The organism is Streptomyces sp. NPDC052042, assembly GCF_044548345.1.
In the GTDB taxonomy this organism is placed as follows: Bacteria; Actinomycetota; Actinomycetes; order Streptomycetales; family Streptomycetaceae; genus Streptomyces.
Genome location: NZ_JBIUBU010000010.1, coordinates 57,672 through 113,871 on the forward strand (window position 1 = coordinate 57,672; position 56,200 = coordinate 113,871).

Consider the following 56,200-nt stretch of genomic DNA (forward strand, 5'->3'; position numbering starts at 1 on the left):
GTCGGAGCCGCACTTCAGATCGCGTGGTGCGGTGCCGGTGTCGGCCCGCTCCCCGCTCGGGTCCAGGATTCTCACCGAGTCGTCGCCGAACGCGACCTTCTCGGAGAAGGTGAGGGTGATCTTCCTGGGGGCGGTGTCGACCACCGCCCCGTCCTGCGGATCGCTCCCGGTCAGCGCGGCGTGCGCCAAGGCGGGGCCCGCGGCGCCGAGCAACAGGCCGAAGACCAGGCCGACGAGAGCGGCGAGGAGTCCTGCTGCGGCGAGGCGCCGACGGGCCGGTGAGGCGGACGGGGGCGGTCCGAAGTGCGGGGCGGTGGCTGTCATGACGTGTCAGTCCCTCACTGCTTCTTCGGGTTGTAGGTGGATTCCTTCACGGGAAGGTCGACCTTGATCGGGTCGGCCTTCTCGAAGTGCAGCTCCACGGACACCTTGTCGCCCTGCCGGGGCCGCTCCTTGAGCTGCATGAACATGATGTGCTTGCCGCCGCGTTCCAGACGCAGCTCGCCGTTCGCAGGTACATCGAAGGACGTCACCATGCGCATCGCCTGGTCCTTCGTCTCGTGGATCGTGACATCGTCCGAGATCGGGCTGGTGACGGAGGTGAGCCGGTCGGCGGTGCCGCCGTTCTCTATGACGAGGAAACCCGCTGCCATGTCGCTGGCGGGCTGCGGCATGAACGCTCCGGTCACCTTCAGATCGGGTTTGTCGTCCGAGGAGGAGCATCCCGCCAGGGTGAGTCCGGTGACAAGGACGGCGACGCCGGCGAGGACGGTGCGACGGTTCACGGGTTCTCCCCCTTGACGATCTCGGGCAGGTCCTTGGTGTAGTCGTCGGGCGAGGTGTCCTCGCTGTAGAGCAGGTATCCCTTGTCGGTCTTCGGGGAGAACGCGATGACCTGGGAGCCGTGCATCGAGACGACCGTGCCGTCCTTCTCCTTCTTGGGCGCGTCGATGCCGATGCCGATCTGGCGGGCGCCCTGCTGGATGGCCGTGAAGTCGCCGGTCAGACCGATGAAGGAGGGGTCCTGGGACTTGAGCCAACTGCCCAGCGAGGAGGGGGTGTCCCGCTCCGGATCGGTGGTCACGAAGACGACCCGGAGGTTGTCCTGGTCGGCCTTGGGGAGGGCCCTCTTGGCGAAGGCGATGTTGCTCATGATGAGCGGGCAGACGTCGGGGCAGTTGGTGTAGCCGAAGTAGATCAGCGTCGGCTTGCCCTTCGTCTGCTCACGGAGGTCGTACTTCTTCCCATGGGTGTCCGTGAGGACGAGGTCGGGCTTGGTGAACGGCTGGTCGAGCACCGTCGCCGCCTTGGTCTTGGCCGGGACGGAGACGTCGGCCACGGGCTTCCCGGCGTCGTCGCCGCTGCCGCAGGCGGACAGGGTGAGTGCGGCCGTGGCGGCGAACGCCGCTGCCAGCACTGCTTTCTTACGCATGGAGCACTGAATCCTGGTGGGTCGATGGAACGGGTGGGTCGAACCGGACGGGTGAGGCCCGGAAGGTCCTGGTACCGGCGGGCCCAGGGCCTCGCGGCCGACGGGGCCGAGGGCATCGGGCCCGACGGGCGCAGGGGCACGCGGGACCCGCGGGCCCCGGGCACCGGTGGTGAGGTGCGGCCGCACGATGCCGCGGAACCGGATGGTCACCGCGACATCGCGCACCGGACGGAGAATCGGGCCGCCCCGCTCAGGCGGTGCGGCGGCGGCCGGTGAGGACACCGAAGGCCACCCCGGCGATGCCGATGACGATCCCGATGATGCCGAGGACGCGGGCCGTGGTGTCGCTGCCCGACGCGTCGGACGTCTCCGACGAGGCCGTCGTGCGCTCGTCCGATCCCTTCGCGGCACCCTTCTCGGTGCCGGCGTCGGCGCCGTGGCCGTCGCCGGCCGGAGCGGTCAGCTTGAGGACCGGTGCCGGGCTCTCCGGTTCGGCGGCACCGTCCTTCTGCTCCTCGATCCAGCGGACGACTTCCTTGTTGTCGTACGTCTGGATGGCCTTGAACACCAGCTGGTCGGCGTCCTCGGGGAGCTGGCCGATGGACAGCGGGAACTGCTGGAAGTAGCCCGGGTGGATACCGGCCTCGCCCTTGTCGCCCTTGGCGGTCCAGGTGACCTTGGAGATGGCCTCGTCGATCTTCCGGCCGTGCATGTCGAGCGGCTTGTCCAGCTTGGTCTTGGTGATCTGGATGTCCCAGCCGGGCACGGCCTGCGGAGAAACCGAGACCAGCGGGTGGTCGGTCGGGAAGTTGACTTCGACCTTGATCGTCGAGGCGTTGTCGCGCTCGTTGGGGACCTTGATGTTGACGGACGCGTACCCGCCCTTGGCGGCCTCGCCCAGCGGCTGCACGGACACGTGCGCGGAGGCGGTGCCCGCGAGGAGCAGGACGGTGGACGCGGCGATGCCGCCGGCCAGGGCGATGCGGGAAAGTCTCATGACGGGAATCACTCCACGGAAGCAGGTAGGAAGGGTGGTCCGGCGCGCGGGCGCGCACCGGCGTCGCGACACCTCTTCCCACCTACGGCGCTCGCGCGTCGGCGGTACGGAACCAGGGGCTCCGTGCGCCGGTCGGGCGCGCGTCGGGTGACCGGGGCGGCCCGGTCGTCCGGGGCCCGGTGACGGCACGGCCGGGCGGCCGTCCGTCGGGTGTCGCGTCAGGCTGCGAGCGCGTACGCGGGGGGCGGCCCGCGAACGATCACCGTGTGCTGCAACGCTTCCGTGACGGGGAGCGGAATGTCGTCCCGGGTACGCGGGGTGCGCGGCCCGGTCATGGGGGAGCCGGGCAGTCCGGCACGCAGGGCGGCCACGAGCGCGAGCGCGGCGCGCAGGGCGCGCAACCGCGCACCGGCCGCGACCTGTCGCGCGCCGTACGCGGAGAGCCGGACCAGCCCGGACAGCGCGATCTCGCCACGCCGCAGCATCCAGCCGGTCGCCACGGCGGCCAGCAGATGGCCGAGGAGCATCGGCAGACCCGGCAGCAGGCCGACGAGCCCGTCCGGGTGCGTGCCGAACACGGCGGTCAGATGCTGCTGCCGCTCGGTCACCGATGCGGGGTCGATGCCCGCGGTGGCGACGATGCGGTGGGCATCGGCGGCGTTCAACCGGGCCGGACCCGCACCGCACACGAGGCTCGCCGCGAAGCGGATCAGCGGGTCCGCTCCGGTCGGGGAGGCCATCGGCGCTGCGGGCGTGCCCATGCTGAAGAGGGCGTGCAGGGCGATCTGCCCACCGGCCAGCGCGGCGGCGATCGACGGCAGCGAGCGCTCGCGCCCGGCGAGCGGCGCGATCAGCGCGAAGATCCCCAGGAATCCGGCGAGCAGCGTCCACCAGGGGATGGCGGCACAGGACGCCAGGGCGTGACCTGCCGCGGACAGCACGACACAGACCGCGGTGAACACCGTGGCCCTCAGGAGCCGTACACCGGCCCCGGCGCGTGCGACAGGTATGGACATGGCGGGGCCCATCATCGCACCGCGGCCCGCTCCCGGGAACGGCAGGTCCGGGCCATCCCACCCGTCCGGCGCACCCGGTCCGGCACGCACCGTCCGGCACGCGTGATCGACCACGCACGATCGGCGCGTCCGGACGACGGGTGCGATCCGACGCCCGCGTCCCCGTACGCACCCCCCGGGGCACGTGGTTCCACGTGTACGAACAGGTCCCGCCGCGCCCGGCCCCGGGTGACTACCGGGGCCGCCGGTTCCCGGGCGCTTCGGCATACACGGGCGCGCCGAGCGCTGGTATCCGCTGAACGAGCGGTCTCGCATCCGGTAGGCGCTTATGAACGGCGGGGCGGGGCAATACGTACCGGTGGTATGTCGAGCCGCAGCCAGGAGGCTGGAGCATGAGCATCTGGTGGTCCCTCCATCTGCGGCGCGAGGCTGCGAGCGTTCCGCTCGCCCGCCGCTTCCTGCTGGGCACGATGGAGACCGCGGGCGTGGATCCGGAGGTCTCCTTCGACCTGTCGGTCGCGCTGACCGAGGCCTGTGCGAATGCCGTCGAGCACGGCGGCGACCGTGCCCCCCGCGAAGACCGGCTCCCGGGTGAGCGGCGCGATCCGCGAGGAGAGCAGTGGGAGCGAAACCTAGGGGACGTCCGGGGCATACAGGGTGAACCCGGCGAAGGCTCCGGGGTGGCCCCCGGCCAGTACCGGGTCACCGCTTATCTGGACGGCGAGAAGTGCCGGATCGAGGTCGCCGACGCGGGGCCCGGCTTCCCCGCGCGGGGCGTGCCGTGCCCGTCGGGGCGGCAGCACGGATCCCAGCCGCACCCCTCGCTCAGCGCCGAGGACGGGCGGGGGCTCTGTCTGATCGAGCAGCTCGCCGATCACGTCCACTTCGGGAACGGCCCCGGCCGCGGCGCCGTGGTGAGCTTCGACAAGGTCCTCAAATGGAGGAAGGACGCCCTGCTCATGGTGTCCTGAGCGGGGGCGCCCTTCCGCGTGCGGCAACGGCCCTTGAGGGGCGTCAGCCCTTGAGCCGGGCCATCCATGCCTCGACCTCGTCGGCCTGCCGGGGCAGGGCGGACGAGAGGTTCCGGTTGCCGTCCTCGGTGACGAGGAGGTCGTCCTCGATGCGGATGCCGATGCCCCGGTACTCCTCGGGCACGGTCAGGTCGTCGGCCTGGAAGTACAGGCCGGGCTCGACCGTGAGGCACATGCCCGGCTCCAGCGTGCCGTTGACATACGTCTCGGTGCGGGCGGCGGCGCAGTCGTGGACGTCGATGCCGAGCATGTGACCGGTGCCGTGCAGCGTCCAGCGGCGCTGGAGGCCGAGTTCGAGGACCTTGTCCACGGACAGGTCGCCCAGCAGGCCCCAGGCGACCAGGTGCTCGGTGAGCACGCGCTGGGCGGCGTCGTGGAAGTCGCGGTACGCGGCTCCCGGCTTGACGGCCGCGATGCCCGCCTCCTGGGCCGCGTGGACCGCGTCGTAGATCTTCCGCTGGAGCGGGGTGAACGTACCGCTGATCGGGAGCGTGCGGGTCACATCGGCGGTGTAGAGGTCGTTGGTCTCCACCCCCGCGTCGAGGAGCAGCAGGTCGCCGGAGCGGACCGGGCCGTCGTTGCGCACCCAGTGCAGGGTGGTGGCGTGCGGACCGGCCGCGCAGATCGAGCCGTAGCCGACGTCGTTGCCCTCGACACGGGCGCGAAGGAAGAACGTTCCCTCGATGTAGCGCTCGCTCGTCGCCTCGGCCTTGTCGAGGACCTTCACGACGTCCTCGAAGCCGCGCGCGGTGGCGTCGCAGGCCTTCTGCAGCTCGGCGATCTCGAAGTCGTCCTTGATCCGGCGCATCTCGGAGAGGAAGACGCGGAGCTCCTCGTCGCGCTCCGCGGTGACCTTGTCGGTCAGGGCGGCTTCGACGCCGGCGTCGAAGCCGCGGACGACACGGACCGGTCCGGTGGCCTCGGCGAGCACGGAGGAAAGTTCGCGGACGTCGTTCGCCGGAATGCCCAGCAGCTGCTCGGCCTCGGTGAGGGAGTGGCGGCGCCCGACCCACAGTTCGCCCTGGCCGTCGAGCCAGAACTCGCCGTTCTCGCGGTCGGAGCGCGGCAGCAGGTGGATGGTCGCCTCGTGCCCGCCCTTGGTCGGTTCCAGGACGAGGACGCCGTCCTGGGTCTGGTCGCCGGTGAGGTAGGCGTACTCGGTGGAGGCGCGGAAGGAGTACTCGGTGTCGTTCGAGCGGGTCTTCAGATTGCCCGCGGGGACGACCAGCCGCTCGCCCGGGAAGCGCGCGGAAAGCGCGGCGCGGCGGGCGGCGGTGTGCGTGGCCTGGGGGATCGGTTCGAGGCCGCGCAGCTCCGTGTCGGCCCAACCGGACTTCATGTTCGCGGCGAGTTCGTCGGAGACGCCCGGGTACAGGCCGTTCTTCCGCTGCTTGATCGTTTCCTGTGCTGCTTCGGTCTCCGGGGTCTCCGGGTTCTCCTGAGCAAGCTCCTCAGCCACGATTCGTCTCTCCTTGATACGTCATTGGACCCCGTCCATCGTACGGGCGTACGGAAGGGGGCACAGGGTCGGAAGACCTGTTACACAGCCTGGGCGCGGTGTAAGCCGCGTACGGACCGTCGTCCGACGCGTCGTGCGACCGTTCACTCCGGCGCACGCGGGCCGCTCAGGTCGCCCGGACCGTTCGGGTCGCTCCGGGTCGTGCGGGTCGCTCCGGGGCGTGCGGGTCGTGCGGCCCGGTCGCGGCGCGCGGCTCGGACGGCTCAGTCGAAGCGCGCGGCGAGGACCACCACGTCCTCCGTGCCGCCGCCCTGGTCGAGGCCGTCCGGCAGCATGGTCCGCAGCACGTGGTCGGCGACGGCCGAGGCATTGTCGCGCAACGCCCTCGGCACGCGGGCCGCCGCGGCGTGGAGCCGTGCGAACGCCCGGTCCGTCGAGTCGCCGGTGCGGCGCAGCAACCCGTCCGTGTAGAGGAGCACGGTCTCGCCCGGCGCCGGGGCGATCTCCACACTGGGCGCCTCCCAGCAGGCGAGCATGCCCAACGGGGCGGAGACGGTGGTCTCGACGAACTCGGTGCGTCCGTCGCCGATCAGGAGCGGCGGGGTGTGGCCCGCCCCGGCCAGCAGGATCTTGCGGCAGGACGGCTCGCAGTAGGCGAAGAGGGCGGTCGCGGAGCGGGCGGGCTCGGTGAGCCGCAGCAGCAGTTCCAGATCGGAGAGGACGGCGACCGGATCCTCGCCCTCCATTACGGCGTACGCCCGCAGACCGGCGCGCAGCCGCCCCATGGCGGCCAGGGCGCTCGGCCCGGAGCCGTCCACCGAACCCACGGCGAGACCGAGGGCGCCCTCGGGCAGCGCCAGCGCGTCGTACCAGTCGCCGCCGCCCTCCGGCGCCGCGCGATGACGCGCCGCCAGCTGGACGCCGGTGACCCTCGGCAGGCGGGTGGGCAGCAGTTCCTCGGCGACGGTGGCGACATCGGCCCTGGCCCGCTCCAGCTCCAGCAGTCTGGCCAGGTGTTCGCCGGCGTAACCGGCGTAGAGGGTGACGAGGTGGCGCTGGCGTTCCAAGGGTTCGGCGGGTTCGTCGTACAGCCAGACGGCGGCGCCGAGTCTGCCGGTCGCCTCCGCGGTGATCGGCACGGCGTGACTGGCGGCGTACCCGAGCCGGGCGGCCACCTCCCGGCGGCGGGGGTCCAGGGTGGTGTCGCCGAGCAGATCGGGGGTGGTCCGTGTCCCCTCGGCGTCCGGGAGCCCGTCCAGGATCCGGCCGTAGGAGGTGGCGCTGCGCGGCACCGTCTCGATGTGCCCGAGTTCGGCGTGGGCGAGTCCCAGGCCCACGGTGCTGACGGGGCCGCGGTGGTCGGACGGCTCGAAGACGACCAGGCCGCGGCGGGCACCGACCAGGGCGGCGCCGGCGTCCAGGAGCTCGTGCAGGGCGCCGTCGAGCGTGCTGGTCCGGGCCAGCCGTTCGGTGAGTTCGTGCAGCGTGGTCAGATCGGAGACCCAGCCGGCCAGCCGGTCCTGGACGAATGCTCCGGGGGTGGCCGGTGCTCCGGAGAGAGAACCGGCATTGTGCGTCGAAACGGGAACCGTAGGATCGATTCCAGCCACTTTCGGCAGGTGCGGGGCGCTCATGGCAGACGGCTTTCCCGCCGGTGCGTTTCTTGGAATAGCATCGCAAACCCCCATGTCATTCTGCGTCGCTATCAGTGCATCTACACGTACACGTAGCATCCACATGTACACGCACAAGTAAGGTGATGTCCAGCATTGTCCCTACGGGATTTATGGTGTCCGAGCAACTGTTAAGTTGGCTGAAAAATGCACATGGTGACAGCTAATTGGGGTCGACTGAGAGTGCTCGACAGGGGGTGCTCTCGGGGCGAAGTCCCAGGAGGAGTCCCGCAGGAAGCGTCATTTCGGGCATGCTGGGTACGTAATCGATGATGGTCAGGGGCAGTTCCCATCGCCCCGGGAACCCGGCAGCAGGCCCGGACGTCCTCTCTTGTGACGGCCACACCCCCACCCCCGAGTGGCGGGGTTTGCACCGTGGGACGACACGCGCGAAGTATGCGCTCTCCTCGGCAGGCTGGTGTCCGGCCCGCCTCACCCCCCCTTGCTCGACCTGGCTCAGCGCACGCTCGGCACGACGAACGACCAGTACCGCAAGTCGAACGAGCATGCACGCACGGCGAAGTGACGCACACGCGATGTGACGCACGCGTGGTGTGATGTGGCCCCTCGGCGTTCAACGGAAAGGAACGAGCGCTCATGCGCGAGATCCTCGGAAGGCGACGCAGGCTCCGGCGCAGGGCAAGGCCCGCCCAGCTCGACGCGGTCCTGGTCTGTGCCACCGCGTGGCAGTGGCCCGTGCTCCCCGGAGTGGGGCTGGAGGCGGTCGACGGTCGCGGTGGCCGGGACGGCCTTGGCCGCGGGTGCGCCTGCCCCGATCCCGAGTGCGCCGTACCCGGCGCGCATCCCTTCGACCCCGGCCTGCTGGCGGCGACCACCGACGAGCGCATGGTGCGCTGGTGGTGGACCAACCGGCCCACCGCCCCGATCCTGCTGGCCACCGGTGGCCGCGCTCCCTGCGCGTTGAGCCTGCCCGCCGTGGCCGCCGCGCGGGCGCTGGCCGAACTGGACCGGATGGGTGCGAGGGTCGGCCCCGTGGTGGCCACGCCGACGCGGTGGTCGCTGCTGGTCGCTCCGTACACCCTCGAACGGCTCGGTGAGCTGCTGTACGCCCAGGACCGGGTGCCCAGTTCGCTGCGTTTCCACGGCGAGGGCGGTTATCTGGTCCTTCCGCCGTCTGCGACGGGGACGGGGCAGGCGCGCTGGGAACGAGGCCCCGCACGGGGTCCCGAGCAGGGCGCGGGGGCCCGTGGCACTGCCCGCGGCGCGGAAGCGGCGGAGCCGTGGCTTCCGGAGGTGGGGACGGTGCTCGACGCGCTGGTCGAGGCGAGCAACGGCGCGCCCGACGGGGGCAGCCGGCTCGCGTACTGAAGGCCCGACGGCATGGGCGCCGCCGTCACGGGGCAGCGCCTCGGGGCGTCGGCCCGTCAGCGCGGCGAACCCAGGGCCCGTGGCGCGGCTGTTCGTGGGCGCGTGCCCCGGGCCCGAGTGCTCCTGGGCGGTTGTGTGTCCGGGGCGGGCCGGTGGAAGGCCGGGGCCCGGGACCGGACGTGCGGGGCAGGGTGGCGGACACCCTGGGGAGGCGCTCGGGGGAATGGGCTTCCGGCGGCATATAGGGGTATTTCGCGGTGCCGTCGCGGAATCACCACCGGACAGACATCGAACTGTTCGAAGTTCGGGCGAAGTTCGGGCGAAGTTCGGGTGAAGTCCGGGCGAAGTTCGCAGATGCTGTCATCCTTCATTGATCGCCGGAGACGTGATCGGAGCCGTGCCGGGTCCTGCCGACAGTGCGCGCTGTGCGATTCCTCGGCCCTGCACTTCGAGCGGGCTTTACGGGAATCTCCGAGTCGCCCTCTCCGGTGATGTCTTGTGTCGGGTCTTGTGTCGGCTCCGCGCCCGCTCAAGCAAAGTCTGCCGCTGCAAAGTGCGGCGAGTTTTGGATTTCTGACGAGCCTTCCGTGGGTATTTCGCAGAAATTCGAAGACTTATTCGATCTCTCTTGTGGGGGGAGCGTAAAGGGGGCCCGGATCTTTCTTCGGCCGAGAACGATCGCCTCGACGGAGCCCGTCGTGGACGGTGCGGGAGGGGGGCGGCCGGCGCGGAACACGGCGTCAAAAGGCGTGCAGCCGCGCGGTGTTGAGCGCGATGTGCGGTGGTGGGAGGCTCGCGCCGACCGCACAGGGGCGGGGTCGTCGCGGTCGGGCGGCGTACGGCTGGGGCGCGTTGCCGAGTTGCCTCGGAGGCGGAGCGTGCGCGGGCTTACGCGCCGGGCGTGCGCTGTGCGCCGTACCGGAAAATGAGGATGCCCGATCGCTGGCGACGGGGGATGCACCAGCGACCGGGCTTCTAGAACGGTAACAAGAGATCTGCCGTTCGCAAATTCGATCTCGCGTATTCGGACAGGGATTTACCTGCCGGTACCGGGGTTGTGACGCGGGTCACCGAGTCGGACCGGCGGTCGTCACTGTCAGCTGAGCGTCACTTGGCGGTTGGTGAGCCCGCCGCGGGCCCGTCGCTCCTCGGCGGTGATCGGCGCGTCCGAGGCGAGCGCCCCGGCCAGCCGCTCCGCGAACTCCGCCGCGGGCTTCTCGCACTCCGCCGCCCCCATCGCGCTCGGCAGGTCCCAGACCGGGACCATCAGTCCGTGCGCCCGGAAGGAGCCGACCAGCCGTGTCCCCTCGCCCAGCGAAGAGACACCGGCGGCGTGCAGCCGGGCGAGCGCGTCGAGAAGCTGCTCCTCGGGGTGTGGCATGACCCACCGCAGGTGGTTCTTCTCCGGGGTCTCGCACCAGTACGCGGCATCCACTCCGGAGAGCCGTGTCGTGGGGATCGCCGCCTCGTTCGCGCGCTCCAGGGAGGCGGAGACCTCGGGCGTCGCGTTCTCCGCGTCCGGAACCCAGAACTCGAAGCCGGAGTGGACGACGGGCTCGAACGGCGCATCGGAGTCGAGCATGTCCTGAAGACGCGGTCCGTCGGCCGGTGCGCGCCGCGCGGTCACGGGCGAACCGGGGGCCGCGGCCAGCGCCTGCTGGAGCGTGTCGGCGAGGTCGCGGCTGAGGTCGCCCGAGGGGGTGTCGTTCTGCAGTCCGAGCAGCACCGAGCCGTCGTCGCGGCGGAGCGCCGGCCAGGCCATCGGCAGGACGGTGGCGAGGGTCACGGAGGGCACGCCGTCGGGGAGCCCGCCCTTCAGCTTCAGTTCGACCGTGCCGGCCGGCACCAGTTCCCGCAGGGCGACCCAGTCGCACTCGCCGGTCAGGCCCTCGAAGGGGCGCTGGACCAGCTCGGTCACGGCCTGGGCGGCGGTGCGGCCGTGGCACGCCTTGTAGCGTCGGCCCGAGCCGCACGGGCAAGGCTCACGAGCCCCGACCACCGGGATCTCGCCATCCTTGAGTTGCTGCTTCCCGGCCTTGGTCTGAGGGCGCTTCTTGGCCATGGTGGGCTTTCTCCCGATTGCGACAGTGCGGTCTGGGCCGCGAGCCTAGCGGCCCGTGTCACCTCCGACACACACGCCCGCTCACCCGTCTCGTGCGACCGCGCCGCGCACCGCATGGTTCACGGGTTCCGCGCACGCGCTCCACGTCGGGGTGACGCCGGTGCGCGAGGTTTCCGCCGGTCCCGTACCGGACGCCGAGCCGCGCCCGTGCCACCGGACGCGTGCGTCCGGCCCGAACCGCGCGATGCCGCCGTGCCGCCGTAAGGTGCGGGGTCGCCATGAGGCGCCGTGTCGCCATGAAGCAGTGACGCGTCTTCGGCCCGTGGCCCGCCGGTCGTCCCGCTCGCGTCGCCGGGCGCGGCCTCAGCCCGCGTTGTCGAGGGGCTTCGTGAAGCCCAGCCGGTCCAGCGCCGCCGGACCCGGCACGCCCGTCGCGCGGCGCATACCCGACAGCCTCGGTGCTCCCGGGGAGCCGTGCCCTCCGGACGAGCGCGCGCGCCCATCGCTCCCGCGGGCTTCGTTCCCGTGCCCGAGCCCGTTGCCGGGTCCGGGCGCGTTGCCGCGCCCGTCGTTCCGGCGTAGCCCGTTCCGGTGTCCCTCGTGGACGAGGACCCAGACGGTGACCTCACCGGGCGAGTCGTCACGTACGCCCCACTCCTGGGCGAGCGCGCTGATGATGTTGAGACCGCGACCGCCGCGGGCCGTCACCGACGGCGTGGCCGGAACCGGCCGCGTCGGGCCGCCGCCGTCCGTCACCTCGACGGTCAGCCCGCCCGCTCCGTCCACGCGCCAGGCGGCGCGGACGTCGCCCTCACCCGCTTCCGCGTGCCGTCCCAGCGGCCTGCCGTGCCGGTAGGCGTTGCTGAGCAGTTCGGAAAGAATCAATACGGCATCGTCGATGACCGCATCCGGCATCCCGTGGTCGCGCAACTGCTCGCGCATCCGGTGCCGTGCCTGCCTCACGCCCGCAGGGCCATGGGGAACGGCCATGCTCGACGACGTGGGCACTTCCTGTGCCACCACCAACGCCACCCCCGAGACCTCCTTTGCCCCACGCCACGAAGTGGATGCCCCCCTGGGCCGGACCGGAAACCGACCGTTCGCCCACCGGTGACGCACTCGTGACGATCGAGTACGGTTCGAATGCGCCGTCGCACTCTCTGTAACGGATGTTAAAGGCGTCCCAGTTGTGACAGAACCTGTTTAGGGCGATTCGTGATGATTGCGTCTACGCCGAGGCTGACGCAGAGTTCGACGTCCTCGGGCTCGTTGACCGTCCAGACGTGGACGCGATGGCCCGCACGGTGCAGGCGTTCGACGTAGCCGGGGTGGCTGCGGATGATCCGTATCCCGGGACCGGCGATCCGCGCCCCGGCGGGCAGTCGGCCGTCGCGCAGGCGCGGCGAGACGAACTGCATCAGGTAGACGGTGGGCAGGGCGGGCGACGCGGCCTGGATGCGGTGCAGGGAGCGCGCGGAGAAACTCATGATCCGTACCGGCGAGGGGCCGTCGGCCGGTGGGGCGTCGAGCGAGAAACGCTTCAGCAGGTGCAGCAGCCGCTCCTCGACCTGGCCCGCCCAGCGGGTGGGGTGCTTGGTCTCGATGGCGAGCTGGACGGGGTGTCCGGCGGCCCGTGTCTCGGTGACGAGTTCGAGCAGCCGTTCCAGGGTGAGCACCGAGGTGAGCTCTCCCGGCACCGGGTTCCAGTCCGGAGCCTCCGGGCCCTCGCGGTCCTTCCAGGAACCGAAGTCGAGGGCGGCGAGCGCGGACAGCTCCAGCGCGGAGACGGCACCACGGCCGTTGGAGGTGCGGTTCACCCGGCGGTCGTGCACACACACGAGGTGCCCGTCGGCGGTGAGCCGTACATCGCACTCCAGGGCGTCGGCGCCGTCCTCGATCGCCTTCCGGTAGGCGGCCAGGGTGTGCTCGGGGGCGTCGTCGGACGCGCCCCGGTGGGCGATGACCTGGATGGGAGGATGCATGGAGGGCTGCCGCGCTTGGGTCACTGCGTCATCGTGTCACCGAGGAGCGGGCGCTGGGTACAGCTCGCGCCGGAGGCGCCCGCGCGAAGGTGCCGCGCACCGGACGACGCGCGGCGGCGTGTGCGACGCGTCCGCGCGGCGCGCGGTGCGTCTTCCGCGCCGCCTCGGTGTGCGTCGGGCGCATGCTGCCGGGTACGTCGGGCGCTTGTTGCCCGGTACGTCGCGCCGACCGCGGGCGGAAGCCCGTTTTGTCGGATGTAAGGGCCGGCTGGCGGATGCACAGGTCCTGCTTACAGTGGCCTGACGAGTCATGGGAAAAGCTGTCCCAGGACACGTACACAGCGGATCTCTTGCCGAAAATCGTGTGGAATCGAGGAGTAAAGAGCTGTGAGCACAGAGAACGAGGGCAGCGAGGGCACTGCGGGCGAGGCCGTTCCGCCGGTTCCGTCCGTACCTCCCGTGCCGCCGGCCGATGCTCCCCAGGGGGCTCCCGCTTCCACGTCCGCCCCTGGACACCCACAGGCACCGCAGACCCCCGCGGGGAGGCCCGCGGGGGAGGAGCGGCCCTCCGAGGACGGAGAGGCCGGGGGGCCTTCGGCTCCGACGGCCGGACAGCCCTCCGCCGCGACCGACGGACCGGCCGCGACCACCCCCATGGGGCCGGTCCAGGCCCCGGCTCCCTCCGGTTTCCAGTCTGCCGCCGAGGCGAACTGGCCCCCGCCCCCTCCTTCCGAACCCATGTACGCGCACCACGGCGCGGACGGCGGGGCACCGGTCTGGGGCGCTCCGGACCAGTTCCCCGCCCCGCAGGGCCCGAAGAAGCGGGGCATGGGTGGCCTGGTGGCGGCCGTGGCGGCGGCGGCGCTGATCGCGGGCGGTATCGGTGGTGCCTTCGGCTACTGGGCGGCCGACCGCAACAACACGTCCAACGGCTCGACCACGGTCTCGGCCTCGTCCGACCCGCAGGGCTTCAAGCGTGACCCCGGCACGGTCGCGGGCGTGGCCGCCAGGGCACTGCCCGGTGTGGTCACCATCGACGCACAGGGCGGTGACGGCGAGGGCGGTACGGGCACCGGCTTCGTGTACGACAGACAGGGCCACATCCTCACCAACAACCACGTGGTGGCCTCCGCGGCGGACAGCGGCCGGCTCACGGCCACGTTCTCCAACGGCAAGAAGTACGACGCCGAGGTGGTCGGCCGGGCGCAGGGCTACGACGTCGCGGTGCTGAAGCTGAGGAACCCTCCGTCGGGGCTCGCCCCGCTGCCCCTCGGCAACTCGGACCATGTCGCGGTCGGCGATTCGACGATCGCGATCGGTGCCCCGTTCGGCCTGTCCAACACGGTGACCACGGGCATCATCAGTGCCAAGAACCGCCCGGTCGCCTCCGGGGACGGGGCCGGCGGCGGCAACTCGTACATGAGCGCCCTGCAGACGGACGCGTCGATCAACCCGGGCAACTCCGGAGGTCCGCTGCTCGACGCGCGCGGCGCGGTCATCGGCATCAACTCGGCCATCCAGTCGACCGGCAGCGGCATGGGCCAGACCCAGGCCGGCTCCATCGGCCTCGGTTTCGCGATCCCGATCAACCAGGCGACGACCGTCGCCCAGCAGCTGATCAAGACTGGTCAGCCGGTCTACCCCGTGATCGGTGCCACGGTCAGGATGGACGAGCGGGCCGGCGGAGCGCTCATCTCCGAACGGGGTGCGGGCGGCGGCACGGACGCCGTGGTGCAGGGCGGTCCGGCGGACAAGGCCGGCCTGCGGGCCGGTGACCTCATCACCAAGTTCGGCGACACCGTGGTCGACAGTGGCCCGACCCTGATCGGCGAGATCTGGACGCACAAGCCGGGCGACCGCGTGCCCCTCACCTACGAGCGTGACGGCAGGACGGCCACGACCGAAGTCACCCTGGGGGAGCGCAAGGGCGACAGCTGACCGGTCAGGGCGTCCCCGTGTCGGTCCCGGTCGGTGAACCGGTGACGCGGGGTGGGTTGCCCGAGCGGCCTCAAGGCAACGGTCTTGAAGAACGCGAGGGCAAACCCGAGGGAAAACCCGAGGGCAAACGCGAGGACGTAAAAGCGTCTCCGTGACTTCGGACCCCACCGCCTCCACAGGTCGGCAGACATTTATGCGGAAGGGGCGTCTCTCATGAGAGACGCCCCTTCCGCATGCCGGCTGTCTCGCGTTGATGCGGACCTGCCACGCCGCGGACCGGTGCGTGCGGACCACGTGTGGACCAGATTCCTGCCGACGCCCGGCAGCTCATCAGACGCACCCTTGACCGGCCGGCTCAGGCGCTCGCGGGCCGGGCAACAGCGGTCTGCGCGGAACCGGAAGTCCGGGGGTCTGCGCGGCCGCCGTCGACCGCCTCACCTTCGACGGCGCCATCGGCCGAGCGACCCTCGGACATGCGTAAACGGAAGGTGAATATTTCCCGCGAGTCAGGTGTACAACTTTTTACCTTCTTCGTGAGTCGAACTGGTGTACACCATTTCGCCCCATCTGGGCGAACGTCTTGCAAGAGGAAGCCTACCCATGATGATCCGTCGGTTGTGTGGAGTCCTGCGCGTGCGCGGGGTGACCGACCTGCTCCTTGTGCTCCTGCTCGGCGTCGGCTTCGTCGCGCTGCCGGTTTTCGCCCTGCTGCCGTCCCTGTGGGGTTTCGTGGCGGCGGCGGCCGTGACGTATGTGGTGGACGAGGTTCTGCATGTGCGAGCCCCGAGTTTCGTGCGCCGGCTGGCGGCGCTGCATCTCGATCGCACCATGCGGTTCGCGGTTCGTACGGTGATGCTGCTCGCACTGGCCAGCCGGATGGACGCGCCCGGCGCGGTGCTGGTCACCGCCCTCGCCGTCTTCAGCGGTCACTTCGCGATGATGATGCTGTACGCGGCGGTGCACCACGCCATCCGCCGGCGCCGGGTGCTGCCGCTGGTGGTGCGCAACCTCGACCTGAGCGAGCTGCCGATACCGCAGCAGCCGCCCGCCGTACTGTACAGACGCCACTTGCGCAAGCTCCTGCACCTGGACCTGCCGGCCCACGCCGGGCTCCTCGCCGCGCTCGCCGCCGGCACCTGGGAGCCGGCCTACGCGGGCTTCGCGGTCACCGTCGGTGTGACCGCGGCGGCTGTCCTCGCACTGCTGGGCCAGTACCGCAGGGTGCGCCGGATGCCCGCACGGGACGAGGTGTTCGCCGAGGTCAACCGCCAGCTGAAGGGGTACCGGCCGGAGGTGGCGCTCTATTTCAGCTTCGCGGCCGTCTCCCGTGACTTCATGTACCAGGTCAACATGTGGATCGAGACGCTTGAGCAGCTCGACCTGCGCCCGGTGATCATCCTTCGGGAGCGTGCCTCGTTCCGTTACCTGAGCCGTACCTGGATCCCGGTGGTCTGCGTGCCGAAGGCCGACGACCTGGCCGAGCTCGAACTGTCCGGCGTCCGGGTCGTGCTGTATCCCGGCAACGCGGGCAAGAACGTTCACATGCTCCGTGTGGCCGAGGCCAAGCACGTCTTCATCGGGCACGGCGACAGCGACAAACTCGCCAGCAGCAACCGGGTCAGCAAGGTGTACGACGAGATCTGGGTGGCCGGCCGCGCGGGCCGGGACCGCTACCAGCGGGTGCGGCACGCGATCAGCGACAGCGCGATCGTGGAGGTGGGTCGCCCGCAGCTGTCCCCGATCCGCCTGCACGCCGAGCACGTTCCCGGCCCTCTGCCCGTCGTCCTCTACGCGCCCACCTGGGAGGGCTGGAGCGACGACGATTGCCACACCTCTCTGATCCCGATGGGCGTACCCCTCATCGAGAAGCTCCTGGCGGAGAACGTACGGATCATCTACAAGCCGCACCCGCTCACCGGCAAGCGCTCGGCCGAGGCGGCGGCCGCCGATCAGGCGATCCGCGAGCTGCTGCGCGTCGACAACGAGCGGCGCGACCCCGCGAAGGCGGAGGCCGCGGTGGCCGCCGTACGGCCCCGGCTGCAGGAGATCCAGGCCCGCCTCGACGAACTGGCCGGCCGGCACGACGGCGACGACGACGCCGAGCAGATGCGCGAAGCCCGGGTTCCCGACCGTGCCGGGGCGGCCGAGTGGCAGGAACTGCGCGCCGAGTGGCACCGGATCTTCTGGGAGAGCCAGGGCGCCGTCCGCCACAACGTGATTGTCGATCAACTGCCGAACCTCTACGAGTGCTTCAACCAGGCGGACATCCTCATCAGCGATGTCTCCTCGGTGGTCGCCGACTTCGTGGCCAGCCTCAAGCCGTACGTCCTCACCAACGCGCACGACCTGCCCGACCACGAGTTCCGGGCCGCCTACACCACTGCGGGCGGCGCCTACCTCCTCGACCGCGCGTGCACCCGCCTCCCGGAGATCCTCGACTCGGTCCGCGCCCCGCACACCGACCCGTTGGTCCTCGACCGCCGTGCCCTGAAGGAGTACGTCCTGGGCCCCGACCACCCCACCTCCATGGAGCGCTTCAACTCCGCCACCAACGTCCTGGCCGCGAAGGGAGAGGCGGAACAGGCCGAAGCCGCGAGGGAGGCGCACCAGGGAATCCCCGCGACGGCGCTGCAGCGGACCGGGCTCGGGTGACACGAGCGCGTTCGCAGGCCAGCGGCGCTCCTCGCTTATTCGATGCTTATTCGATCAAGCCTCGGACACCAATACGCGCGAGAGCACGGGGCTTCGCTTCCATGCGTCGGCGCCGGACCGGGGGCTTGGGCGCTGACCAGGGCACGGGGCAGCGGAAACGGTGCCGGCGGGCCCTGTGTGGACCACGTACCCCGCGAAACGCTCGCGGCCGGTACGCTGTACCCGCTCCGTCCCTGGTGGACGGACCAAAGGTGGGTTGCCCGAGCGGCCTAAGGGAACGGTCTTGAAAACCGTCGTGGCGTGAGTCACCGTGGGTTCAAATCCCACACCCACCGCACAGCTGAACGGCCCCTGACCAGGCGTGACGGTCAGGGGCCGTGATGCTGTCCGGTCTCCGCCAGTCACCGTGTCTCCCCCTGGTTTCCCGCCCGATCGGGCACGGAAGGGGCACGCGAGGGGCACGGCCTGACCGCGGTCTGAGGAGATCCATGGGGCGGCGGACGCCCGTCAGTTACCGGGGTTACCGGTTGATCGGGATCTCGTAGACGATCTCGCAGTGAGCGACGGGCACCACGATGTCCGCCGTCTCCACGGGCCGCCCCTGGTCGCTGTAGTACGTCCGACGGATGTGGGTGACGAAGGCGGCCTTCTGGATGCCCAGAAGCGACGCCTCCTCGGCGGTCGCCTGCCGCGGCTCCGGCTGCTCCACGGCGTGGCTGACGGTGATGCCGATCGCGGCCATGCGGTTCACGACACCCGCCCCGGCGTGCGGCCCTCCCTCGGGGAGGACGACGAGAGTGCCGGCAGTGAGGTCGTACGGCTCCCAACTCGTCGACAGCTGAACCGGCCTGCCGTCGGCCAGGAACTCGTACGTCGTGCGGACGCACAGATCGCCCTCGGCGATACCCAGGCGTGCCGCGATCTCCGCCGTGGCGGGGACCTTGGCGTCGGTCAGACTCTCCCAGTCGCCCTGCTTGCCCATGGCCTTCATGTCCGCACGAAACGGAGAGCTGCCGGGCTGCTCGCGTGCCGTTGAACGGACAACCCGCACTCGCTGTCGGGGCTCCGCAACGTAGGTGCCGGAACCGGCGCGGCCCTCCAACATGCCCTGGGAGATCAGCAGCTCCTGTGCCCGGCGGACCACGTTCTCGCCCACGTCGTACTCCTGGCCGATCTGGGCGCGGGAGGGCAGCCGGTCGCCCGGCTCCCATACGTGCTCCGCGATCCGCCGCCGGAGCTCGTCGGCGATGCGGAGATAGGGCGGCTGCTCAGGCATATGGAAAATCTAGTCCACTAGCTCTAATCTAGTTAACTAGCTTCACTGAAAGTGATCGCCGGTGACGGAGGCTGCCCTGTGCCCGCTTCAGGAGTAAGAGCGGCGGCCATCGCCGCAAGGCTGTCGTCCGTTGGGCTCCCTGCACGCGTGGAGGAGCACGCCGGACATACGGCGGTCGAAACGGAGGTACCGGAATCGCTCCCCGCCGAGTCATGGCGGGTGGTTCTGGAAGCGGTGGCCGAAGCCGATCGGTTCGGGTTCCTGGCTACCAGCCTGAACGGCCGCACCCTTTGGGCGGTCGTACACAAAGCGGTCCCCTCGACGGGCGATGTCGGGGGACCGAGCCATCAGCGATAGGAGCTGAGTAGCGTGTTCAACCGTATCCGCTGTGCCGTCTCACTCACCAGGGCGCGGTACTTCCCCAAGGGCAGGCACCGCCGCCCCTTAACGCCCTCCCGGCCGATGGCTGTCTTCGTGCCCCCTACGCCGATCGACAGGTCGACGGCCGGCCGGGGACGGGTCTCGGACCGCGTAGACCACACGGACTCGCTCGCGGGTGAGGACATCGCGCTCGTCCGTCCGTATGTGCTGGCCTGGGAGAAGCGTGTACGGCAACGTTCGATGGTCCTGGCTCCCCATCTGCCGACTGAGGCCTGGTCGGCTCTCGCGGGGGTCCGTTGATGCCGCCTCGCCAACAGCCCGGATTCACGCCCGCCGCGGCGGCCTCCTACCGATCGATCGCATGCCGGATCGGTACGCACCACGCCTGCACGGAATCCTCCCTGCCCTCGGTGCCGGTCGATGTCTCGGTGGTCTACGAGGCATGCGACTGCCCCTGTCACTCGACGTTCGCCGAGTCCGCGCCCGGGGAGGTGCACCGATGAGGGGACAGTCGCCCGGGGCTGCGCTGCCATCCACCGTCGAGATCACCTCGACCACCGTGCGGCGCGGCGACGTCATCCAAGTCGGCGGCCGGGCATGCCGGGTGAGTGACCTCTGCCAACTGCCGTGCGATGCCGAGCAGTTGCAGTTCGAGCCGGGCGAGCTGTTGACCGCACATGGGCGAACTCGGCTTGCCACCGTACGAATGCTGAGAAGGCGGTGACCGAGTCCATGTCTTCTCGCCGTCACGGCATTGCCAGCGATCTCCGACACCAGATCACGACCGGTCGCATCAAGGCCGGCGAACGCCTGCCGTCGGAGGCTGACTTGGCCCGTCAGTACATGGTCAGCACGCCGACGCTGCGGAGCGCTCTCGCGGTGCTTGAAAGGGAAGGGCTCGTCGAGAAGATCCACGGCAAGGGGAACTTCGTTCGTCGCCCCCTCCGCAAGATCACGTATGTCGGCGGATGGGGAACGCTGGATCCGTCGACTGCTGCGGACGCGGCTCTGCGCGTCACTGTCCGCAGAACCGAGATCCGGGCGCACGGACGCCTGACAACCCTGTTGCGGGTGCTGAGCGGCAGCCCGTTGTTCGAGTACTCCTGCCTCAGCCACGAGGGGGAGTCGCCACACAGCCTGGCCCGCATCTACGTCCCGGGCGACCTGACGCCAGCTGCAACGCTCGGCGACGGATCCTCATGTGAGCGGATGGTTATGGGCTTTGCCGTACTAAACCCTCCGCCGGCCGACGTCCGGGAGACGGTGTGCGCCCGCCTGCCGACACCGGACGAAGTGTCGACCCTTCGGATCAGCTCCACCGTGGCGGTTCTCGCGATCACACGCGTTGCCGTCGACAGCACCGGGCGCGTCATCGAGGTCGCACATCTGGTGTTTCCAGGGGGCCGCGCCGATGCCGTCTTCACCACCCATCACGTGATCAACGAGAGGCGAACGGAAGGATGACGAACCGAAACAAACTGCGGCTTCTCCCGTGGTCGGGGCCGGAAGACAAGCCCTGCTACCTCAGCACCGATGAGAGAGACGGACACATGTCCCGCCTGGCAGACAGCATCGAGGCGGTGCAACTTGGGATGGCAACCGAACTGCTGGAACAGGCCTCGGAAACTCTTGGCGACGAAGAAGCGGGCCGGGAGGATTTGCGGATGCTGGGGAAGGAGCTGGCGGGGGCCTTGCGAGACGTGCATCGTGTAGCGATCAGCCGCGGTCACCTCCTGACGGTGAGTGAACCTCATCGCTCCTGAAGGAGACGAGTGGAAGCCCACCGCGCAGGTGTACGGCCCCTGACCAGAGAAACGGTCAGGGGCCGTTGCGCTGCACGGTGCCGTTGCCAGGCACCATGGACCTGTGCGATAGGGCATGGGCGCCTTCTGATCCGTAGCTCTACAGAGAACGGTCATTGGAGCTCATACAGGTCGCAGGGAGAAGCGCGAGTGCCGGTGTCGAGTACTGGCGGTTCCTGACGTTGCTGTGTTCCGTTGCTGTACCACGACGTGGGATCGAGTTGCGGGGTGGCTGGCTGACTCGAACGCAGACTCTTGCCGCGAAAGCCGAGCATCAGGCGTCGGAGCTCAACTCCTTGACCTTTAGCAGTAGAGCCTCCTGGTTACGACGGCTGCGCACATCGTCCTTGCGCAAACTCCTGCCCTCGTTCAAGACAGACTGAAACTGATCGGTGGCAAGCTTGACTGCAGTAGCGATCGCTACCTCAAATCTCTCCGAATCTGAGATCTTGAAATTCAGCTTTTTAGCCGCTTTCAGTCGCCCCCTCGCGGTCTCTACGTCAGGAATTTCGAAGATAGGGACTAGCTTCGGCATGATCAGAGCGGACACCATCATTGCGATGTGGTACTTCGCGGCTTTGAGAGTAGTCGAGTCGGGCGTGCGGGCGAAGAATCTATCTACCCGATACAAGATCCAGGACGCGTAGTAGTAGGCCTCAACGGAGTATTCATCCCAAACGAATGAGTTCTCGACCTCTAGTTCTTTCGGAGCACCGATCGCCCGGGAAGACTCACCGAACAGTGTTGCAGCGACCGCTCGGTTGAGTTCAGGAGTCGTGACGATGCGAGTCCGCGGGAAATCAAGAGACGCATGCTGGTTCTGCCGCAGATAGCGTAGGCCGCCTACACCTGACTGGTTGAAATACTCTTCTACGTCCTTCGCCATCTGGGAACTCGCCTGGATGTCGGTTGAGCCGATGGGAGTTTGTAGGTTAGTGGCGATCGCCACGCTCGTACGCACCCCAACATCGTCTGAGCTGACAATCTTTACTGGGATCCAGAGGTCAGAGAGGAGGTCCGGTCTCACCTTAACCGCCTCGCTTGCTGCCCACCTAACGAGCTGGTGACTCGTCTGGCCACCATTTACGACCTGATACCCGGAAATGAAGAATCTGTCACCCGACCCCCGGAGGGATGTCGCAATGATCGTGAGTCCATTGTTAAGGAAGGGGAAGTGCTCGCGGTCATCGCTCTGTAGGGTGCCCGCGATCCTGGTATTTACGGGGTTATGGCTACCGAGATCGAGGCGCACGTTGTCGTCGAAGATGCCTGCCCGGACGGATCCAGATTCATCCGTCAGCAACTTCATCACCTCCGTGCCGGACAAGAGTCCGATGTAGGCCTCGTCCACCCGCTCCGTCGCAGGGATGGTCTGCCGCTTCTCAAAGTTAAACCGGATATTCTGTGGTCCGTGACGCTCTTTCAGTTTTGCGGCTAGTGCTTCGTGGCCATGAGTGTTGAGCTGCAAAGATTCTGAATAAATCCCGAGATCTCGAATACGATCAATCGCTGCTGTGACCTGCAGCTCTTGCCGCGCACTCTTCCCGTCATTGCCGCTGGTGGTGACGTAGAAGAGTTCACATGGGATTCGCGTGTCTTGAAACTTGTCACCGTTCTCTGCGATTCGATCAATCAAAGCAGCTAGGTCGACCAGAGACGGAGGAAGCTTGACGCTATTGGCCTTGATCGCGTACTTTGTCACGGCCTCGACGCCATGAAGGAACTTCGCGATGAGCTTAGAATCGTAGGACTCGCTCGTCTTGGCCTGAATGAAGATTACCCTCGCTGCGTTAGTTGCCTGGTCTGAAATAAGGTCGTCGATCTCTGAGGGTTCGAAGACGATCTGTCCGTTGACCACGACGGCAGCGATGTCGACGCCCTCATCAGTCCCACCGCCCAGAACACTGCGCTCAATGTGCTCGACATCGTCCCGTACATAAGGGAAGAGGTAGTTGGCCGCGACATACAGCTCGAACTGTTGCGCCTCGCTCCCCTCGGAGCCGAAATCCCGTGCAAACTTGGCCACTCGCTTTGCCGTGAGCGTGTGCACTTCATCCCCCTACCCAGCGCGAGCGCCGATTGCCATCACCGTGTGTTTAGCAGCGAGCGTAGCGTCCGAGATGCCGCCGCCGCGAGCGAATGGTCAGGAAAGAAGAGTGTGATCATCTTCAGAATCGCTGACTGATCGACTGCGCTAACCCTCCGCTCCCATCCCGTCCGCCGTCGACCCACACACCGTGGAGCGGGCGTGGTTCAGGGGCGTCAAGGTGGAGCGCGCCACTGTACGAACGACCTTGACGCCCCTGGGCCGCGTCTGCTCGGCTCTGCCTGGGTCGACGGTGGACGGGATGGGAGCACCCCACGCACGCCCCAAACGTGCCCGCGGTCGGCAACGGCGCCCCTCCCATCCCGGTGCCGGCCGATCCCCCGCCGGAGGCATCGTCTTTGACCGCGACCCGTTCTATGCGGTGATCGACTCATGGCTTCCGGCCCTATCCACGTGTGGGCGCGCGTCGGCGCAGCGCGGGCGGAGCGGGCCGAAGGCAGGAGCGGCGCCCGGAGCGGAGCCGGGAAGCGCGCCCGGCGAAGCGGAGCGCAGCCGGGTGTCTTGATGAAGTAGAGAAGGTTTTATCCCGCTGGGATGAGGTGCCTGCCGTCGTGGCTCCGTACGTGGGGGCCGTTGCCTCCCAGGGCGTCCAGGAGCCTGATCGCGTAGACCTCGGACATGCGCTCGCTGACCTCGTCGGGTGTGAGCCATGAGACGGCCGTGGACTCGCTGGAGGTGCGTTCGGTGCCACCGGAAGGCTTGCAGCGGAAGACCAGGGCCACGATGCCGCGGGTCAAGTTCTTGTAGATGCCGGTGAGTTCGTCCACCTCGACGTGGATGCCTGTCTCCTCCAGGACCTCGCGGGCCACGCCGGCCTCGGGAGTCTCGTCGAGTTCGAGGATGCCGCCGGGGAGTTCCCAGGTGCCGTTGTCGGCTCGGCGGATCGCCAGGAGGCGCCCGTCCTCGCGCACCACCACTCCGGCCACGGACACGGAGTGCAGGGGAGGCGGCGTCGCTTCCTGTGATTGACTCATGTAGAGGAGCATAGGAGGCAGGGAAGGGCTATGGGAACTGCGGCAGGAGGGGGCGGCACCGGGCCTCGGTATGTGCAGATCGCGGACGAGATCGTGCGGCAGATCCGGGCGGGTGTTCTGAAGCCTGGTGACATGGTGCCGAGCGAGTCCGAGCTGGTGGACCGCTATGGCGTGTCCGGTGGCACCATCCGGAAGGCCATGGTCGAAGTGCGGGCGAGCGGGCTGGTCGAGACCCGGCACGGTAAGGGCTCGATCGTGAAGAACCGGCCGCCGGTGCGGCACCGGTCCTCCGATCGCTTCCGGCGTTCGCTCCGGCAGGGTGGGCAGGCCGCGTACCTCGCGGAGTCCGCGCAGTCCGGTGCCTCAGCCAAGGTCAGCGTCCTCTACATCGGGCCCATGGCGGCGCCCGAGGATGCTGCTCGACGACTGGGCGTCCCTGCCGGCACACAGGTGCTGGCCCGTCGACGCCTCTACTTCCGCAACGGCACCCCGGTCGAGACTGCCACGTCCTACCTTCCCTGGGGTGTCGTAAAGGAGATCCCGGAGTTGTTCGCCCAGAACCCCGGCGGCGGTGGCATCTACGCTCGACTCGAAGACCACGGGCACGAGTTCGCCGAGTTCGTCGAGACGCTGCAAGCGCGTCCGGCCTCGAAGGAGGAAGCGTCGGAACTGGCGCTGAGCCCGGGTGCACCGGTGGTTCATCTGATCCGGGAAGCGCGGACGACCGCGGGTCTCGTGGTCGAGGTATGCGACACGCTCATGGCCGCTGACCAGTTCGTTTTCGAGTACCGGATCCCTGCCGCGGACTGACGCTCGCTCAACTCCACGCAGCCCGTCACGAGTTCTTCATCGTGGCGGGTTGACTCATGTACAGGAGTGGTGCACTCTTCTTCATGTAACTCATGTACATGAGTGACGGAGTTCGGCATCTATAGAGGAGAGAGCTGCTGTGCGCCAGATTCCCGTTGACACCTCCGCCGCGACCGTGATGGTTGCCAAGACCCCGCAGCCCAAGATCAAGGACCGTCGCACCGGCGAGATCGCCACGGACGTCGAGACCGGCGCGACGCTGATGACGGTCGACGTGATGTTCGCGGCGAACGAGGAAGTGGAGATCCTTTCGATCACCGTCCCGGCGCCCGGGGTCACCGGTGAGCTGACCATGGGCACGCCGGTGGCGCTCACCGGCCTGATCGCCCGGCCCTGGGAGAACGACTTCAACGGCCAGAAGCGGCACGGCATCGCGTTCCGCGCGGTCGCGGTCACCTCGCTCGCCGACGCCGCGGCAAGGCCGAAGGCAGCCTGATCATGACCGGCTTCATGGTCGCTCTCGTGCTGGTCGCCGCCGTCGCGGGTCTCCTGCGGTGGCGGCGCCCCGCCTGGTACTGGCTGACCTTCGGGGTCACGCTGGCCGTGGTGCGAGTCCTGGTCCGGTACAGCTCCGTCATGGACGCGTGCGGACTGACCGTTCCGCCCGCGCGCTGGCGTCTCGCCCTGGCCCGAGCCGCCAACCGGCCGATACCGGAGTCGCGTCCACCGCGGATCCTGCGGCTGCGGCCGACTCGTACCGGTCTGGTCCTGCGGCTCAAGCTCCGCCCCGGACAGGACGCCTTCGACATCGCCGCCGCTTCTGACCGGCTCCGGCACTCGTTCTCGATGCATGGTGTGACCTCGCGTGAGCTGTCTTCCGGTGTCGTAGAGGTGCGGATGACCGGCTATGACGTGCTCAAGCGGGTGCAGATGCCGGTCGAGACCGATACTCGGCCGATGCGGGTACCGGTGGCCCTGCGGCAGGACGGCTCGGTGCACTACCGCGACTACCGGGCGATACCTCATGCCCTCACCCTCGGCGCCACGGAGTCCGGCAAGTCCGTCTACCAACGCAACCTGGTCGCCGGACTCGCCCCGGCGAACGTCGCCCTGGTCGGCATCGACTGCAAGAAAGGGGTCGAACTGTTCCCGCTGGCCCGCCGTTTCTCCGCGCTGGCCGACACCCCGGACACCGCCGCCGAACTACTTGACGCGCTCGTGGCCCGGATGGAAGGCGTGTACCAACTCATCCGTGCTGAGCAGCGAATCACCGCCGATGTGCCGGACGCGGAGATCGCTGCCGACATCTGGGACCTGCCCGAACACCTGCGCCCGATCCCGGTCGTCGTCCTGGTCGATGAAGTCGCCGAACTCGCCCTGTATGCCAACAAGGAGGAGGAGAAACGGCGGGACCGTGTCATCACTGCCTTGGTCCGCCTCGCCCAACTCGGCCGCGCGGCCGGCATCTACCTCGAAATCTGCGGGCAGCGCTTCGGCTCCGAACTCGGCAAGGGCATCACCATGCTCCGCGCCCAGCTCACCGGCCGCACTGCCCATCGCGTCAACGACGAGACGTCCGCCAACATGGCCTTCGGCGACATCTCACCGGACGCCGTCCTGGCCGCTATCCAGATCCCGGCCGAGATGCGAGGGGTCGCCATCGCGGGCGACTCATCCGGAGGATGGCACCGCATCCGCGCCCCGCACACCTCGCTGCGCCAGGCCGTGAATCTCTGCAACCGGTACGCCGAGCGGACGCCGGACCTGCCCGAGCTGGCCCCGTTCCGGCCTGTCCTGCCCGGCACTGCTGCCACTCCCATGCCGTCGACCAAGCCTTCTCCGGCTGCCGCCTGATCTCCATCTGAATCTCATCGGTCGGCGTGACCGTCTTCGCGCCAAGTCCCTACCCCCGCCATGCCTGATGAAGGGAGAACCCGCCATGTGCCCGAACTGCGAAGACATCGCCCGTACCGTGCTCCTGCTCGGCCAACTCGCCTTGTACGCCGAGATGGACGGTGCCGACCTCGACTTCGTGGAAGCCGTCAGCCCGTCCCTGGCCGTCTCGCTGCCTGAGCCGCCGCCCGGCATGTTCCCGTCCGGTGACGACACAGACGGCGGTCCCATCCACCCTGGCGAGTACTCCTGATGGGCGTCGGTCGCGGGCTCCGCGTCGATGCCGTCCTGGTTCAGGCCGTCATCGCCGGTGCCTTGTCCTTCGCCCACCTCCACGACCTCGCCGCCGCTGCTGGACAGGATGGCTGGAAGGCGTGGGCCTACCCGGTCAGTGTCGACCTGCTCCTGGTCGCCGCCTGGCGGCGCCTGCGGAGTGAGGGCCCGTCCCGGCTGGCCTGGTGCTGGTTCCTCGTCGCCCTGTTCGCCTCGCTCGGTGCCAACGTCGCCACCGCCGGGTTCCTCGACCTGGCGGACCCGCCCGCCCTGCTCCGCCTCGGCATCGCCGGATGGCCGGCCCTCGCCTTTCTCGGCGGCACGCTCCTCGCTCACTCGTCGACTGCGGAGCCGAAGCCGATTCCGTCGGCGCCCGTCGACGCCATGGAAGAAGTCGGGCCCACGGCCGAGCCGATACCGGCCGTCGAGCGCGAGTTGGCCGCAGAAGCCGATTTCGAGCCCGACGCCTCACCCGCTCCGACCGAGGAGACTCCTGCTCCCCCGGCTCCCACTCCGGTTCCGGCAGTCCCCGCCGTACTGGTCGACCACGCCCGCAAGATCGCCGACGAATACCACGCCCGTACCGGATCCCCGATCGACACCGACACCCTGCGCTCCCGCCTCGGCGTCCCGTCCCACCTCGCCGACGCCGTCGCCGCCCACCTCACCTGACCAGGAAGGAGACACCCGCGATGTCCGCCCGCGACAGCTTCCACTCCCTGATGCGGATCGGCCCTGTACAGATCGGCAGCCACCGCGACCGCAACGGCCGGATCAAGCTCACCGCTGTCTGCACCGCCGACCGCTGCGGCTGGTCCGCCGACTACTCCAGCCAGACCGCGGCTCAGCTCGCCGCCCGCACCCACCGCTGCGCCGTCCGCTAGGAGATACAGCCCATGGACGTCCCTCTCTGGTTCGCCCTGCTGGCCGTCGGCTACCTCGGCATCAAGCTCATCCGCCCGCCCTGGTGGCTCGTCGCCCTGCTCCTCCTCGGCGGATACCTCCTCGCAGACAGCGTTCTGGCTCCCGTCATCGACACCGCCGTCAAGTAACCCGCGAAAGGAGAACCGCTCATGTTCCGGCCCAAGCTCCCGGTCATGCCGCAGCCCACCGGCCTGACCACCCCGCCCGCCGTCGTCGAGCCGACCGCCATCACCCCCGGCTGCCCGGTACCGCCGCCGGTACCCGTCGCCTTGGCGTCGTCGCGCCCGGTCGTCCAGCTCACCCCGGGCACCGCGCTCGCCCTCGTCGGTGGCGGCACAGCCGTCGTCCTGGTTCTCGGCGCCGTCCTGGTCTCCCTGCTCCTGGCGGTCGCCATCACCGGCGCCTCAGTCGCCGTCTGCGCGGTTGTCCTGCGCTCCCTGCTCGCCTCCGACGCCAAGCGTCGCTGACCGGCCCCCGGGCGGCCTCGATACCGCCAAGCATCCGCCGCCCGGGTGCCGTCCCTGTCCGATCTAGCAACCGGAAGGAACACCCAGCATGGCCCACCGTGCCTCACCCGCGACACCGAAGGCATCCATTCCAGACACGCTGCTCGACCCGATCACCCTCGGGGATGTGCTCCGGGTGGCCTCGGCCTCCGACTACTCCCGCTGGGAAGACCAGATCCGCCGCACCGGCGGCTGCTCCGACCCCATCCACCTGTCCGGCTGGGTCCTCCACAAGGACAAGACCACCGGCGAGACCCTGCACCACTACTCCACCGAGAACGAGCCTGGCAGGCGCCTCCGTCTCGCCTGCGGCAACCGCCGCGTCTCCCGCTGCCCGTCCTGCGCATGGACCTACGCGGGCGACACCTACCACCTGATCCGCGTCGGCCTGGCCGGGGACGACCGCCGCGACGTCCCCGCCACCGTCCGCGATCACCCGCGCGTCTTCGCCACCCTCACGGCTCCCTCGTTCGGTCCGGTCCACAACCGGCCCGACCATGGCGCCTGCCGGTGTGGCACTCGGCATGCTCCCGATGCTCCGGAACTGGGCACCGCTCTCGACCCGGACACCTACGACTACGCGGGCGCCGTACTGTTCAACAACCACGCCGGTCAGCTCTGGCAGCGCTTCACCACCCGGCTCCGCCGCGAACTTGCCGCCCGTGCCGGCCTGACCCGCCGGGAACTCGCCGACCACCTTCGCCTCTCGTACGGCAAGGTCGCCGAGTTCCAGAAGCGTGGGGCTCTGCACTTCCACGCCGTCATACGCCTCGACGGCCCGGATGGACCCGGCACCCCGCCGCCCGCCTGGGCCACGGTTGGCCTCCTCACCGACGCGATACGCGCGGCTGCGGCGCACTCGTACGCCTCGGTCTCGGTCCCGGCTGCTGGTGACCAGCCGACCAGGACGTTCCGCTGGGGCCGACAGCTCGACGTCCAGCCGGTGAAGGCCTTCGGCGACGGCTCCGACATCACCGAACAGGCCGTCGCCTCATACGTGGCCAAGTACGCCACCAAAGCAGCCGAGAACACGGGCACCTTGGACCGCCGCATCGGCGAACTCGCAGAACTCGACCGCTACCACGTCCCCGACCACACCCGCCGACTCATCACCGCATGCCGTGACCTGGACGTCCTGTACCCGGACCGGCGCCTGTGGGCCTGGGCGCACATGCTCGGCTTCCGCGGGCACTTCTCGTCCAAGTCGCGCAGCTACTCCACGACGCTCGGCGCCCTCCGCCAGGAACGCGCCGACTACCGCGCCGCGCAAGAGGCATCTGCCCTCGGGCTGGACGACCGCGAGCCGGACACCGTCCTCGTTCTGACCGACTGGCAGTACGCGGGCCACGGCCACACCCCGGGCGAAGCCGCCCTTGCCTCGACCATCGCCCGGCAACTCCAGACCAACCGCGAGACCGCGCGCGACGCCTTGAACGGGCTCGGCACCATCGAAAGGGAGTGGTGATCGTGGACCGACTCCTCACTGTGGATCAGGTCGCTGCCCGTCTCGGCACCGGGCTCCGCTTCCCGCGTCGACTCATCGAGGAACGCCGCATCACCTTCGTCAAGGTCGGCCGACACGTCCGCATCCCGGAGAGCGCGGTCGACGAGTACGTCAGCGCTCACACGGTGGAGCCGATCATCCTGCGGCCCTCTTCGGCGTACAGGAGGGCTGCCTGATGGCTGGCAAGCGCAAGTCTCGCCGCAGCTTCGGCCGCATCCGCAAGCTGCCGTCCGGCCGGTTCCAGGCGCGGTATCCGGGGCCTGATGGTGTACTCCGCCCCGCCGATCAGACATTCGCCACCACGACGGACGCTGACCGCTGGCTGGCGCGTAAGCGCATCGAGATCGAAGAGGGACGCTGGCTCGATCCGACAGACGGACAGACCACCCTCCGGGACTGGTCGGCTCGCTGGTTCACTGCCGTCTCCCCGCAGCTCAAGCACAAGACTCAGGCGTCGTATCGGTCCCTGATCAACTCGCTGATCGCCCCGGCATTGGGCGACCGAGAGCTGTCCAGTCTCCGACCCATCACCATCGCCGAGTGGGTGGGCGCGATGAAGACACGGGGGCTCAGCGCGTCGCGGATCCGGCAGGCGTACCGGGTGCTGTCACAGATCATGCGCTCTGCCGTCGACAACGACATGATCTCGCAGTCCCCGTGTAGGGGCGTGAAACTGCCCCGGATGCCGCAGACCGAGCCGCACATCCTCACGCCGCTGGAGGCATCGCGGATCGTCAAGGGCGCGACAAAGCCGCATGACCTGCTGATCGCCCTCCTTGCGTACGCAGGCCTTCGGGTCGGTGAGGCTTTCGCCCTGCGGCGCGTGGACATCGACGTGTCCGGAGGCTTCGTCCTGGTCGACGAGAACCTGGCCGAGGCGAACGGCACGCTGGTCTTCGACACTCCCAAGTCGCATCAGAAGCGACTGCTCCGCGTGGGCCCGTCCCTCGCCAAGCGGCTCGGCCGGCATCTGGAGACTCTGCCTGGCGGGGATGACGCGCTCCTCTTCACGACTCCGGGCGGCAAGCCCCTGCGCTACAACCAGTGGCGCAAGGCGTACTTCGACCCCGCCGTGTCAGCAGCTGGTCTGAACGACGTCACTCCGCATGATCTGCGCGCCTCGCACGGCACTTGGGTCGCTGACCGGTACGGGGTGATGACCGCTGCCCACCGACTCGGCCACTCGAACGCCAGCGTTACCACCCGCCACTACGCCCGGCCGGTCGCCGGTCGCGATGATCAGGTGGCGGAAGCGGCGGACACCTGGCTCCACGGGTCGGACACCGGCGACGGCTCCGCGGGCGCCGTTTCGGATTGATCGTCGCGCGACTCAGTTGGCTGGCCCCTGACCATGCACCTGGTCGGGGGCCGCCTTCTTGCCTGAATGTCCTTGGACGTTCCGGCCCGACCCACGGTAGAACCCAGTGTGTGACCGTCTTCTACTGCGCCAAGTGCGGGACAGCCCTCACCGGGGACCTGGTGGCGCTCCCGGCCGTTCCGCAGGTGGATGACCCAGACGATGGCAGGGACGCGAAGACCGGTCGGGCTCGATCCACCGTCCCCAACGGGCATTACGCCATCGACCCCGAGCCGTGGGGTGCCCCGTTCGTCGTCGCCGATGAGCCCCGTCGCCTCGTCCACAGCGGTGGGCGCGAGCTGCTGCGGGTTGCCAGCACCGGCGTCACGCTGTCCGCCGGGTGGCGTGACAGCTTCGTCGTACACCCGGAGGATGTCCTGCCGCGCCTCGAACCCTTCGAGCTTGGGAACAACTGGCTCGGGTGCTGCGGGCCCACTGGTGCGCATGGGCCCAACCTGGCGTGCTGCTGCGGCTCCCGCCTGGCCACCTGGGCGGCCGACTGCATGGGCCCGAACGAACTCCACCTCGACCCGGTCCGTGTCTACGCCTGGAATGAGAATGGACCGGCAGACAGTCAGTGACCGACTGGCACATGAGGCACGGCCTCGTCCGAGGGGCACGCAGCGGGCACAACGATGAGGACGACGGACCGGTGGAGCGCCAGTAACCGTCTGACCTGCGGGGAAGGTCCAAGTGCCCCAGGGTGCCGAAAGGTCTTGAAAACCGTCGTGGCGCGAGTCACCGTGGGTTCAAATCCCACACCCACCGCACAGCTGAACGGCCCCTGACCAGGCAAGACGGTCGGGGGCCGTTGTGCTGCCTGCTGCCCGCCAGTCACCGTGTCTCCCCCCCCGGTTTCTCGTCCGATCGGGCACGGAAGGGGCCCGCGCCCGCATGGGCGAACAGTCAGCGGATGGACTCGTCCATGAGCAGGTAGAGCAGGCCGACGAGGGAGCCGCTGCTGACGATCTCGCGGCGGTCGATCATGCCGCGGATGTCGGCGAGCGGGATCCACTCGATCCGGTCGGACTCGTTCTTCTCGGTCGGCGGGCCCACGTAGGTCGCCCCGTCGGCCCGGAAGAGGTGGTGCTGGGAGTTGGTGATGCCGTTGGCCGGTTCGGCGTAGATCAACGGCTTCACGGGGCCCGGGCGATAGCCGGTCTCCTCCAGGACCTCACGGGCCGCCGCGTCGGCCGGGGTCTCGTCCTCCTCGACCAGGCCCATGGGCAGTTCCCACGCCCAGGTGTCCGTGATGAAGCGGTGCCGCCACATCATCAGGACCTCGCGCCGTTCATTGAGCACCGCGGCCATGGCCAGGTGGCGGAGCCTGACGACGTGGTGTTCCCAGCGGTTCCCGTCCGGCGTCTCGATGTCGGTGAGCCACGGGTCCACCCACTCGTTCTCGTAGATCGGCCGTTCCCCGTGGATCTTCCACTGCATCGCTGCGGCCCCTCTCGATCGGCTTCCAGGATCGCAGAGCGTTCCCGGAGAGGTGCCGGGTTCAGGGTTTTCACCGCGCCCGAGAGGCGCTTCTGGCTCAGGCCACCCGAACTCGCCCCTCAGCGGGGCCATTGGGGTCGGGCGGCCTCGATGTGCAGCCAGTCCTGGTGCGCGTGCCGGCGGGGTGGTGGGGCGGTTGCGGCGGTCGTTTGCCTTGACAGCCGTCATCGATCTGACGGACAGTCAGAAACGGAAAACCGAACTCGTGAACCCGTAGCCCGGACCCGATCCCGATCCCGATCCGTACGCCCGTGCCCGGGAGGCAGCCGTCATGCACCTTGCCCAGACGGAGCGGCAGCGCCTGTTGCGCGCCGAACTCCGCTCCTATTTCGCCAGGTTGATGCCGAGCAAGGCCGCCACGGCGGGGTCCCTCGTCGACGACCCGGGCGAACAGCGGCGGTTGCTGCGGAGGATCGGTGCGGATGGAATGCTCGGGCTGGGCTGGCCCGTCGAGTACGGCGGCCAGGGGCGCGGACCCGACGAGCAGTTCGTCTTCTTCGACGAGGCATACCGGGCGGGGGCGCCCGTCTCGATGGTCACCCTCAACACCGTCGGCCCGACGCTGATGAAGTACGGCACCGAGGAGCAGAAGGCGTACTTCCTGCCCCGGATCCTCAGCGGCGAACTCGTCTTCGCCATCGGCTACAGCGAGCCGGAGGCCGGTACGGACCTCGCGGCCCTGCGTACCAGGGCCGTACGGGACGGCGGCTCCTGGGTGATCGACGGGCAGAAGATCTTCACCAGCAACGCGCAGAACGCGGACTGGATCTGGCTGGCCTGCCGCACCGAGCCGGGGGCGCCGAAGCACCGGGGCATCTCGATCATTCTGGTGCCGACGGATGCCCCTGGCTTCTCCTGGACGCCGATCGAGACCGTGGGCGGGCTGACCACGACGGCTACCTACTACGACGGGATACGGGTGCCCGCCGGGCATCTGGTCGGTGAGGTGAACGGCGGCTGGGGGTTGATCACCAACCAGCTGAACCACGAACGGGTGGCCCTCGCCGCGATCGGGATGCAGGCCGAGGACTTCTACGACGCGGCCCTCGCCTTCGCCGGCACCCCCGATCCGTTGACGGGCCGGCGCCCGGCCGACGAGCCGTGGGTGCGGGCCCGGTTGGCCGAGGCGTACGCGCGGCTGACGGCGACCCGGCTGCTCAACTGGCGGCTGGTGGGCGACGTCGGCGCGGGTTCGCTGGCGCCCGGTGAGGCGAGCGGCGTGAAGTTCGCGGGGACCGAGAGTGCCGTCGAGGTGTACCGGATCTGCCAGGAGGTCGTTGGGGAGGCCGGAACCGTGCGGGGCGGGTCGGCCGGCTGCTTCGGGGACGGGGAACTGGAGCGGATGAACAGGGCCGCTCAGATCAACACCTTCGGGGGCGGGGTGAGCGAGGTGCAGCGGGAGATCGTCGCGACCATGCGGCTCGGCATGAAGAGGGGCAAGCGGTGACCCGTACGCGGCAGGAGAGGGAAGAGCCGGAGGCAGAGGACACGCTGTGCACGCGCCTCAAGGGATACGAGGGGCGGCCCGCCGCGACCGCGGGCGTCGGCAAGGACCCGGTCAACGAGCCGATGATCAGGCACTGGTGCGAGGCCGTGGGCGACACCAACCCGGCCTACACGGGACCGGAGGCGATCGCCCCGCCGACCATGCTCCAGGCGTGGACGATGGGCGGTCTGTCGGGGCACACCAGCCGTTCCGGGGCGTACGAGGAACTGCTCGGCCTGCTCGACGGCGCGGGGTACACCTCCGTGGTCGCGACCGACTGCGAACAGGAGTATCTGCGGCCGCTGAGGCCCGGCGACCGGATCACCTTCGATGCCCTGATCGAGTCGGTCTCGGAGCGGAAGACGACCCGCCTGGGAACGGGCCACTTCGTGACGACCCGGATGGACGTACGCGTGCGGGGCGAACTCGCCGGGAGGCACCGGTTCCGGATCCTGAAGTACGCGCCGGCGGCGGTGGGGCGGCGGGCGACGGAACGTTTGCCCGCAGAGCGTCGGCGGGTGGAAGGGCAACCCCCGGAACGAGGGCAGGGACAACGAGGGCAGGGACAGGGACAGGAGCCGGGACAGGTGCAGGAGGGGAATCGGGGGGCGGCGGGCCGGGCCGCGGCGGAGCAGGCGGGTCGGCGCCCGCGCCCCAGGCCGGTCGTCAACCGCGACAACGCCGGATTCTGGCAGGGCGTCGCCGAACACAAGCTGCTCATCCAGCGGTGCGCCGGGTGCCGGAAATCGCGTTTTCCCTGGTTGCCCGGCTGCAACGCCTGCGGTTCCCAGGAATGGGACACGGTCGAGGCGAGCGGCGAGGGCACTGTCTTCAGCTACGTGGTGATGCACCACCCGCCTTTCCCCGCCTTCAGCGCGTCCGACGAGGGCGGGCCGTACGCGGTCGCGCTGATCGAGCTGGCGGAGGGGGTGCGGATGGTGAGCAATGTGATCGGCGTGCCGTACGACAAGGTGCGGATGGGGATGCCGGTGCGGCTCGAATTCCTCAGAACCGACCCGGAGTTGGCACTTCCGGTCTTTCGTGGGGGTGAGGGCTGAGATGGACTTCACCCCCACCGAGGAGCAGGCGGCGGCGCAGGGGCTGGCCGCGCGGATCTTCCGGGACCTGTCCACGCACGAACGTCTGGCCGCGGCCGGCACGGGCACCGACACCGGACTGTGGAAGGAACTCTGCGCGGCCGGCCTGACCGCGGCGGTGGAGGAGATCGGGCTGCTCGGCCTCGTGCTCCTACTGGAGGAGCAGGGCCGGGTGACGGCTCAGGTGCCGTTCGCGGCGAGCAGTGTGTACGGGCTCCTCGCCATCGCCGAGCACGGCACGGACGAGCAGCGGGAGCGGTTGCTTCCGCCGTTGCGGGACGGTATGGAGGCCGCCGCCGGGGCGTTCCCGTCGCGGGGCGGGATCCGGGCGGACGGCGAGGGGCGGTTGAGCGGCGGCACGGCCTGTGTGCCGTGGCTGCGGGATGCGTCCATGGTCCTGGTCGCGGACGCGGACCGGCGGCTGTGGATCGTACGGACCGACGGGCCGGGCGTGGTGATGGAGCCGGTGGAGACCACGGCGCCGTGGTCGGCCGCGCGGCTCGTCCTGGACGGGGCGCCCGGGGAGCGGCTGGGCGGCGCGGGAGCGCGTGAGCAGGTACGTCCGTACGACGATGCGCGGGCGTACGAAAAGGTCCTGGCCGCGAGCCGGATCGCGTTCGCCGGGTTACAGGCCGGAGTGTGCGCCGGTTCGCTGGCGCTGGCCGTGGCCCACACGAACTCCCGTGAACAGTTCGGGCGCCCGCTCTCCACCAACCAGGCGGTGCTGATGCGTGCCGCCGACGCCCATATGGACACCGAGGCGATACGGGTCACCGCGTACGAGGCCGCGTGGCGCCGTGATTCGGGCCTGCCGTACGCGGCCCAGGCGCTCACCGCCGCGTGGTGGGCGTCGGAGGCGGGGAAGCGGGTGGTGCACGCGGGGCAGCACCTGCACGGCGGGGCGGGTGCCGATGTCGAACATCCCGTGCACCGGCACTTCCTCTGGGGGCGGCAGCTCGACGCCCATCTGGGCTGCGGCAGCGAGGTGCTCCAGGAACTCGGCGCGCTGCTGGCGTCGGCGGAGGAGCCGGTTCGCGAACCAGGAGCCGAGGAACGGACGAGGGAGCCGGAGTGAAGGTCGGCGAAGAGCTGGAGCCACTGAGGATCGAGGTGACCCGCACTCTGATCGTGGCGGGCGCCATCGCCTCCCGGGACTACCAGGACGTGCACCACGACGCGGAAGCCGCCCGGGAAAAGGGGTCGCCGGACATCTTCATGAACATCCTGACGACCAACGGCCTGGTCGGCAGGTACGTCACGGACCGCCTCGGCCCGTCCACCGTGCTCCGCAGGGTCGCCATCAGGTTGGGCGCGCCCAACCACCCCGGGGACACCATGGTGCTCAGCGGCACCGTCACCGCGCTCGGTGACGACGGGACGGCCGAAGTGGCGGTCGTCGGGCTCAACGGCCTCGGCAGGCATGTCACCGGAACCGTGACCGTGACCGACGGCCACACGGGCGCCACGGTCGCAGGGAGCGGCCCGCCCCCGGCACCGGAGGGGGTGGCATGAGTCTGCGGAGGTCCGACTCGCTCGGCGGCAGGGCGGCGATCGCGGGCATCGGAGCGACCGAGTTCTCCAAGGACTCCGGGCGCAGCGAACTCAAACTGGCCGTCGAGGCGGTGCGGGCCGCGCTCGACGACGCCGGGCTGACCCCGGCCGACGTGGACGGTCTGGTCACGTTCACCATGGACACCAGCCCGGAGATCACCGTCGCCCAGGCGGCCGGGATCGGCGAGCTGTCCTTCTTCTCGCGCGTGCACTACGGGGGCGGGGCCGCCTGCGCCACCGTCCAGCAGGCGGCGATGGCCGTGGCGAGCGGGGTGGCCGAGGTCGTGGTCTGCTACCGGGCGTTCAACGAGCGCTCCGGGCGCAGGTTCGGCTCCGGGGTGCAGCACCGCGAGCCCACCGCCGAGGGCGCCGCGCTCGGCTGGAACCTGCCCTTCGGGCTGCTCACCCCTGCCTCCTGGGTCGCCATGGCCGCCCAGCGCTACCTGCACGTCTACGGGCTGACGCCCGACGTCTTCGGCCATGTCGCCGTCACTGACCGCCGCCACGCCGCCCGCAACCCGGCCGCGTACTTCTACGGGAAACCGATCACCCTGGCCGACCACGCCGCGTCGCGGTGGATCGTCGAACCCCTGCGGCTGCTCGACTGCTGCCAGGAGACCGACGGCGGTCAGGCGGTCGTGGTCACCAGCGCGGAGCGTGCCCGGGATCTGCCCCGGCCCCCCGCCCTGATCGCCGCCGCCGCGCAGGGGGCGGGCCGGGCACAGGAGCAGATGACCAGTTTCTACCGCGACGACCTGACCGGTCTGCCGGAGACGGCGGTGGTCGCCCGGCAGCTCTGGCGGAACTCCGGGCTCTCCCCGGCCGACATGGACGTGGGCATCCTCTACGACCACTTCACGCCGTTCGTGCTGATGCAACTGGAGGAGTTCGGGTTCTGCGGACCGGGTGAGGCCGCCGACTTCGTCGCCGCCGACGCGCTGCCCCTGAACACACACGGCGGCCAGCTCGGGGAGGCGTACCTGCACGGGATGAACGGGATCGCCGAGGCGGTCCGGCAGATCCGCGGCTCGTCTGTGAACCAGGTCCCCGGCGCGGCCACCGCTCTGGTCACGGCGGGCACCGGCGTGCCCACCTCGGGACTGATCCTGAGCGCCGACGCGTGATCCCGGAGCCGATCGTAGAGCCCTGACGAGCCGCGAAGGAGGCGACGAGCCGGGAGGGGACGGGGGCGTGCGGGCGAGCGGGGAGGAGGCCAGAGGGGTGCGGGCGAGCCGGGGAGAGACGGGGGACGTGCGGACGAGCCGGGAGGAGATCAGAGTCGTCCGGACCAGCCGGGGTGGGGCCAACACCGCGCGGACGAGCTCGGATGGGCCCGTAGCCGTGCGGACAGCCGCGGACCGGGCCGATCGGGCCTGGTCGGTCCCGGGCCGTTCCGGCCGGGCGTTGTCGCGGTGGCCTTGCGATCGGTCGTCGTGGCTCGTTCCCTGGTCGTGGTCGTGCTTGTGGCTGTGGTCGTGGTTCGTCGGCTGGTCGTGGCCGAGGTGCCTCGCCCGGTCGTCACCGTGGTCCGTCCGTAAGCGCGGTCGATCCCCATCACAGGTGACCCTGAGCCCGCGTGGCGACGGCTCCACCTACAGGAGGTGGAGCAGACCCCACCCCTACACCCTGAGAGGGACGCCCTTTCGGGACCTGGGGCCGATCCCCGCGACGGCGCCCGCTTCTAGCGTGGAGCCATGACCACGTCAGTCCGCACGGGCACCTCCGGGGGAACCGCCGGTACGGGACACGTCCCGCACGGCTCATGCGCCGCGCACACGTCGCGCACCGCGCACGCACCACACGCCTCGCGGGCCCAGTACGCGCCGTATCCGTCGTTCTCCTCGTTCGTGCGGGCACGCGGGCCCGTACTGCTGCGCGCCGCCCGTTCGCTCACCGCCAACCCGAGCGACGCCGAGGACCTGTTGCAGACCGCGCTCACCAAGACCTACGTCGCGTGGGAGCGGATAGAGGACCACCGGGCGCTCGACGGCTACGTCCGCCGGGCCCTTCTCAACACCCGTACGTCGCAGTGGCGCAAGCGCAAGGTCGAGGAGTTCACCTGCGACGAGCTGCCCGAGCAGGAGGCCCCGGGCACCCTCGATCCGGCTGAGTACCAGTCGCTGCACGACGCGATGTGGCGTGCCGTGCTGAAGCTCCCGGACCGTCAGCGGGCCATGGTCGTCCTGCGCTACTACGAGGACCTGAGCGAGGCCCAGACGGCCGAGGTGCTCGGGGTGTCCATCGGCACGGTGAAGAGCGCGGTCTCGCGGGCGCTCGGCAAGCTCAGGGAGGACCCGGAGCTGACCCTGGTCCGCTGACGCCGGTCCGCCGACCAGGGTTCGGTGCCCCGGCCCATGGAGCGGGTTTGGCAAGGCTTCGGCGAAGCCGGGGGTCGGCGGTCGCGCGGCGCGAACCCTTCGCCACGCCCACCGCCGTGACGCACAGCAACGCCCGGTCCCGGGTCACGTCCCGAACGCAGCACACGTCGGGCACGAAACACACGGCGCTAAACACGGGACGGAACATGCGCTCCCGAACGCCACGCGCACGAAACCACGCGGCCACGCAAACTCGTGACCTCGGAACTAGTGACATACCGCGTGGTATGTGAGCAGAATCAGCGGAACCCTACTGCCGCGTAGCGCCCACCGGGAGGACGCCGTGCTGAGCACCATGCAGGACGTACCGCTGACCGTCACCCGCATCCTCGAACACGGGATGACCATTCACGGGAAGTCCCAGGTCACCACCTGGACCGGCGAGCCCGAGCCGCAGCGGCGCAGCTTCGCGGAGATCGGCCGGCGGGCGGCGCAGCTCGCACACGCCCTGCGCGACGAACTCGGCGTCGACGGTGACCAGCGTGTGGCGAGCCTCATGTGGAACTGCGCCGAACACGTGGAGGCGTATCTCGCAGTCCCGTCGATGGGCGCGGTCCTCCACACGCTCAACCTGCGCCTCCCCGCCGAGCAGCTGATCTGGATCGCCGAGCACGCCGACGACAAGGTCGTCATCGTCAACGGTTCGCTGCTGCCGCTGCTCGCGCCGGTGCTTCCGCGCCTGACGTCGGTCGAGCACGTGGTCGTCACCGGGCCGGGCGACCGTTCCCTCCTCGACGGTGCGCGGCCCCGAGTGCACGAGTACGAGGAGCTGATCGCCGGCCGCCCGACCACCTACGACTGGCCCGAGATCGACGAACGCCAGGCCGCCGCCATGTGCTACACCTCCGGCACCACCGGCGACCCCAAGGGCGTCGTCTACTCCCACCGCTCCGTCTACCTGCACTCCATGCAGGTCAACATGGCCGAGTCGATGGGCCTGACGGACCGGGACACCACACTGGTGGTCGTTCCGCAGTTCCACGTACTGGCCTGGGGGCTGCCGCACGCGGCGTTCATGTCCGGCGTCAACATGCTGATGCCGGACCGGTTCCTGCAGCCCGCGCCGCTCGCCGACATGATCGAGCGTGAGCGGCCGACGCACGCCGCCGCCGTGCCCACCATCTGGCAGGGTCTGCTCGCCGAGGTCACCGCCAAGCCCCGCGATCTCACCTCGCTGGCCAGGGTCACCATCGGTGGCGCCGCCTGTCCGCCCTCGCTCATGGGGGCGTACGACAAGCTCGGCGTCCGCGTCTGCCACGCCTGGGGCATGACGGAGACCTCGCCGCTCGGCACCATAGCCATCCCGCCGGCCGGCGTGAGCGAGGACGAGGAGTGGGCCTACCGCATCACCCAGGGGCGTTTCCCGGCCGGTGTCGAGGCACGCCTGGTCGGACCGAACGGCGAACACCTGCCGTGGGACAACGCGTCGGCCGGTGAGCTGGAGGTGCGCGGCCCCTGGATCGCAGGGGCGTACTACGGGGGCGCGGACGGCGAGGACCTGCGCCCCGAGGACAAGTTCAGCGCGGACGGCTGGCTGAAGACCGGGGACGTCGGCGTGATCAGTCCGGACGGCTTCCTCACCCTCACCGACCGGGCCAAGGATGTCATCAAGTCCGGGGGCGAATGGATTTCGAGCGTTTCGCTGGAGAACGTCCTCATGGCGCACCCGGACGTGGCCGAGGCGGCGGTCGTCGCCGTCCCGGACGACAGGTGGGGTGAGCGCCCGCTCGCGACGGTCGTGCTCAAGGACGGTGCGGACGCCGACTACGAGGCCCTGCGGGCCTTCCTCATCGAGTCCGGGATCGCCAAGTGGCAGCTGCCGGAGCGCTGGACGGTCATCCCGGCGGTGCCGAAGACGAGTGTCGGGAAGTTCGACAAGAAGGTCATCCGCAAGCAGTACGCGGAGGGCGAGCTGGACGTCACCCACCTCTGAGGATCGCTCCTTGAGGCGACCGCCTCCGAACCCCGCCTTTCGAGGCACGGCCTCTGAGGCCCGGCTTTCGAGGTGACCGTCTCCGGCCCCGATCCCCAAGGCAACCGCGGTGAGGGCGGTACGGGAGAACCCCGTACCGCCCTCACCGCACTTCCGCTCGGGTACGAGCGCCGGTCGACCGGCGCGGATCAGCCGGTGCGGATCAGCGGGCGCCGGTCAGTCGGGTCTCGTCCGGCCGACGCCGATCGGTCGGACCCTTCCCGTGGGCAGTGGCCGGTCGGAGCAGGCCGACCGGCCGCGGCAGTCGAAGTCGGCCAGCCGGCACCCCCTCGGATGGCACCGGTCAGTCGGCACCCGTCGGTTGGTGCCGGTCAGTTGGTACCTGTCAGTTGGTACCGATCTTCGCCAGCAGGTCGACGATCCGCGACTGCACCTCGTCGCTAGTGGAGCGCTCCGCCAGGAAGAGGACGGTCTCGCCCGTGCTGAGCTTCGGCAGGTCCGCCCCCGACATGTCGGCGGAGGTGTAGACGACCAACGGGGTCCGGTTCAACTGGCCGTTGGCCCGCAGCCAGTCGATGATCCCGGCCCGGCGGCGGCGCACCTGCATCAGGTCCATCACCACCAGGTTGGGCCGCATCCGGCCGGCGAGCGCCACCGCCTCGTTGTCCGTGGCTGCCCGCCCCACCTGCATACCGCGTCGCTCCAGTGTCTCCGTCAACGCCAGCGCGATCTCCTCGTGCTCCTCGATCAGCAGCACCCGCGGCGGGTGCTGCTCGCTGTCGCGCGGGGCGAGCGCCTTGAGGAGCACGGCCGGGTCGGCGCCGTACGCCGCCTCCCGCGATGCCTGGCCCAGGCCCGCCGTCACCAGTACCGGGACCTCGGCCGCCACCGCCGCCTGGCGCAGCGACTGGAGCGCCTTGCGGGTGATCGGACCGGTGAGCGGGTCGACGAACAGCGCGGCGGGGAACGCCGCGATCTGGGCGTCGACCTCCTCGCGCGAGTGCACGATCACCGGCCGGTAACCGCGGTCGCTCAGCGCCTGCTGGGTGGCGACATCGGGCGCCGGCCAGACGAGCAGCCGACGCGGGTTGTCCAGCGGCTCCGGGGGCAGTTCGTCGTCGACCGGCTGGGGCGACGGGCGGTTGGCGATCTCCACCGCGCCCCCCGGACCGTCGAGTGGCTCCGGGCCCTCGGCGCCCTCGTCGGGCGCCCCTATGGCGTACGCGCGCCCCTCGGCCTCCGGGGCCGTGAGGAGATGGCCATGCCCTTGCCCTCCGGGAGCCCCGGGAGATCCATGCGCCCCGGGAACCCCGGGGGCTCCGTGGCCCTGCGGCGGTGCGGCGAACGGGGCCTGCGCGGCGTCGGGTCCGGACGCGCTGGGCTGAGCGGTCGGGGCGAGCGGGGGCACGGGGGTGGTTCCGGGCGTGGGCCGGGCCGACGGGGGCAGCGGCGCCGAGAGCTGCGGAGCGCGCTCGTCCTCCGGCGGGGTGGCCAGCTTGCGGCGCCGTCCGGCGGCCCCGGGCGCGGGCGTCTGCTGCGGCTGCTGAGCGATGTGCTGGGCGAACGGCACGCCCTGGCCGAGCGTCCGCACGCTGAACGCGCGTCCCTGCGTCGAGTCCGACGAGTCGCCGGGCATGGGGGCCTCCGCCGGCAACGGCTGCCTCCGCGCGTCCGCCGCGGGCACGAGGTCGTGCGGGTGGCCCACTGCCTCCGCCGTGGCGTCGGCGGAGTCGGTCACGGCCGTGGAGCCGGTGGCGTGAGCGGCGGCACCGTCCGCGGGCAGGTCCGGGGCGTCGCCGGGACGGGCGCCGGGCCGACCGGCAGGCGGCTCGCCGGGGGCCGCCGGCCCGGCCGGGCCTTGCCCCGGGATGGAGATCTCCGGCAGGCTTCCGGGCTGTGCCGGTTGCCGGTCCGGCATGTGACCGATGTCCGGGACGCCCTGGCCAGGCACACCCTGGCCGAGTCCCTGGCCGGGCACGCTCTGGCCGGGCACGCTCTGGCCGGGCAGCTGGTGGGGATCGGCGTGCCGGGCCCGGCGTCGGCCGGTCGGCAGGGGGTGTGCCTGGGGCGGCGTGTGGCCGTCGTCCGGCGCGAGGCGTGCCGCGTCGTGGCGTCCGGGCAGCGAGGCGTCCGCCTCGGCGGCCGGGGGCGTGCCCCGGTCCGCGTCCGCGGGCGGCAGGGCGAACGCGGTACGGGGACCGGCCGGCTCGGCCTGGGCGGGGCGCTCCTGCGTGGACGCCAGAGCACGTCGGGCCCGCCGCCCGGTCGGCTTGGGGACCGGCACCGCACCCTCGCCGACGGCCGGAGCGTCCTCGCCGACGGCCGGAGCGTCCTCGTCGACGCCGGGCGAGCCCTCACCGAGGGCGGGGGCAGGGGCAGGGACGGGCACGGGGACGGCATGAGCGGCGGCAGCAGCAGGGGCGTCGGACGGGGACGGGGCCAGGGCCGGCTGGTTCTTCTCGTCGACCTGGGGCTCCCGGTGTGCACCCGTCGCGGGCACCGGCACGGGAACCTCGGGCGGAACGCCCTGGGGCGGCACGGTCCGGCCCAGCGGACGGTCACCGCCGCCCTGTGCTCCCACGGCCCGCGTCGGCGAGCCCTCGGCCGGAGCCGATGCCGCCGCGGGCAGGGCCAATGCCTGCCCCGGTTCCCGCTGCCCGTCGGAGGGCCCCTGAAGCTCCTGCTCGGTCCCCTGCCCCGGCTCCCGGTCGCCCGGGGACTGCTGGGGGAGCGGGGGCATGTGCGCGGGAAGCGGGTACTGGCCGGACTCGGCCGGGCTCGGCCGCCCGCGCCTGCGCCCCGACCCCTCGCCCTGCTGAGCGGGGATCCTGTCCTGCGGGAGCTGACCGCCGAGCGTCTCCTGTGTGCCCTCGGCCACCGGTTCGCGGCGCGCCCGGCGCCGCCCGGTCGGTTCGGGCACCGGGACGTTGCCCGACGTCTCACCGGAACCGGGCACGGCACCGGGAACGGAGCCCGTGTCGGCGTCCGTCCCGGAACCGGCCACGGGGCTCTCCAGGAACGCGTCCGTGGACGACCGGCGGGCCCGGCGCCGCCCGCTGCCCGGCGCGCTCTGAGTGGCCTCGACCCCCGGGTCCGCACTCGGCCCCGGCTGCGTGCCGGACTCCGCCTCCTGCTCGGCACCCGGCGCGGGAGCGGACGCGGGCGCGGATGCCGGGCCGGCCGCGGGCTCCGCCTCGGACGCCTGCTGCGTCACCGTTCCCGAGCCCGTGCCCAGCGGCACTTCGAGCACGTACGCGCTGCCGCTCATCCCGGGCACCTCGTGGGTCTGCAGCACACCGCCGTGCGCCTCCACGATCCCGCGCACGATCGGCTCGTGCACCGGGTCGCCTCCGGCGTACGGCCCACGCACCTCCACCCGCACGACCTCGCCACGCTGCGCCGCGGCGACGACGACCGTCGAGTCGACATAGCCGCCGCCCGCCGCCACGCGGGCCTTTCCGGTCGAGTCGACCCCGGCGACGTCCGCGACCAGGTGGGCGAGCGCGGTCACCAGCCGGGCCGCGTCCACCTCCGCCTCGATCGGCGGCGCGTGCACCGCGAACTGGGCGCGCCCGGGGCCGATCAGCTCGACGGCCGCGTCGACGCCGGCCGCCACGACCGAGTCGAGCAGCACGTTCGCCTTGGACAGCTCCTCGTCGCCGACGTCCAGGCGCTGGTAGCCGAGCACGTTGTCGATGAGCGTGGTCATACGTGCGTAGCCCGCGGCCAGGTGGTGCAGGATCTGGTTGGCCTCCGGCCACAGCTGTCCGGCCGGGTCGGCGGCGAGCGTGGAGAGTTCGCCGCGCAGCTCCTCCAGCGGACCGCGCAGCGCCCCGCCCAGCACCGCGGTGAGCTGGGAGTGCCGGGCGGTCAACGCCGTGAGGCGCTCGGCCTGCTGTTCCAGTTCGATCGTGTACCGCTCGGCCCGGTCGGCCAGTTCCGTCTCGTGCCGTTCCGTCAGTTCGGTGACCTCGGCGGTGTGGCTCGCGGTCAGTTCGGTGACCTCGGTGGTGTGGCGCGAGGTCAGTTCCGCGACCTCGGCCTTGTGCTGCTCGGTGAGCTCCTCGTAGGGCCTGCGGTCGGTGAACGTCATGACCGCGCCGACCAGCTGGTCCCCGTCCCGGACCGGTGCGGTGGTCAGGTCGACCGGAACCGGCGCCCCGCTCTTCGACCACAGGACCTGCCCGCGCACCCGGTGCTTGCGCCCGGACCGGAGGGTGTCGGCGAGCGGCGACTCGGCGTACGGGAACGGATCCCCGTCCGGCCGTGAGTGCAGGACCAGCGTGTGCAGTTCCCGGCCACCCAGGTCGCTGGCGCGGAATCCGAGGATCTGCGCGGCGGCGGGGTTGACCAGGACGACCCGGCCGTCCGTGTCCGTGCCGACGACGCCCTCGGCCGCGGCCCGCAGGATCATTTCCGTCTGTCGCTGAGAACGGGCCAGTTCGGCCTCGGTGTCGACGGTGCCCGACAGGTCCCGTACGACGATCATCAGCAGTTCGTCGCCGGTGTAGCCGCCGCCGTAGCCGTTCGTGGAGTCGTTGTACGCGGCGTGCCCGTTCTCCAGGCCGGCGCTGGTGACCTCGACCGGGTACTCGGCGCCGTCCGTGCGGCGTGCCGTCATCCGCGTCGGCTTCGTACGGCCGAGGCTGTCGGCGACGGACTCGGGCCGACGCATCGAACCGGGGATGAGGCGGGAGTCGAACTCCGGCAGCAGATCGAGGAGTCCGCGCCCGACGAGCGCGGTGCCCGGCGTCTCGAACATCTCCAGGGCGATCGTGTTCGCGTTGACGACCGTGCCGTTGCAGTTGACGAGCAGCAGCCCGTCGGGGAGGGCATCGAGTATGGCTGCGAGGCGAGCAGTGCCTCGGGACGGCCTGCTGCTCACGAGACGCTTCCTCCCTGGTTACCGCACCTTGCCGACAGCGGGCCCCATCTTGCCCCTCGGGCCGCGTGCTGTCACGGAAGGAGTCTAAGGGCAGGGAAGGGGCGCGGGGCGGCGGATGAGGGGGAGCTCTCACCAAGGTTCGGTGGATATGGCGTGCCGCGCGTCTCCACCGGTGTTGTACGAACCCCCGGGCGGGGACGTGCCGACACCGCTCACACCGGGCCCGGACCGCCCCTTCACCGGAGGATGCCGCGCGGGGCCCGTCGCCCTTCGGGACGAGCCGCCCTCGCGCCGGACCGCTCCGTCACCCGTGCCGGGCCCGCCACCCCGTACCGTGCCGAGCCCTCCCCCCACAGGCTCGGCGGCGCCGCCGAGCCTGGCCGGGTCCGCTCACCGGACGCCGGGGAGCACCGGCCGCAGATTGTTCCAGCGCGAGATCTCGCAGCCGTCGGCCCGGCTGAAGACCGCGTCGAGGTGCCGTCCCTGCCAGGTCCCGGTGACCCGGGCGGTGGCCGGCCCCCCGAACTGCAGGGTGCACATCGTGCCCCGGGGCACCGGCGCGAACGGGTCCGCGCCCGCATCCGCCAGCTCCGCCAGCCGATCACAGGCCCGCCCTGCCGCCGGATGGCTGCCGCCCACGGGGTCGCACTCCAGCGTGAAGGTTCCCTCGGCCGAGGGGGCTCCCGTGTCCGAGACCGTCACCGTCAGCCGGGTGCGTGTGTCGTCGTCGCCCTGAGGCAGGGGCAGGAGCAGGGGCAGGGGGAGAGGAAGCGGCGTCGGGGGTGTGAGAGGACCGGAAGCCGCCGCGGCGCCCGGCGCGGCGGCGGAAAGTACGGCGAGGGACACGACGGCGGTGAGGGCGAGGCGGCGCAGCATGGCGGACTCCTGGGCTCGGACCCTCCGAAGACGGACGCGCACTTTCTCGCGAATCTTCGAAGAGGGCTTGACGAACGGAAGAACGGGGAACGGGAGGCCGGTGCCTCCCTATCCCCCTAACGCCCCTCGCGCCGCGACGTTGCGCACCTCGGGTGCTTTGCCCTCGCGGCCCACTGCCTAGTACCGTAGGCGGCGATTGGTGACAGGGCGCTTGGCTGTGTCATCATCTGCACACACCACTCGCGATCGCGCGGGGTGTATCTGGAGGCGTCGCCTAGTCCGGTCTATGGCGCCGCACTGCTAATGCGGTTTGGGGCTTAAACCCCATCGAGGGTTCAAATCCCTCCGCCTCCGCTTCATCGCGAAGCCCCGTGCCAATCGGCACGGGGCTTCGCTCGTATCCGGGGCCTCGGCGGTCTCCGACCCTTCGACGGCCCGGCACGCCTCCGAAGACCCGCCCGACGGGTGACTCGCGCAAGCGCTCCCGATGGACACCTTCGATGAAAACCTCGATGAACGCCCGCGGGCTTCTCCGCACGCCTGTGAGCGCCCGCGGACGCCTCCGGATGCCCGCGGTTCCTCCGATGGAGGGCTCCGGAAAGGTTCCGCACGGTCTCGAACGACTCGGAGCGGCCGGCGGGCGGTTCACGGGGGGTGGGCCCATGATCGCGCAGGAGCCGTACGCTGCCCCCAGCGGAACGTCGAACTGGGTGTTTCCGCAGGTCAGGTGCGGTTTGGCTAATGGATTTCGCGCTACGGCACAGGTCATGTAATGTTGTTCCCGCAACGCCGACCGGGAAAGAAAAACCCGGAAAGCACAAGCACTCGTAGCTTAACGGATAGAGCATCTGACTACGGATCAGAAGGTTGCAGGTTCGAATCCTGCCGAGTGCACAGCAGACCAGAGGCCCTGTGGAGTGATCCACAGGGCCTCTGGCTTATGCCTTGACGGCAGCGTTTGATGGCAACCGCCTCAGAGGGTGGACGCGAGGTCTACGAGGGCGAGTGCGAGACATACCGGAACCCCGTGACGGGGAAATCGCCTTGCCTACCTCGATGGCCGCCGGTGACGACAGCCGCCGACCGGCGCCGACCGGGACGGGTGCCGCGAGCCGGACCTGCCCGTCTCCGAAACGGGCCCGCTCATGACCGGTGAGTTGCGCGAGGCCGCCGGTGCGGACGTGGTGGATGGGATGGGCCAACCGGACGGGTTCGGACGGGTCGGCCGGGACGGAGTGATGTGTTCCGGGCGGCTCCTGCCATCCGGCGTCCGTCATCCGCGAGGTGCCGTTCGGCGTCCGGTCTCCGGCGTCCGTCCCCCGGCTCTCATCCGGCTCCCGTCATCCGTTGCCCGGTAGCATCGCGGGATCTTTCCTCGTCCGCGAGCGTCCGGAGTTCACCCATGGGCTGGCAGTGCACGGGGCTGCGATGGCCGACGGAGGTCGGTGGGCCCTCGCTCGGCTGGTTGCGGGCCGGGGTGGTGCGGGCGAGTGCGCTCGCGTACGGGACGGAGCTCGGGTTCCGGGCCGTGGGGCCGCGGCGGTGCGTCGGGGCGCGCGGGAACGCGTGTGCGGTGGGGGCCGCGGTGCCGGGGCGGAGCACGGGGGCGCGGTGCCCGGAGTGCGCGCGGTTGGAGCGGGCGCACTCGGTGGCCGCCGACACGATCGCCGACGACCCACGGATGTACCGGGTGTACCTCGCCTGGTTCGGGCCGGGGATGGTGAAGGTCGGGATCACGGCCGAGGAGCGCGGGGCGGCGCGGCTGCGGGAGCAGGGGGCTGTGGTCTTCGGCTGGCTGGGGCGCGGGCCGCTGATGGCGGCGCGGCGGACCGAGGAACTGCTGCGGTCGGCGCTCGGGGTGCCGGACCGGATTCCGTACGCCGCGAAGCGGGCCGTACGCGCGGTGCTGCCGGGGGAGGAGGAGCGGCGGGCCGAGGTGGCGGAGCTGTACGGGCGGGCCGTGGCGCTGGAGGGGGCCGGGTGGCCGGAGACGCTGGAGCGGCTGCCGTTCGAGGCGGTCGACCACGCCGGGCTGTTCGGGCTGGGTGTCGCGGTCGAGGTGACGTGCGCGGTCACCGAGCTGGTGGACGGGGGCGTGGTCGCGGGGCGGCTGGTGGCGGCGGCCGGTCCGGACCTGCATCTGGAGACGGTGGGGCACGGGGTCGTGGTGCTGGACACCCGGCTGATGGCCGGGTGGGAGCTGACGGGTGCCGACGCGCGGGCGGGGGTGGGCGTGCCGGTGGCCGACATCGGGGGCGGTGGCGTGCAAGGCGGGCTGTTCTGAGATCGTCGGATGTGAAGGGCAGGGAACGGGCCGCCGGATGCGACGGGCGGGGAACAGGCCACCCGATGCGAAGGACGGGGAACGGGTTGTCGGGTCCGAAGGACGGAGAGCGGTCGTCGGGTCCGAACCAGGGGAGCGGACTGTCGGATCCGAAGGACGGGGCGACGGTGTGGTGGCAGGAGCGGAGCGATACATGATGACGGGCGAGGCCGAGGGTACGGCGGGTGGCGCCGAGGGCGGCGCGGATGACGTCGTTCGGTTCTGGGAACGGCTGGAACTGCCCGGAATCATTGACGTCCACACGCATTTCATGCCGGAGCGGGTGCTGCGCAAGGTCTGGGCGTACTTCGACTCGGCCGGGCCGCTGACCGGCAGGGAGTGGCCGATCGCCTACCGGCACGACGAGGACGAACGGCTCGTGCTGCTGCGTTCGTTCGGCGTGCGGCGGTTCACGTCGATGCTCTACCCGCACAAACCGGGGATGGCGGCCTGGCTGAACGAATGGGCGGCCGGTTTCGCGCACCGGACACCGGACTGCCTGCACACCGCGACCTTCTTCCCGGAGGAGGGCGTGGAGCGGTATGTGCGCGAGGCGGTGGAGTCGGGGGCCAGGGTCTTCAAGGCGCATGTCCAGGTCGGTGGGTACGACCCCGGCGACCCGTTGCTGGACCCGGCGTGGGGGCTGCTCGCCGAGGCCGGGATCCCGGTGGTGACGCACTGCGGTTCCGGCCCGGCGCCCGGTCGGCACACCGGGCCCGGCCCCATCGCCCGGTTGCTCGCCCGGCACCCGCGGCTGCGGCTGGTCGTGGCGCACATGGGGATGCCGGAGTACGCCGAGTTCCTGGCGCTGGCCGAGGCATACCCGGAGGTGCGGCTGGACACGACGATGGCGTTCACGGACTTCACGCGGGACTTGAGCCCGTTCCCGGCGGCCGAACGAGGGCGGCTCGCCGCGCTGGGGGACCGGATCCTGCTCGGAACGGACTACCCGAACATCCCGTATCCGTACGCGCATCAACTGCACGCGCTGGAACGGCTGGAGCTGGGTGACGACTGGCTGCGGGCGGTCTGCCACGGGAACGCGGGGGAGCTGTTCGGGGTGGTGTGAGGCGCGCGGAGGCGACCGTGGCGCGGAGCGCGCCGGGAGTGCGAGGGCGCGTGGGGGTGTGCGGGGGCGGCTGTGCGGAGGGTGGCGCAGAGGCACGTGGTCGGGGCGCGAGGCATGCGGTCGGTGGCGCGTGGCGCGTGACGGGGGCGTTTCTCAGAGAAATCACAGATTGGGGAAAGAAGCCTCTCAGGGGAGCCTCACAGGGTTGAGGCATGACGACGATCTCGCCCCAGAGGCGCACCGGACTGCCGCAGGGACGTACCGAAGCACGGGCGGCCGACCGCACCCCCGTCCGCGTGCTGGTGGTGGACGACGAGGCCGCGCTCACCGAACTGCTCTCCATGGCCTTGCGCTACGAGGGCTGGGAGGTGCGCAGTGCCGGGGACGCCGCCGGGGCCGTGCGGATGGCGCGGGACTTCCGGCCGGACGTCGTGGTCCTCGATGTGACGCTGCCGGGTGCGGACGGTTCCGCGGTGCTCGGCGGGCTGCGGCGGGAGCTGTCCGGGGTGCCCGTGCTGTTCCTGACCGTGCGTGACGCCGTGGAGGAGCGGATCGCCGGGCTCACCGCCGGGGGCGACGACTTCGTCATCAAGCCGTTCGGCCTGGAGGAGGTCGTGGCCCGGCTGCGCGGGCTGATCCGGCGGTCCGGTGCGGCGGCGGCCGTACGCGCCGAGTCGACGCTCGTCGTCGGCGATCTGGTCCTCGACGAGGACAGCCGCGAGGTGAGCCGGGGAGGTAGCTCCCTCCACCTCACGGCCACGGAGTTCGAGCTGTTGCGCTTCCTGATGCGCAATCCGCGACGGGTGCTGAGCAAGGCGCAGATCCTCGACCGGGTGTGGAACTACGACTTCGGCGGGCAGGCGAACGTCGTGGAGCTGTACATCTCGTACCTGCGCAAGAAGATCGACGCCGGCCGGTCGCCGATGATCCACACCCGGCGCGGGGCCGGCTATCTGATCAAGCCCGGCGAGTAGGGGGCGATGGGCGGTCGTCCGACCGGGCGGGGCGGGACGCGGTTGCGGCCCGGGTCACCTCCCGGGTGAGGCCGGGGCGGGTGAGTACGTCGGTGCTGTCGACGAACTGGTCGACAGCACCGATCGGCGGCAGCCCGCGCACGGCCGGATCGGTGATGCGGTCGGTCAGCGCGGCGGCGAAGCGCTCGGCGTGCAGCACCCGGAACGGCCTGCTGTGGTACGGGCGCGTGGCGGGGTCGACCGGGCCGGTGAGCCCGAGCCGGTTGTGGGCGTTCGCGATGATCTCGTAGGCGTGGGCCAGGCGGTGCTCGCGGGTGTCCGGGTCGGTCGCGGCGAGGGCCGCGGTGAGGACGGGGGTGAGCGAAACAACTTGTACGCCGTACGAGAGAAGTCATACGGTGTATGGCCAGGCTCGTACACCGTATAAGGCATCTGGAGTTCGCATGACGGCGATCGTCGCCGAGCAGAAAAACCTCGCGCCGCCCAGCCATCCGCAACGCTGGCTGATCCTCGGCGTCATCTGTCTCGCCCAGCTCACGGTGCTGCTCGACAACACCGTCCTCAACGTCGCGATCCCCTCCCTCACCCGGGAACTGGACGCGTCCACCGCCGAAGTGCAGTGGATGATCACTGCCTACTCGCTCGTCCAGTCGGGCCTGCTGCTCACGGCCGGCAGCTCCGCCGACCGTTATGGCCGCAAGAAGATGCTGATCGCCGGGCTCGCCGTGTTCGGCATCGGCTCGCTGGCGGCCGGACTGGCACAGTCGTCCGCGCAGCTGATCGCCGCGCGGGCGGGCATGGGCATCGGCGGTGCGCTGCTGCTGACCACGACCCTCGCCGTCGTCGTCCAGATCTTCGACGAGACCGAGCGGGTCAGGGCGATCGGCATCTGGGCGACCGTCGGCTCGCTCGGCGTCGCCGTCGGTCCGCTGATCGGCGGGGTGATGCTCGACCACTTCTGGTGGGGCGCGATCTTCCTGATCAACATCCCCGTCGCCGTTCTCGGTCTGATTGCCGTGGCCTGGCTCGTCCCGGAGTCCGGGAACCTCGGCGACGGCCGTCCCGACCTGCTCGGCGCGCTGCTCTCCACGATCGGTATGGCGTCCGTCGTGTACGCGATCATCTCCGGCGCGGAGCGCGGCTGGACATCGGGTCCGGTCCTGCTGACGGCCATCGTCGGGGTCGTCGTCCTCGCCGGGTTCGTGCTGTGGGAGCTGCACATCCCGTACCCCATGCTGGACATGCACTTCTTCCGGAACCAGAAGTTCGTCGGGGCGGTCGGCGGCTCGATCCTGGTCGCCTTCGGGATGGGAGGCTCGCTCTTCCTGCTCACCCAACAGCTCCAGTTCGTGCTCGGCTACGGGCCGCTGGAGGCCGGTCTGCGCACCGCACCGCTGGCGCTGAGCGTCGTCGTGCTCAACCTCTCCGGGCTGGGCGCCAGGATGGTGCCGAAGCTGGGCACGCCCCTCACCATCGCGGCCGGGATGACCCTGCTGGCCGCGGGGCTCGCCGCGGTCGCCCTGCTCGGCGGCGACGGTTACGGCGGCATGCTGCTCGGCCTGGTGGTGATGGGCGCGGGCATCGCGCTCGCCACGCCCGCCATGGCCAACGCGATCATGAGCGCCATTCCGCCGGAGAAGGCGGGCGTGGGTGCCGGGGTCAACGGCACGCTCGCCGAATTCGGCAACGGCCTGGGTGTCGCCGTCCTCGGGGCGGTGCTCAACGCGCGCTTCGCATCGCTGGTGCCCGCGGCGGTGGGCGCCGCCTCACTGCCCGTCGCGCTCGCCGCGGCCGGCGACGACGGTGAACGGGCGCGGATCGGCGACGCCTTCGCCTCGGGCCTGGAGACCAGCCAGCTGGCCGGGGCCGCGGCGGTGCTGGCCGGAGGCCTCCTGGCCGCGGCGCTCCTGCGCCGGGCGGAGCGGGCCGAGTCCGCCGGGACCGAGACCGCGGCGGCGGCATAGCATCGGTGGCGGGGCACATCGGACCGTACGCGTCCGCTTCATGCGTACGCACCCGCCGTACAGGCCGCGTGCGCGCACACGGCCTGTACGCATCGGCTTGCTGCGTACGCATACGGACGGTTCGCCCCGCCGGTAAGACGAGGAGAGAGCGCCATGGTGTCCGCGGCCGACCGCGTGCAGAACCCCGGCATGACCAGTGTGTGGCTGGACCAGCGCCCACCGTCGCGCGCCCGTAGGACGGACCAGCCCGCCGGTCTCGACCGGGAGAAGATCGTCGCCGCCTCGGTGCGGCTGCTGGACGCCGAGGGGCTCGACAAGTTCTCCATGCGCCGCCTCGCCGCCGAGCTGGGGGTCACGGCCATGTCGCTCTACTGGTACGTGGACACCAAGAACGATCTGCTGGAGCTGGCCCTCGACTCCGTCCACAGCGAGATCCGCATCCCGCACGAGGACGCGCACTGGCACGACCGGATACGCCAACTCACGGCTCAGTGCCGGGAGTTGATCGTCCGTCATGTCTGGGTCGCGCATCTCGCCGGTCACTTCCTCAACATCGGTCCGCATGCCAGGGCGCTGTCGAACGCCGTCCTGGACGTGATCCGGGCGACCGGCCTGCCGCTGGAGCGCCAGGCCGGGGCGCTTGCCGCGGTCTTCCAGTTCGTCTACGGATTCGGCACCATCGAGGGCCACTTCGCGCAGCGCAGCGCGAACGCGGGGCTGACCCAGGAGGAGTACTACCAGCAGTCCATGAGCGCGGTCCGCGGCCAGCCGGGGTTCGACCAGATGATCGAGTCCTCGGAACGGCTCATGGACGCCCGGGGCGGTGACACGGTCGAGGAGATGCGTAACCGGGACTTCACCTACGCCCTCGACCTGCTGATCGCCGGTATCGAAGCGATCCGGGAACAGGACCGCAAGGGGCCGGGAGGCCGGGAGAGCAGCCGAGGGGCCGAGTAGCCGAGGGACGGGGACGTACCGGGCGAGCGCTGTGCCGCCCGCCCCGTACGCCCCCGCCCCGCACTCCTCCGTTCCGGCTCCCGCCCGTTCGCTCCGCCCGTGGGCCACGTGTCACCAACGCGGCGGCCGAGTACAGCTACGACGGCAGCGACTCGCCCTGCACGGCCTGGATGTCGAGCTCCACCCGCAGTGTCGTACCGATCGCCGAGATGCCCGCCTGCAGCACCTGGTTGTAGTTCATGGCGAAGTCCTCGCGCCGCAACTCCGCCGTGGCGCTGAACGCCGCGCGCACCCCGCCCCACGGGTCCGGACCCGTGCCCAGGTAGCTCAGATCCAGATCGATCGGCCGCTCGACGCCGCGCATGGACAGCACACCGTGAACGGTCCAGCGGTCGGGGCCGGTGGGGGTCAGCCCGTCGGAGCGGTAGGTGATCTCCGGGAAGCGGTCCGTGTCCAGGAAGTCGGGCGAGCGCAGATGCTTGTCCCGCATGCCGTTGCCGGTGTCGATGCTGGCCGCGGTGATGACGGCGTCCACCCGGGAACGGTGCACCTCGTCCGCGATCTCGATCCGGCCGGTGAACTCGGTGAACCGGCCCCGCACGCTGGAGATCCCCAGGTGCTGCGCGACCGCGGCGACCGAGCAGTGCGCCGGATCCAGCGACCAGGCGCCCGGTGGCGGCAGCTCCACCCCGCCCTGCCGGGCCAGCACCACCGTGCCGGCCTCGATGCACCCGCTCGCCGTGACGAGCGCGGTGGAGGCGGCCGGGGCGTACCCGACCGCGGTGACGATCACCGTGTACGCGCCGGCCGGCAGGGGCGCGTCCGTCCGTACCGCCCCGTCCTCGTCGGCGGTGGCCCGCAGCACCTGCGCGCCGGTCATGTCGGTGACCGTCACGACCGCGTGCTGGACCGCCCAGCCGTCCCGCGTCCGTACCTGTGCGCGAAGTCCCATCCCGTTCTCTCTCCTTGCTCAGGGCTCAGTGACCCAGTGGTCCCGTGGTCCGCGATCGATGGTCCGGTGGCCCGGTGATCGTCGGTCCGATGATCCGGGGCTCCATGATCGATGTCCGATGGTCCGGGGTCCGTTGATCGACGTCCGGTGGCCCGGTGCCTCAATGAGTCGGGCCCCGGGGGCGGGACCGGCCGGCCGTCCCCTGCCTGCCGTCCCCGCCACCGGGGCCCATTTCCACCGGCCGGTACAGCGTCTCCGCTTGGGACGCCGACCCGCCAGGGGTCTGTGGTGAAAGGCCCGGCGGCGGGCTCCGCGGTGTCGCGGGGCTGCCGCCGGGCTCTGCTCACTCGCCGGGGTGGGCGAGCTCGATGTCGTGGCCGTCGACGCCGGACCCCGTCAGGGTCAGCGCGCCGGCCACCGGCGGGTAGCCGGTCGCGATGACCGTGTACTCGCCCGCGTCCAGATCGGTGAAGCCGTACGCCCCGTCCTCCCCGGTCGTCGACGTGGCGATCACGTTGCCCGCCGCGTCGACCAGGGTGACTCGGGCGTCGGCCAGCGGGCGCCCCCCGGCACCGGCCCGCACGACGCCCCGCACCAGGGCGCCGGACCGCAGCGCGACATCGAGGCGGGTGACGCCCTGGCCGCCGATCTCCACCGGCAGCGCCAGCGGACGGAACCCGGCGGCGTTCACCGCGACGGTCACCGGACCGGGCACCAGCTCGCCGAAGGAGAACTCGCCGTTCTCCCCGGAGCCGCCGCTCGCCAGCACGTCGCCGCGCACATCGGTGACGACGACCATGGCGCCCTCGACCGGTGCCGAGGTCTCGGCGGCCCGCACGGTCCCGGCGAGGCCGCTCGTACCGGAGAGCAGGATGTC

General features: G+C 70.4%; 51 protein-coding genes and 3 tRNA genes (2 of these 54 only partly in view). 34 read left to right on the top strand and 20 right to left on the bottom strand.

What is annotated here, in order from left to right; all coding sequences use genetic code 11:
- The 5 genes from ACIHCL_RS18295 to ACIHCL_RS18315 form a co-directional block, all read right to left on the bottom strand.
- Positions 1-324, bottom strand: partial view of a copper resistance CopC/CopD family protein gene (locus ACIHCL_RS18295; RefSeq protein WP_399862886.1) — the 5' end (the start) only. Its footprint begins 1,737 nt before the window's first position; only the first 324 of its 2,061 coding nucleotides appear in the window; it begins with the start codon at positions 322-324; its stop codon lies beyond the left edge, outside the window.
- Between the two features lie 14 nt (positions 325-338).
- Positions 339-785: a copper chaperone PCu(A)C gene (locus tag ACIHCL_RS18300; RefSeq protein WP_399862887.1), complete on the bottom strand. Its 447-nt coding sequence runs from the start codon at positions 783-785 to the stop codon at positions 339-341.
- Positions 782-1,432, bottom strand: coding sequence for an SCO family protein (locus ACIHCL_RS18305; protein ID WP_399862889.1), 651 nt, complete (start codon positions 1,430-1,432; stop codon positions 782-784). Before ACIHCL_RS18305 ends, ACIHCL_RS18300 begins: the two co-directional genes overlap by 4 nt.
- Before the next feature lie 250 nt (positions 1,433-1,682).
- Positions 1,683-2,429 (bottom strand): YcnI family protein, encoded by a 747-nt coding sequence (locus ACIHCL_RS18310; protein ID WP_399862891.1) that lies wholly within the window; start codon positions 2,427-2,429, stop codon positions 1,683-1,685.
- A 218-nt stretch (positions 2,430-2,647) separates the two neighbouring features.
- The gene (locus ACIHCL_RS18315) at positions 2,648-3,445 is read right to left on the bottom strand and encodes a hypothetical protein (RefSeq protein ID WP_399862893.1); all 798 of its coding nucleotides are present in this window, start codon (positions 3,443-3,445) and stop codon (positions 2,648-2,650) included.
- A gap of 392 nt (positions 3,446-3,837) precedes the next feature.
- On the opposite strand from ACIHCL_RS18315, the gene ACIHCL_RS18320 reads away from it, so the two are divergent.
- Positions 3,838-4,416 carry an ATP-binding protein gene (locus ACIHCL_RS18320; protein ID WP_399862895.1) on the top strand — a complete coding sequence of 193 codons (579 nt, stop codon included), beginning with the start codon at positions 3,838-3,840 and terminating at the stop codon, positions 4,414-4,416.
- A gap of 43 nt (positions 4,417-4,459) precedes the next feature.
- Here ACIHCL_RS18320 and ACIHCL_RS18325 read toward each other — a convergent pair whose 3' ends face one another.
- Together ACIHCL_RS18325 and ACIHCL_RS18330 are read right to left on the bottom strand one after the other, a co-directional pair.
- Positions 4,460-5,935 carry an aminopeptidase P family protein gene (locus tag ACIHCL_RS18325; RefSeq protein ID WP_399862897.1) on the bottom strand — a complete coding sequence of 492 codons (1,476 nt, stop codon included), beginning with the start codon at positions 5,933-5,935 and terminating at the stop codon, positions 4,460-4,462.
- A gap of 263 nt (positions 5,936-6,198) precedes the next feature.
- The gene (locus tag ACIHCL_RS18330; RefSeq protein WP_399862899.1) at positions 6,199-7,569 is read right to left on the bottom strand and encodes a PP2C family protein-serine/threonine phosphatase; all 1,371 of its coding nucleotides are present in this window, start codon (positions 7,567-7,569) and stop codon (positions 6,199-6,201) included.
- Positions 7,570-8,205: 636 nt separating this feature from the next.
- On the opposite strand from ACIHCL_RS18330, the gene ACIHCL_RS18335 reads away from it, so the two are divergent.
- Positions 8,206-8,937, top strand: a complete 732-nt coding sequence (locus ACIHCL_RS18335; protein WP_399862901.1) for a bifunctional DNA primase/polymerase — start codon at positions 8,206-8,208, stop codon at positions 8,935-8,937.
- Positions 8,938-10,033: 1,096 nt separating this feature from the next.
- Here ACIHCL_RS18335 and ACIHCL_RS18340 read toward each other — a convergent pair.
- The 3 genes from ACIHCL_RS18340 to ACIHCL_RS18350 all read right to left on the bottom strand — a co-directional run bounded on the left by ACIHCL_RS18340 (position 10,034) and on the right by ACIHCL_RS18350 (position 12,981).
- A complete protein-coding gene (locus ACIHCL_RS18340; protein ID WP_399862903.1) occupies positions 10,034-10,999 on the bottom strand; it encodes a DUF5926 family protein in 966 nt (321 codons plus the stop codon).
- Between the two features lie 363 nt (positions 11,000-11,362).
- Positions 11,363-12,118 carry an ATP-binding protein gene (locus ACIHCL_RS18345; protein ID WP_399862904.1) on the bottom strand — a complete coding sequence of 252 codons (756 nt, stop codon included), beginning with the start codon at positions 12,116-12,118 and terminating at the stop codon, positions 11,363-11,365.
- A 53-nt stretch (positions 12,119-12,171) separates the two neighbouring features.
- Positions 12,172-12,981, bottom strand: coding sequence for a glycerophosphodiester phosphodiesterase (locus tag ACIHCL_RS18350; protein ID WP_399863192.1), 810 nt, complete (start codon positions 12,979-12,981; stop codon positions 12,172-12,174).
- Positions 12,982-13,368: 387 nt separating this feature from the next.
- On the opposite strand from ACIHCL_RS18350, the gene ACIHCL_RS18355 reads away from it, so the two are divergent.
- The 3 genes from ACIHCL_RS18355 (at position 13,369) to ACIHCL_RS18365 (ending at position 17,906) form a co-directional block, all read left to right on the top strand.
- Entirely contained in the window at positions 13,369-14,919 is a 1,551-nt protein-coding gene (locus ACIHCL_RS18355; RefSeq protein ID WP_399862906.1) for a trypsin-like peptidase domain-containing protein, read from the top strand.
- Positions 14,920-15,519: 600 nt separating this feature from the next.
- Positions 15,520-17,571: a hypothetical protein gene (locus tag ACIHCL_RS18360; RefSeq protein WP_399862908.1), complete on the top strand. Its 2,052-nt coding sequence runs from the start codon at positions 15,520-15,522 to the stop codon at positions 17,569-17,571.
- Between the two features lie 250 nt (positions 17,572-17,821).
- Positions 17,822-17,906, top strand: a tRNA-Ser gene (locus tag ACIHCL_RS18365).
- Between the two features lie 185 nt (positions 17,907-18,091).
- Here ACIHCL_RS18365 and ACIHCL_RS18370 read toward each other — a convergent pair.
- Positions 18,092-18,847 (bottom strand): GntR family transcriptional regulator, encoded by a 756-nt coding sequence (locus tag ACIHCL_RS18370; protein ID WP_399862910.1) that lies wholly within the window; start codon positions 18,845-18,847, stop codon positions 18,092-18,094.
- Between the two features lie 78 nt (positions 18,848-18,925).
- Between ACIHCL_RS18370 and ACIHCL_RS18375 the strand changes: the two genes are divergently transcribed.
- Positions 18,926-19,204, top strand: a complete 279-nt coding sequence (locus ACIHCL_RS18375; RefSeq protein WP_399863194.1) for a hypothetical protein — start codon at positions 18,926-18,928, stop codon at positions 19,202-19,204.
- Positions 19,205-19,685: 481 nt separating this feature from the next.
- Here ACIHCL_RS18375 and ACIHCL_RS18380 read toward each other — a convergent pair whose 3' ends face one another.
- Positions 19,686-19,907, bottom strand: a complete 222-nt coding sequence (locus ACIHCL_RS18380) for a hypothetical protein (RefSeq protein WP_399862911.1) — start codon at positions 19,905-19,907, stop codon at positions 19,686-19,688.
- A 53-nt stretch (positions 19,908-19,960) separates the two neighbouring features.
- Between ACIHCL_RS18380 and ACIHCL_RS18385 the strand changes: the two genes are divergently transcribed.
- Positions 19,961-20,692 (top strand): GntR family transcriptional regulator, encoded by a 732-nt coding sequence (locus tag ACIHCL_RS18385; protein WP_399863196.1) that lies wholly within the window; start codon positions 19,961-19,963, stop codon positions 20,690-20,692.
- Complete coding sequence (locus tag ACIHCL_RS18390) at positions 20,689-20,991, top strand: hypothetical protein (protein ID WP_399862913.1); 303 nt, start codon at positions 20,689-20,691, stop codon at positions 20,989-20,991. Before ACIHCL_RS18385 ends, ACIHCL_RS18390 begins: the two co-directional genes overlap by 4 nt.
- A gap of 313 nt (positions 20,992-21,304) precedes the next feature.
- Here the strand turns inward: ACIHCL_RS18390 and ACIHCL_RS18395 are convergent, their stop codons facing one another.
- Both ACIHCL_RS18395 and ACIHCL_RS18400 read right to left on the bottom strand, forming a co-directional pair.
- On the bottom strand, positions 21,305-23,080 hold the full coding sequence (locus ACIHCL_RS18395; protein ID WP_399862914.1) for an AIPR family protein: 1,776 nt from the start codon (positions 23,078-23,080) through the stop codon (positions 21,305-21,307).
- Positions 23,081-23,658: 578 nt separating this feature from the next.
- A complete protein-coding gene (locus tag ACIHCL_RS18400; RefSeq protein ID WP_399862916.1) occupies positions 23,659-24,123 on the bottom strand; it encodes an NUDIX hydrolase in 465 nt (154 codons plus the stop codon).
- 18 nt (positions 24,124-24,141) lie between these two features.
- Here ACIHCL_RS18400 and ACIHCL_RS18405 point away from each other — a divergent pair, with 18 nt between their 5' ends.
- The 12 genes from ACIHCL_RS18405 (at position 24,142) to ACIHCL_RS18460 (ending at position 31,959) form a co-directional block, all read left to right on the top strand.
- Positions 24,142-24,921 (top strand): GntR family transcriptional regulator, encoded by a 780-nt coding sequence (locus ACIHCL_RS18405; RefSeq protein WP_399862917.1) that lies wholly within the window; start codon positions 24,142-24,144, stop codon positions 24,919-24,921.
- A gap of 139 nt (positions 24,922-25,060) precedes the next feature.
- Entirely contained in the window at positions 25,061-25,417 is a 357-nt protein-coding gene (locus ACIHCL_RS18410; protein ID WP_399862919.1) for a hypothetical protein, read from the top strand.
- A 2-nt stretch (positions 25,418-25,419) separates the two neighbouring features.
- Positions 25,420-26,775, top strand: a complete 1,356-nt coding sequence (locus ACIHCL_RS18415) for an FtsK/SpoIIIE domain-containing protein (protein WP_399862920.1) — start codon at positions 25,420-25,422, stop codon at positions 26,773-26,775.
- Between the two features lie 85 nt (positions 26,776-26,860).
- A complete protein-coding gene (locus ACIHCL_RS18420; RefSeq protein ID WP_399862923.1) occupies positions 26,861-27,067 on the top strand; it encodes a hypothetical protein in 207 nt (68 codons plus the stop codon).
- Positions 27,067-27,759 (top strand): DUF2637 domain-containing protein, encoded by a 693-nt coding sequence (locus tag ACIHCL_RS18425; protein WP_399862925.1) that lies wholly within the window; start codon positions 27,067-27,069, stop codon positions 27,757-27,759. Before ACIHCL_RS18420 ends, ACIHCL_RS18425 begins: the two co-directional genes overlap by 1 nt.
- 20 nt (positions 27,760-27,779) lie before the next feature.
- Positions 27,780-27,971: a mobile element transfer protein gene (locus ACIHCL_RS18430; protein ID WP_399862927.1), complete on the top strand. Its 192-nt coding sequence runs from the start codon at positions 27,780-27,782 to the stop codon at positions 27,969-27,971.
- 12 nt (positions 27,972-27,983) lie between these two features.
- Positions 27,984-28,139, top strand: a complete 156-nt coding sequence (locus tag ACIHCL_RS18435; RefSeq protein WP_107430590.1) for a hypothetical protein — start codon at positions 27,984-27,986, stop codon at positions 28,137-28,139.
- Positions 28,140-28,160: 21 nt separating this feature from the next.
- Positions 28,161-28,478 carry a SpdD-like protein gene (locus ACIHCL_RS18440; protein WP_399862929.1) on the top strand — a complete coding sequence of 106 codons (318 nt, stop codon included), beginning with the start codon at positions 28,161-28,163 and terminating at the stop codon, positions 28,476-28,478.
- A 127-nt stretch (positions 28,479-28,605) separates the two neighbouring features.
- The gene (gene repSA, locus ACIHCL_RS18445; protein WP_399863198.1) at positions 28,606-29,982 is read left to right on the top strand and encodes a replication initiator protein RepSA; all 1,377 of its coding nucleotides are present in this window, start codon (positions 28,606-28,608) and stop codon (positions 29,980-29,982) included.
- Positions 29,982-30,197, top strand: coding sequence for a helix-turn-helix domain-containing protein (locus ACIHCL_RS18450; RefSeq protein ID WP_399863200.1), 216 nt, complete (start codon positions 29,982-29,984; stop codon positions 30,195-30,197). Before repSA ends, ACIHCL_RS18450 begins: the two co-directional genes overlap by 1 nt.
- Positions 30,197-31,339 carry a tyrosine-type recombinase/integrase gene (locus tag ACIHCL_RS18455; RefSeq protein WP_399862931.1) on the top strand — a complete coding sequence of 381 codons (1,143 nt, stop codon included), beginning with the start codon at positions 30,197-30,199 and terminating at the stop codon, positions 31,337-31,339. The genes ACIHCL_RS18450 and ACIHCL_RS18455 overlap by 1 nt, the downstream gene beginning before the upstream one ends.
- Positions 31,340-31,449: 110 nt before the next feature.
- Complete coding sequence (locus tag ACIHCL_RS18460) at positions 31,450-31,959, top strand: hypothetical protein (protein WP_399862932.1); 510 nt, start codon at positions 31,450-31,452, stop codon at positions 31,957-31,959.
- 325 nt (positions 31,960-32,284) lie between these two features.
- Here the strand turns inward: ACIHCL_RS18460 and ACIHCL_RS18465 are convergent, their stop codons facing one another.
- Positions 32,285-32,818 carry an NUDIX hydrolase gene (locus ACIHCL_RS18465; protein WP_399862934.1) on the bottom strand — a complete coding sequence of 178 codons (534 nt, stop codon included), beginning with the start codon at positions 32,816-32,818 and terminating at the stop codon, positions 32,285-32,287.
- Between the two features lie 331 nt (positions 32,819-33,149).
- Here ACIHCL_RS18465 and ACIHCL_RS18470 point away from each other — a divergent pair, with 331 nt between their 5' ends.
- From ACIHCL_RS18470 to ACIHCL_RS18500, 7 genes are all read left to right on the top strand, one after another.
- Positions 33,150-34,325 (top strand): acyl-CoA dehydrogenase family protein, encoded by a 1,176-nt coding sequence (locus tag ACIHCL_RS18470; protein ID WP_399862936.1) that lies wholly within the window; start codon positions 33,150-33,152, stop codon positions 34,323-34,325.
- Positions 34,322-35,422: a bifunctional MaoC family dehydratase N-terminal/OB-fold nucleic acid binding domain-containing protein gene (locus ACIHCL_RS18475; protein ID WP_399862938.1), complete on the top strand. Its 1,101-nt coding sequence runs from the start codon at positions 34,322-34,324 to the stop codon at positions 35,420-35,422. The genes ACIHCL_RS18470 and ACIHCL_RS18475 overlap by 4 nt, the downstream gene beginning before the upstream one ends.
- Before the next feature lies 1 nt (position 35,423).
- A complete protein-coding gene (locus ACIHCL_RS18480) occupies positions 35,424-36,536 on the top strand; it encodes an acyl-CoA dehydrogenase family protein (RefSeq protein ID WP_399862940.1) in 1,113 nt (370 codons plus the stop codon).
- Complete coding sequence (locus ACIHCL_RS18485; protein ID WP_399862942.1) at positions 36,533-36,973, top strand: MaoC family dehydratase; 441 nt, start codon at positions 36,533-36,535, stop codon at positions 36,971-36,973. Before ACIHCL_RS18480 ends, ACIHCL_RS18485 begins: the two co-directional genes overlap by 4 nt.
- Positions 36,970-38,136 carry a lipid-transfer protein gene (locus tag ACIHCL_RS18490; RefSeq protein ID WP_399862944.1) on the top strand — a complete coding sequence of 389 codons (1,167 nt, stop codon included), beginning with the start codon at positions 36,970-36,972 and terminating at the stop codon, positions 38,134-38,136. The genes ACIHCL_RS18485 and ACIHCL_RS18490 overlap by 4 nt, the downstream gene beginning before the upstream one ends.
- A 570-nt stretch (positions 38,137-38,706) precedes the next feature.
- Positions 38,707-39,330, top strand: a complete 624-nt coding sequence (locus tag ACIHCL_RS18495) for a SigE family RNA polymerase sigma factor (protein WP_399862946.1) — start codon at positions 38,707-38,709, stop codon at positions 39,328-39,330.
- Positions 39,331-39,673: 343 nt separating this feature from the next.
- The gene (locus ACIHCL_RS18500; RefSeq protein WP_399862948.1) at positions 39,674-41,323 is read left to right on the top strand and encodes a long-chain fatty acid--CoA ligase; all 1,650 of its coding nucleotides are present in this window, start codon (positions 39,674-39,676) and stop codon (positions 41,321-41,323) included.
- A 385-nt stretch (positions 41,324-41,708) separates the two neighbouring features.
- On the opposite strand, the gene ACIHCL_RS18505 is transcribed toward ACIHCL_RS18500, so the two are convergent.
- Both ACIHCL_RS18505 and ACIHCL_RS18510 read right to left on the bottom strand, forming a co-directional pair.
- Positions 41,709-46,208: a PAS domain-containing protein gene (locus ACIHCL_RS18505; RefSeq protein ID WP_399862949.1), complete on the bottom strand. Its 4,500-nt coding sequence runs from the start codon at positions 46,206-46,208 to the stop codon at positions 41,709-41,711.
- Positions 46,209-46,598: 390 nt separating this feature from the next.
- The gene (locus tag ACIHCL_RS18510; protein WP_399862951.1) at positions 46,599-47,084 is read right to left on the bottom strand and encodes an SSI family serine proteinase inhibitor; all 486 of its coding nucleotides are present in this window, start codon (positions 47,082-47,084) and stop codon (positions 46,599-46,601) included.
- Between the two features lie 263 nt (positions 47,085-47,347).
- On the opposite strand from ACIHCL_RS18510, the gene ACIHCL_RS18515 reads away from it, so the two are divergent.
- The 5 genes from ACIHCL_RS18515 (at position 47,348) to ACIHCL_RS18535 (ending at position 51,450) form a co-directional block, all read left to right on the top strand.
- Positions 47,348-47,438: transfer RNA gene (locus ACIHCL_RS18515), tRNA-Ser, on the top strand.
- A 467-nt stretch (positions 47,439-47,905) separates the two neighbouring features.
- Positions 47,906-47,978 (top strand) — tRNA-Arg (locus ACIHCL_RS18520).
- Positions 47,979-48,486: 508 nt separating this feature from the next.
- A complete protein-coding gene (locus tag ACIHCL_RS18525) occupies positions 48,487-49,368 on the top strand; it encodes a DUF2797 domain-containing protein (RefSeq protein WP_399862953.1) in 882 nt (293 codons plus the stop codon).
- 196 nt (positions 49,369-49,564) lie between these two features.
- The gene (locus ACIHCL_RS18530) at positions 49,565-50,476 is read left to right on the top strand and encodes an amidohydrolase family protein (protein ID WP_399863203.1); all 912 of its coding nucleotides are present in this window, start codon (positions 49,565-49,567) and stop codon (positions 50,474-50,476) included.
- A 212-nt stretch (positions 50,477-50,688) separates the two neighbouring features.
- Positions 50,689-51,450, top strand: a complete 762-nt coding sequence (locus tag ACIHCL_RS18535) for a response regulator transcription factor (protein ID WP_399862954.1) — start codon at positions 50,689-50,691, stop codon at positions 51,448-51,450.
- Here ACIHCL_RS18535 and ACIHCL_RS18540 read toward each other — a convergent pair.
- A complete protein-coding gene (locus tag ACIHCL_RS18540; protein ID WP_399862955.1) occupies positions 51,434-51,649 on the bottom strand; it encodes a hypothetical protein in 216 nt (71 codons plus the stop codon). The two genes, ACIHCL_RS18535 and ACIHCL_RS18540, sit on opposite strands and share 17 nt — an antisense overlap.
- 244 nt (positions 51,650-51,893) lie before the next feature.
- Between ACIHCL_RS18540 and ACIHCL_RS18545 the strand changes: the two genes are divergently transcribed.
- Complete coding sequence (locus tag ACIHCL_RS18545) at positions 51,894-53,414, top strand: MFS transporter (protein ID WP_399862957.1); 1,521 nt, start codon at positions 51,894-51,896, stop codon at positions 53,412-53,414.
- A 153-nt stretch (positions 53,415-53,567) separates the two neighbouring features.
- Complete coding sequence (locus ACIHCL_RS18550; protein ID WP_399862959.1) at positions 53,568-54,371, top strand: TetR/AcrR family transcriptional regulator; 804 nt, start codon at positions 53,568-53,570, stop codon at positions 54,369-54,371.
- A 136-nt stretch (positions 54,372-54,507) separates the two neighbouring features.
- On the opposite strand, the gene ACIHCL_RS18555 is transcribed toward ACIHCL_RS18550, so the two are convergent.
- Together ACIHCL_RS18555 and ACIHCL_RS18560 are read right to left on the bottom strand one after the other, a co-directional pair.
- On the bottom strand, positions 54,508-55,323 hold the full coding sequence (locus ACIHCL_RS18555) for a YceI family protein (RefSeq protein ID WP_399862960.1): 816 nt from the start codon (positions 55,321-55,323) through the stop codon (positions 54,508-54,510).
- Between the two features lie 343 nt (positions 55,324-55,666).
- Positions 55,667-56,200 carry the 3' portion of an MFS transporter gene (locus ACIHCL_RS18560; RefSeq protein ID WP_399862962.1) on the bottom strand. Its footprint extends 2,004 nt past the window's final position, so the window shows 534 of its 2,538 coding nt (coding positions 2,005-2,538); its start codon lies beyond the right edge, outside the window; its stop codon occupies positions 55,667-55,669.

Excerpts from the sequence above, each read along its gene's own strand:
- ACIHCL_RS18305 (WP_399862889.1), bottom strand. The coding sequence starts at position 1,432 with ATGCGTAAGAAAGCAGTGCTGGCAGCGGCGTTCGCCGCCACGGCCGCA.
- ACIHCL_RS18310 (WP_399862891.1), bottom strand. The coding sequence starts at position 2,429 with ATGAGACTTTCCCGCATCGCCCTGGCCGGCGGCATCGCCGCGTCCACC.
- ACIHCL_RS18315 (WP_399862893.1), bottom strand. The coding sequence starts at position 3,445 with ATGTCCATACCTGTCGCACGCGCCGGGGCCGGTGTACGGCTCCTGAGG.
- ACIHCL_RS18320 (WP_399862895.1), top strand. The coding sequence starts at position 3,838 with ATGAGCATCTGGTGGTCCCTCCATCTGCGGCGCGAGGCTGCGAGCGTT.
- ACIHCL_RS18330 (WP_399862899.1), bottom strand. The coding sequence starts at position 7,569 with ATGAGCGCCCCGCACCTGCCGAAAGTGGCTGGAATCGATCCTACGGTT.
- ACIHCL_RS18335 (WP_399862901.1), top strand. The coding sequence starts at position 8,206 with ATGCGCGAGATCCTCGGAAGGCGACGCAGGCTCCGGCGCAGGGCAAGG.
- ACIHCL_RS18340 (WP_399862903.1), bottom strand. The coding sequence starts at position 10,999 with ATGGCCAAGAAGCGCCCTCAGACCAAGGCCGGGAAGCAGCAACTCAAG.
- ACIHCL_RS18350 (WP_399863192.1), bottom strand. The coding sequence starts at position 12,981 with ATGCATCCTCCCATCCAGGTCATCGCCCACCGGGGCGCGTCCGACGAC.
- ACIHCL_RS18360 (WP_399862908.1), top strand. The coding sequence starts at position 15,520 with ATGATGATCCGTCGGTTGTGTGGAGTCCTGCGCGTGCGCGGGGTGACC.
- ACIHCL_RS18370 (WP_399862910.1), bottom strand. The coding sequence starts at position 18,847 with ATGCCTGAGCAGCCGCCCTATCTCCGCATCGCCGACGAGCTCCGGCGG.
- ACIHCL_RS18380 (WP_399862911.1), bottom strand. The coding sequence starts at position 19,907 with ATGTGCGGTCAACAGCTCGCCCGGCTCGAACTGCAACTGCTCGGCATC.
- ACIHCL_RS18385 (WP_399863196.1), top strand. The coding sequence starts at position 19,961 with ATGTCTTCTCGCCGTCACGGCATTGCCAGCGATCTCCGACACCAGATC.
- ACIHCL_RS18390 (WP_399862913.1), top strand. The coding sequence starts at position 20,689 with ATGACGAACCGAAACAAACTGCGGCTTCTCCCGTGGTCGGGGCCGGAA.
- ACIHCL_RS18400 (WP_399862916.1), bottom strand. The coding sequence starts at position 24,123 with ATGCTCCTCTACATGAGTCAATCACAGGAAGCGACGCCGCCTCCCCTG.
- ACIHCL_RS18405 (WP_399862917.1), top strand. The coding sequence starts at position 24,142 with ATGGGAACTGCGGCAGGAGGGGGCGGCACCGGGCCTCGGTATGTGCAG.
- ACIHCL_RS18415 (WP_399862920.1), top strand. The coding sequence starts at position 25,420 with ATGACCGGCTTCATGGTCGCTCTCGTGCTGGTCGCCGCCGTCGCGGGT.
- ACIHCL_RS18420 (WP_399862923.1), top strand. The coding sequence starts at position 26,861 with ATGTGCCCGAACTGCGAAGACATCGCCCGTACCGTGCTCCTGCTCGGC.
- ACIHCL_RS18425 (WP_399862925.1), top strand. The coding sequence starts at position 27,067 with ATGGGCGTCGGTCGCGGGCTCCGCGTCGATGCCGTCCTGGTTCAGGCC.
- ACIHCL_RS18430 (WP_399862927.1), top strand. The coding sequence starts at position 27,780 with ATGTCCGCCCGCGACAGCTTCCACTCCCTGATGCGGATCGGCCCTGTA.
- ACIHCL_RS18435 (WP_107430590.1), top strand. The coding sequence starts at position 27,984 with ATGGACGTCCCTCTCTGGTTCGCCCTGCTGGCCGTCGGCTACCTCGGC.
- ACIHCL_RS18440 (WP_399862929.1), top strand. The coding sequence starts at position 28,161 with ATGTTCCGGCCCAAGCTCCCGGTCATGCCGCAGCCCACCGGCCTGACC.
- ACIHCL_RS18455 (WP_399862931.1), top strand. The coding sequence starts at position 30,197 with ATGGCTGGCAAGCGCAAGTCTCGCCGCAGCTTCGGCCGCATCCGCAAG.
- ACIHCL_RS18465 (WP_399862934.1), bottom strand. The coding sequence starts at position 32,818 with ATGCAGTGGAAGATCCACGGGGAACGGCCGATCTACGAGAACGAGTGG.
- ACIHCL_RS18470 (WP_399862936.1), top strand. The coding sequence starts at position 33,150 with ATGCACCTTGCCCAGACGGAGCGGCAGCGCCTGTTGCGCGCCGAACTC.
- ACIHCL_RS18480 (WP_399862940.1), top strand. The coding sequence starts at position 35,424 with ATGGACTTCACCCCCACCGAGGAGCAGGCGGCGGCGCAGGGGCTGGCC.
- ACIHCL_RS18490 (WP_399862944.1), top strand. The coding sequence starts at position 36,970 with ATGAGTCTGCGGAGGTCCGACTCGCTCGGCGGCAGGGCGGCGATCGCG.
- ACIHCL_RS18495 (WP_399862946.1), top strand. The coding sequence starts at position 38,707 with ATGACCACGTCAGTCCGCACGGGCACCTCCGGGGGAACCGCCGGTACG.
- ACIHCL_RS18510 (WP_399862951.1), bottom strand. The coding sequence starts at position 47,084 with ATGCTGCGCCGCCTCGCCCTCACCGCCGTCGTGTCCCTCGCCGTACTT.
- ACIHCL_RS18525 (WP_399862953.1), top strand. The coding sequence starts at position 48,487 with ATGGGCTGGCAGTGCACGGGGCTGCGATGGCCGACGGAGGTCGGTGGG.
- ACIHCL_RS18530 (WP_399863203.1), top strand. The coding sequence starts at position 49,565 with ATGACGGGCGAGGCCGAGGGTACGGCGGGTGGCGCCGAGGGCGGCGCG.
- ACIHCL_RS18535 (WP_399862954.1), top strand. The coding sequence starts at position 50,689 with ATGACGACGATCTCGCCCCAGAGGCGCACCGGACTGCCGCAGGGACGT.
- ACIHCL_RS18545 (WP_399862957.1), top strand. The coding sequence starts at position 51,894 with ATGACGGCGATCGTCGCCGAGCAGAAAAACCTCGCGCCGCCCAGCCAT.
- ACIHCL_RS18550 (WP_399862959.1), top strand. The coding sequence starts at position 53,568 with ATGGTGTCCGCGGCCGACCGCGTGCAGAACCCCGGCATGACCAGTGTG.
- ACIHCL_RS18555 (WP_399862960.1), bottom strand. The coding sequence starts at position 55,323 with ATGGGACTTCGCGCACAGGTACGGACGCGGGACGGCTGGGCGGTCCAG.